Consider the following 57,360-nt stretch of genomic DNA (forward strand, 5'->3'; position numbering starts at 1 on the left):
GTGGGGGGGCCCGGGGGGGGGGGGGGGGGTTTGGCCGCCCCCCCCCGCCGCGCGGGGGGGGGCGGGGGAACCGGCCCGACCAGCCACGATGCACCCGCAGCGGCCCCACAACCCCAGGCACCCCCACCCAAATCCACAGCCCCGTATCAAATGTGCCACCCATGCAACAAACCCCCGCACCACCCCACCGCCCCACAACCTCTCCCACCCCCGCCCGCTCTAACCCCCCGAACCCACCAGCGCACCGCGAGGAGCCAGGCATGACCCAGCCGTCCCCTGAACTCGCCGACGCCATGCACCTGTTGGCCGAGGAAGCCGAGCGCACGCGGTCCGGCGGCGGCCGGCTCGTGCTGCTCCGGGGCGCCACCGGAACCGGCCGCACCACCGTCCTGGAGGCCGCCGCCGAGCAGGCGGCCGCCCTCGGTCTGAAGGTTCTCCGTGCTCGCTGCTCGCCCGGCGACACCGCCATCTCCTTCGCCACCGTCCTGCAACTCCTCGGCCCGGTCCCGGAGTTCGCCGACCTCGCGGTGGACGGGGACGAGCGGGCCACCGCCGCCGGGCTCTGGCGGGTGCTGCGCGCCTACGCCGAGGACTCGCCCCTCCTCGTCGCCGTGGACGACGTCCACCTCGCCGACGCCCCCTCCCGCCGCTGGCTCGTGGAGTCCGCCCGGCACATAGACCGCTTACCGATCCTCCTCGTCGTCAGCGAACGCAGCCAGTACGACCTCGATCCGCCCGCCCCCGGCTTCACGCACACCCTCCCGCCGGCGCTGGTCCGCACCCACACCCTCGCTCCCCTCGCCCCGGCGGCCGCCACCGCCCGGGTGCGGGCCAAGTTCCCCGCGGCCTCCCGGTTCTGGATCGACGCCTGTGTGCACGCGGCGGCCGGCAGCCCCCTGCTGCTGGGCGCCCTCCTGGACGACCTCGACGAGAGCCGGCACCCGGACGTCCCCGAGACGACGGCCGCCCTCTACCCGGGCGCCTACCCGGCCGCCGTGCAGTGGTGGCTGGACAGTGCGGGACCGGCCACCACCGAGGTCGCCCGCGCCCTCGCCGTCCTGGAGGAGGACCCCGGCACCTGCCTGCCGGAGAACGAGATCACCCCGCTCCTCGCCGAACTCGCCGACGCCGACCCCACCCGGGTGGCCGGCTGGCTCACCGCCATGACCAACCTCGGCCTGCTCACCCTGGGCGCCGACGGCCGCCCCCACTTCCCGCACCCCCTGCTGCGCGACGCGATCCTCACCGGCGTCCCGGCCGCCCGCCGCCGCACCGCCCACCGGGCGATCGCCGAGGCGATGCTGCACCAGGACGCCCCCGCCGAGGCCGTGGCCCGCCAGCTGCTCGCGACCGGCCCGGTGGACGCCCCCTGGGCGCTGCCCCTGCTCCAGGACGCGGCCGCCGTCGCCCTCCACGAGGACCGCGCCGAGGACGCCGTCGGCTATCTGCGCCGCGCCCTGGAGGAGCCCCTCCCCGATGACCGCAGGCAGCGGCTGCTGACCGAGCTGGGCTCGCTGGAGTACGCGGCGCCCCGCTCCTCCGCCGCGATCCCCCGTCTCGCCGAGGCGGTCCGGCTGCCCGCCGCCCCGCAGGACCGGGTGCGCGCGGCCGTCGCCCTCGGCACCGCGCTGACCGGCCGGGGCCGCACCCGCAAGGCCGTCGAACTGCTCCACTCCGTGGACGTCGAGCTCGTCGGCCACCCCGACCTGGTCCGCACCCTGCACACCGCCTCCGTGCTCCTGTCCGACCAGGACCAGGAGGTACGCCAGGAGGTCTACCGGCGGCTGTCCGAGACCGCCGACCGCTCCCCCGAGCTGGTCGGCACGGCCGGCCAGGCCCTGCTCGTGCGGCACGCGGCCTCCGCCGGCCTCACATCGGCGCGGGACGCGATGCGGCAGCTGCGCTCCCTGCTCGCCGAGCCCGCCGACCCGCTCACCGAGCCGTTCCTCGTGGGTACGGCGGCCACGGTCGCCCAGTGGGCCGACGAACTCGACGAGGCAAGCCGGCTGGTGGACCGCGGCCTGGCCGGACAGCGCCCCGACCTGCTGCACCCCATGCACCAGGCGCTGCTCAACAGCCGTACGGACATCGCGGCGGCCCGCGCCGACTACGCCCGCCTGACCGCCGTCCCCGACACGGTCACCCCCGGCAACAGCCACGCGCACACGCTCATCGCCCTCGTGGAGACCGGCCGGACCGCACAGGCCGCGGGCCTCGTCGCCGGGATCGACCTGCGGGAGGCACCGGACTCCTGGGAGCTGAACCGGTTCCTGTACGCGCGGGGCGTGGTGCGGGCCGCCGCCGGAGACGCGGCCGCGGCGCTGCACGACTTCCTGGAGTGCGGCCGCCGCCAGACGGCCCGTGAGGTGATCAGCCCGGTGGTCACGCCGTGGCGTACGGCCGCCGCCGAGTGCCGGCTGGCCCTGGACCGCCCGCTGGAGGCCATCGCGCTGTCCGAGGAGGAGCTGCGGCTGGCCCGGGTCTGGGGCACCCCGCGCACGGTGGGCCGGGCGCTGCGCGTCCTCGGTACGGCGACCGGCGGCCGCCGCGGCCTGGAGCTCACCGAGGAGGCCGTACGGCTGCTGCGGGACGGCGGCCCGGCCGGTACCGAGCCGGCGCTCGCCCTGATCGCGCTGGGCCGCCAGCTGACCGCCGCCGGTGAGGCGGCCCGCGCCCGCGACTGCCTGCGGGAGGCCGAGGAGCATGCCGAACGGCTCGGCGCGGTAAGGCTGTTGGAGCTGACCGAGGGGATCCTGCGGAAAGGCGGCGCCCGCTCCCCCAGACGCCGTACGGGCGCCGCCTCCCTCACCGGCAGCGAGCGTCGGATCGCCGAACTCGCCGCCGAGGGCCGCACCAACGTGGAGATCGCGGCCCTGCTCCATCTGGCCCGCCGCACCGTGGAGACCCATCTCACGCACACCTACCGCAAGTTGGGCATCCGCCGCCGCACGGACCTGCGCCCGGCCCTGGACCAGACCGCCCCCCGCCCGTAACGGAGAAGACCGGCCGCTCCCAGCCGGCCCTCCCCGTCCCCCCTCTTGGTACCGCCGTACGGCCCGCCGCCCGGGGCGCGTTGCACACCCGGTGGGCGCGTGCAACGGCCCTGCCGCGCCCCCGGCGCCTCGGGTATGCGGCACGGAAAGGTTTGCCGCGCTTGCCACGATTTCGGACGGCTGCTGCCAAACTGTCCGTCATGAGCGCGCACTTGATCGCGGGCGGCGCTCCGGGCCGGCGGCCCCGGGTGGCCTGGCTGCTGCGCGTCAACCGCCTGCTCGGCACGGACCCCGCCTTCCGCTCCCTGCCGGCCTTCGCCGCGGCGTTCCACGGCGGCTGCCACGACCGTGACGTCAGCGTCTCCACCCTGTCCCGCTGGGAGACCGCCCGGACGGCGGCGCCCTGGGCGGCCGTCCGCCGCTACGAGGAGCTGCTCGGCCTGCCCCGCAACCTGCTCACCGCCACCGCCCGCACGGTCTGGCGCTACCTGGCCCCGGGCCCGGTCCTGGACACCGCCCCGGTCACCGCGGGCGAGGACGCACTGGAGGACCTGCTCGAACAGGCCCTGTCCGGCACGGTGACGACCGGCGAGGACTGGGACCGGCTCGCCGACGGGCTGTGCGGCGGCCGCGGGCTGGCTGGCGATTCCGGGACACCGGCGGGCTAGCGCGCTTCGGTGAGCCGGTGCGTGTCAGGGGGCGAGCCAGTGGCCCGCCGCCGCGAGCAGCGCCCGTACGCCCGTCTCGATCGTCGGGTCGGGGGCGGGGGCGAAGTGCGGGGAGTGGTTGGAGGGGATCTGCGGGGGGATGCCGTCGCGGACCAGGGCCTCCAGGTCGACGCCCTCGTAGAGCTTGTGGTCGGCGCCGCCGACGAACCAGTAGACCGAGGGCACCCCCAGGGCCGTACCGAAGGCCCCGAAGTCCTCGCTGTTGGGCACCGGTGAGGTCAACTCGAAGGTGAGGCCCGGGAATTCGGCGGCCAGCGCGGCCTGGACGGTCGCGGTCGCCGCGGGGTCGTTGTGGGTGACCGGGAAGGAGTCGATGGGCTCGAACTCCGGTTCCTTCGGCGCTCCGGAGGCGGCGGCCTCGGCCCGTACGATCCGCTCGACCGCCGCCAGCACCCGCTCCCGGACGGCCGCCGTCGTGGTCCGTATGTTGATCTTCAGCTCGACGGTGTCCGGGATGATGTTCTCCTTCGTCCCGCCGTGGATCGAACCGACCGTGACGACGGCCTGCTGGCCCGCGGCCACCTCCCGGGAGACGACCGTCTGAAGCCGCATCACCACGGCCGCGGCCAGCACCACCGGGTCGACGGTGGCCTCCGGCGTGGACCCGTGCCCGCCCCGCCCGAACAGCGTGACCCGCATGCTGTCCGCGCCCGCCATCAGCGCCCCCGCCCGGGTCCCGACCAGCCCGGCCGGCGCGGCCGCCACATGCTGGCCCAGGCACACGTCAGGCCGCGGGAACCGCTCGGCGAACCCGTCCGCGAGCATCTTCGGCGCCCCGCCCACCTCCTCGGCCGGCTGGAACACCGCGACCACCGTCCCCCGCCAGCCGTCCCGCACCGCGGCCAGCCGCCCGGTGGCCCCCAGCAGGCAGGCGACATGCATGTCGTGCCCGCACGCGTGCATCACCCCGTCGGTCTTCGAGGCGTACGGCAGCCCGGTCTCCTCACGGACCGGCAGCGCGTCCATGTCGGCCCGCAGCAGCACGACGGGCCCCTCCCCGTTGGCCAGCACCCCGACCACCCCGGTGCCGCCGACCCCCTCGGTGACCTCCCAGCCGCCCTGCTCCCGCAGCCGCCCCGCGACGACGGCCGCGGTCCGCTTCTCCTGGAAGGACAGCTCCGGATGCGTGTGCAGATCCTCGTACAGCGCCCGCAGTTCGGGGAGCTCTTCGCTCAGGCCGGTCAGGAGGGGGCTGGTGCTCATGACGTCGTCTCCCGGGGTGTGCGTTGCGTGGCTGCCGAGTCAAGGATCAGGATCGACCTCGGGACCGGACTTCGCACGTGAACGCCGGAAAACGACGAACGGCCGCCGTTCATCCGCGCCACCGTCGTGGCTGGTCGCGCCCACGCGGCGGTAGCCGCACAGGCAGTACAGCCCCGCGCCCCTTTGGGGCGCTCCAGCTGACGCTCCTTTCACGCCCCGCCGAACGCCCTGGGCGCCGTCTTGCCGCCGCCGGCTCCCGCCGGGGACGATTCCGGCATGTTCGATGGAATCAGCGGAATCGACGGACTCAAGAACCTGGCGGACAAGGCGAAGGACATCGCCGAGGACCACGGTGACGCGATCGGGACCGGTCTGGAGAAGGCGGGCGACCTGGTCGACGAACGGACCGACGGCAAGTACACCGAGCAGGTCGACACCGGAGTCTCCAAGGCGCAGCAGCTGGTGCAACGCCTGGGGGAGCAGGGCACCGAGAAGCCGTGACGGCCGCTACGACTGCGGTTCGTCCGTGGTCGGGCGGGTCCGGCCCGGCTCCGGCAACTCGCCCAGCTTGAGCCGGGCGTGCAGGACGTCGCCGATGAACAGGTCGTAGATCAGCACCCCGATCACGCCGCCGATCAGCGGACCGACGATCGGGATCCAGAAGTAGTTGCTGAACCACTCCCCGTTCCCCGGGAACGCGTAGCTCTGCCACCCGGTGAACCAGGTGAGCAGCCGCGGTCCGAAGTCGCGGGCGGGGTTGATGGCGTACCCGGCGTTCGCGCCGTAGGACATGCCGATCGCGGCGACGGCGAGGCCGATGACGAACGGCCCCAGGTTGGACCCCACGGCCGTGTTGCGCAGGTCGACGACCGCGACGACGAACATGACGAGGAAGGCCGTACCGACGATCTGGTCGATCAGCGGCCCCCAGTTCCCGCCGTGGTAGTACGGCGCCGGGAAGGTGGCGAAGATCGAGAAGGTCGCCTCGGTGTGCCCGCCCACCTTCGGCGGTTTCGACGCGGCGTCGAACGCGTTGATCGCGTCGTGGTAGACGAGATAGACCAGCGCCGCCCCGGCGAGGGCGCCGAGCACCTGCGACATCCAGAAGGGCAGCACCTTCACCCACGGGAACTTGCGGCGCACGGCGAACGCCAGTGTCACCGCCGGGTTCAGATGGGCGCCGCTGACACCGCCGGCCACGTAGATGCCGAAGGTCACGGCCAGGGCCCAGCCCCAGGTGATCAGGAGCCAGTCACCGGCGGCGAGGAAGATGGTCGTCGGCGTCGCCGCGCGCCCGGACCCGGGCAGCGCCGCGACGGCCATCGCCACGACACCGCAGCCGAACGAGATGAGAACGAAGGTCCCGAGAAACTCTGCCAGGCACTCACCGAGCAGGCCTCCACGGCTTCTGAGCCGGGAGGGCTTGAGGAGAGGAGGTATTTCCACGGCCATCGCTGGCCCCCTTCAGCCATCGCTGGCTCCCTGCGGGGAGCAATCAGGCGAACACCATTTTGTCCCACAAATGATGTTCGCGCAGATCGACCCTTTTATGCAGACGGGCCGGGGCGGGGCCCGGCGACGACCGGTCAGCTCTCCAGGTCGTCGGCGTAGTGCCGGAACCCGTGCCGGTCGCGGTGCATCCCCCACAGCGTGTCGGCGAGCACGGCGGGGTCCTTGCGGGCGTGTCCGGCGACGATGGCGCCCGGGATGACCAGCTGCGCCACGTGGATCCCCTCCTCCGCGAGCCGGTCGTGCAGCAGATGCCCGTACGCGCTCTCGGCGGCGAAGGCGATGGAGGTCCCGGCCCGGTCGGGGTGCGGGATGACGGCCGTACCGCCGTTGACGAAGAGGATCGTCCCCCGCCCCAGCTCCCGCATCCCCGGCAGCACCTGCTGCACGGCGGCGACGGGCCCGTACACCGAGAACTCGACCGGCCCGAACAGGTCCGCGTGGGTGGTCTCGAGGACGGGCAGCATGAAGTCCCGCTGCGGTACCGGGCTGTACTGCAGGATCTCGACGGTCCCGAGCTCCTCGGCGGCCCGCGCCAGCGCCCCCGCGAGGGCGAGCGGATCCCTGACGTCGGCGGCGAACCCACGGGCCCGGACGCCCTCTGCGGCAAGCGTCCCGGCCAGCACCCCGAGCCGCTCCCCGTCCCGCGCCAGCAGCGCCACCCCGTACCCCTCCCGCCCGAACCGCCGGGCGACAGCGGCCCCGAGCCCCGGCCCGGCCCCCACGATGGCGATACTGCTCACGGCGTTCTCCCGAAGGCTGAGGTGGCGTTGCGACGTGCACCTAGGTCCGTACCGCGCCGCCCCCGACTTCACACGTACGCACCGGGTCCGAGCCGTCTGATCCCCGTCCTGGCAGGATGGCGGCATGGAACGTGTGCTTGGAATCGGCGGGTACTTCCTGCGCTCCGCCGACCCGGCGGCCCTGAGCGCCTGGTACCGCGACTGCCTGGGCCTGGACGCCGACGACAACGGCCTGTGGCAGCCGGCGGCCGGGCCGACGGTGTTCGCGGCCTTCGAGTCCGGGACCGACTACTTCGGCTCCCCCACCCAGCAGACCATGCTCAACTTCCGGGTCCGCGACCTGGACGCGATGCTCGCGCAACTGCGCGCCAAGGGCGCGGACGTCGCGGCCGAGACACAGGACATGGACGGCATCGGCCGCTTCGGCTGGGTCACCGACCCCGAGGGCAACCGCATCGAGCTGTGGCAGCCGGCCTGACAGCGGGGCGCCGGCAGGCCCTCAGCTCACGGCGTACGCGTTGTACACCGTGGTCGTCGAGGTGTCGCCGTGGGTGTCGGTGACCGTGGAGCGCAGACCGACCCGGCCGCCGGAGCCGGGGTTGTGGACGGCGACGGTCCACTTGCCTCCGGACAGCTTCGCGGTGGTCGCGTTCCAGTGGGCGCCGTTGTCGGTGGTGTACCAGGCCCGGACGGACTTCACCCCGTCCGACAGCTGACGGATCGTGCCGTCGTCCGTGCCGAGGCGCTGCATGCCCAGGTCGACGGTGGTGGTCGATCCGGCGGCCGCCTGGTTCCTGCTGTTCAGGGCCTCCGGCCAGAACCGGGTGAGGTAGTTCCGGATCTGCTGGTTCTTGCCCGCGTCCGCGTAGAAGTGCAGGGAGAGACTGGCGGAGGTCGACAGCGAGCCGGACGGCAGGCCGCCGCGGTGGCCGGTCTCCGTCAGCGTGTACCAGCCCGACCCGGGGATCCGCGGATGCGCGTCGATCTCCTTCGAGGGGCTGAACGTGTGCGAGTAGAGCGTCTTGCCCGCGTGGGTCAGCTTCACGCTGCCGGAGGCCAGCACCCCGCCCGCCGTGAACTTGGGGTCGGCGAACAGGTTGTCGTCGCCGAAGTACAGCTGGTGGTACCAGGTGTACGGCAGCCGCCCGCCGGGGCCCCAGACCGCGTGGCCGAGGGACAGCGAGGCCGTCTTGCCGGCCGCGTACTTGTGGAACCCGCTGTAGACGAAGTCGTGGCCCTGCTGGCCCACGTCCCACCGGCCGGCCGGGACGTGGACGCTGAAGGAGTCGGGCAGGTCCCGCTGGAAGTCGAGGATGTCCATGGCCGACGAGCAGTCGTAGCCGCTCGCCGGCTCGCCGTTGAACGAGAACCACGCCTGACCGCTGTCGGGGCCGGAACGGGCGGACACCTTGAGGGTGGTCAGCCCGGACCTCGTGAGCTTCGCGGACACCCCGGACGGCACGCCGCGGCTGTGCGTGGCGGACGCCAGCCAGAAGTCGCCGCCGCTCGTCGACCGCGGCTGGTACGTGGTGCCGTAGGACAGCTCGTACGCCGTACTGGTGTTCGGGATGGCGTACAGGTCGCCCGCCGATGCCGAGATGCTCATCGTGGCCGGGCTGTTGTCGGTGGTGCAGACGGCCGCGCTGACCGTGTGGTCGTATCCGCTGCCCGGGTCGGGACTGAGCGAGACCTTGACCGCACGCCCCTTCCGGCCGTCGAACGTGGTCGTCGTGGCCCCGGAGACCCGCACGCTGTGGCCGCCGACGACGGCGTCCTCGCCGTTGCCGCCGACGAAGGACGTGGCGAGCTCGTAACCGCCGTTGGGCAGCGAGGTCTTCTTGTTTCCTTCGATGTAACGGAAGTCGTTCGTCTTCGTGTTGTACACCGCCACCTGTGCGTAGACCGGCTTGCCGCTCCGGTCCAGCGTCTTGACGGTGAGCGACCCCTTGGCCGCGGCCGACGCGGTCGAAGCGCCCGCCAGAAGAAGCGGCACGAGTACGGTGACGACACTCGCAGCCGCTGTGATTCGCCGCATCAGACCCCCCATAGGTACGCGACAAAAGCGAGTCACCATAGCCCACCGGGAACACCCTCCCCCTCACCGCCCCCACCGGCGAAGGACTCCCACCGCAGCCCAGGTGGCAGGGGCACACTGCGGGCATGCAGATCGCGATGGCGCTGATGGCGCTGATGCTCGTCCTCGGGTCGGTCTCCGCCGTCCGGCATGCCCGGAAGGGCCGGTGGGGGAAGGCCGTCGAGGTCCTTCTCCCCGTTCTCGGCGCGAACTTGATGCTGCTCGGTGGCGTCGAGCGGCACATCACGGTGCTCTTCTGGCTGGGCATCCTGTTGGTCGTGACCGGCCTCGGCGTGGAGGCCCTGTCCTTCTGGCGGGCCCGGGGCGCGGAGAGCGAGCCGTCCGGCCGGTGACCCGGCCGGGCGTCAGTCCTCCGGCGGCTGGGCCTCGATCAGGCGTTCCGCGATGTCGTCCGCCCAGGTCTGGGCCCAGTGACGGAGGGCGGTGACCGCGGCATCGTCGAGGCCGAGTGCCGAGAACTCCCGGTCGTCGATCCAGTCCGTGCCGGTCAGACGGGACTGGAGGTCGGCGAGGTCGAAGGTGTCGCGGGCGTGACGGCGGCCGAGGTCTTCGAGGTCGGGGAGGGTCCAGCGGTCCGCGGCGGCATGGACGATCAGGAGGTCGCGGGGCAGGCCACGGTCGGTCAGGGCCCAGACCCGCATGCCGACCACGTCTTCGAGGGCGAGGGCCGGGCCGAGTTCCGTCTGAACCGGCGGGTGCCAGAAGGCCTCTTTGACGAGGGTGACCTCGCTGTCCTCCGCCGACACCGCGTCCGTGACGATGAGCTGGGCGGAGAGGGGGTCCGTCTCGCGGGCGACGACACGCCAGCCGCGTTCCCGGAGTCCGGCCGCGACCGTCTCGGCGATCGTCCGCATGGGCTGCGGGTTCTGCGTGGCCGCGTCCACACTCCGGCCGGCGCGGTCGAACAGGCCGTGGGCCTGGGCCGCGTAGTCGCCGGTCAGCGCGAGTGGGTACGCGGCGCCGACCGACAGCAGGTCGGGCAGCAGGCGGCGGTGCAGGTGGGTGACGTTCACGCGGCGGCGGCCGAGGGGGGTGCCATGGGGCGATTATTGCAATTCGGTCGACGCGGTCGAGGCATCCCGGGTCGTCTCCGCCGCGCCGATGTACACCAGCGACTTCAAACTCCTCGGCCGGCCCTCGCCGAACGGCCCCCGCAGCCGGTGTCACAGGCACCTGCGGCACACTCCGGGCATGGAGCCCAACCAGCCGCCGTCCGCCTGCTGCGCGCCCTCCGCCCCCGCGCGCCTGTCGGTACCGCGGCCTCTTCCCGCCCCCGAGGGCAGCGCTCCCGAGCGCACCAGCATGGTCGCGCTGCCCGGCGGTGAGTTCCTGATGGGCGCCGAGGACGCCGACGGCTTCCCGGCGGACGGGGAGGGGCCGGTGCGGACGGTGCGCGTGTCGCCGTTCCGGATCGACGCCTGCGCCGTGCGCAACGACGAGTACGCCGCCTTCGTCGCCGACACCGGCTACGTCACCGACGCCGAACGGCTGGGCTGGTCCTACGTCTTCGCCGGGTTCCTGCCCGCCGCGCTGCGCCGGGGTGCGCCCCGGCCGCCGGAGACGCCCTGGTGGTGTGCGGTCGCGGGGGCCGCCTGGAACGAGCCGGCCGGACCGGGCAGCGGGCTCGACGGGCTCGGCCGCCATCCCGTCGTCCACGTCTCCTGGTACGACGCCGCCGCCTACGCCTCCTGGGCCGGCAAGCGGCTGCCCACCGAGGCGGAGTGGGAGTACGCGGCCCGCGGCGGCCTGGAGCAGGCCCGTTATCCGTGGGGGGACGAGCTGGACCCGGACGGGGAGTACCGGTGCAACATCTGGCGCGGGACCTTTCCGACCCGGAACACCGCCGCCGACGGGTACCGGGGCACCGCGCCTGTCGACGCCTTCGCGCCGAACGGGTACGGCCTCTACAACACCTCCGGCAACGTGTGGGAGTGGTGCGCCGACCGGTGGAGCACCGACCACGGCCGCAGCGCGGAACCCGGCCCCGCGCGCGTCATCCGCGGCGGCTCCCACCTCTGCCACGCCTCCTACTGCAACCGCTACCGGGTCGCCGCCCGCACCGCCAACACCCCCGACAGCTCCACCGGCCACACCGGCTTCCGCTGCGCCCGCGACGCGGGGTGAACAGGAGACCTACGGGTGCTCCGGCCAGTACGACACCAGCGCCCAGATCGCGAAGAAGTCGATGCCGATCATGACCAGCGACCAGAGCGGGGCGTACCACAGGAACAGGAACTGGACGATCACGCTCAGCGACGCCAGGAGGATGCCGAGCATGCGGGCCCAGTCGGGGGCGCTCTTGAGGACGGCGGCGCCCGCGATCGCGGCGAGGGCGCCCAGGACGACCAGGATCCAGCCCCAGCCGGTGAGGCTGATCTTGTAGACGTAGTCGTGGACGCGTGCGTACACGTCGTCGGCGGCGAGCGCGGAGATGCCCTCCAGGATGGCGAGGATGCCGTTCATCAGCAGGAGGACGCCGGCGAAGACAAGTCCGCCTGCGGCCCGACCGCTGCTCGGGGTCGGTGCCGGATGTGTCTGCTGGCTCATGCGTACGACGATCCGGCCGGACCCGCTCCTACACCACGGGGATTACTCCGAACAGGTGAGCACCGGCCCCTCGCCGGTCAGCTGCCGACGGGACCGATGAACGACCCCGGGTGCGTCGCGCCGTCCTGGAGCACCACGGCACCGCCGTGCCAGGGCAGGTCGAACGACGTGCGCTGGTTCGGCGCGGTGACGACGACCGTGGTCGGTGTGAAATCGGTGGAGTCGCCCTGCGCCGGCACCAGGAAGGTGATCGCGAAGTTGGTGGAGGCGCCGTTCGCCAGGGTGACCCGCTTCGGGGTGGCGTTCGTACGCGGAAGCGACCACTTCTGACCGCTGTTCACCAGGTCGACACCCGGGAAGCCGTACATCGTGCAGGAGTGGCCGCTCTTGTTGGTGAACGCCACGACCGCGTGCTTCTGCTGGCCGGTGCCGCTGCCGGAGTCGGCCCAGGAGTAACCGAGCTGGGAGGCCTGGCAGACGGGCACCGAGCCGGAGGCGGAGGAACCGCCGGACGCGGAACCCCCGGAGGAGCTGCCGCCGGAGGTGGACGAACCGCCGGACGTCGACGAGCCCGAGGTGCTCCCGCTGCTACCGGTGCTGGAACCGCTGCCGGAGCCACCGGTCGAGCCGTTCGCCGTCGTGGAGTCGCCGGCGGCCGGGGCCGCCGTACCGCCGGCGGCGCTGACGGAGCCGCTCGCGGTGCCGTTGCACGCGGTCAGCAGGGCCAGCAGCGCGGCGGCGCCGGTCACGGCGACAGCGGTCTTGCGGATGTTCGTGCGACGGTTGCGAAGCTTCGACATGGGGTCCCCCAGGGGCGGTGTCCTTCCCGGCTCTCTGCCGGACACCCCTTTCGATGCGGGCCCGGGGAGAGAAGTTCGGAGATCGCCGTCACGGGCCCGTCGTGGTCGTGTCACGCCCGCTGTTACAAACGCGCCCGCTCACGCCATCCAGAAGAACACCGCCGTCATCCGCTTCTCCTCCAGCGTCTTCCCGGTGTAACCGGTCGCGCTGTGCACGAGGTTGGCGCTGTAGAGGAGCAGCCGGTTGTACTTGTGCGGGACGCGGACGTCCTCCTCGAAGTGGTCGCCCGGGACGAACCGGGTCCCGAGCGCCTCGACGAGGTTGTTGTGCGGGGCCTGCACGATGTTGCCGCCGAGCCGGCCGCCGGGCAGCGACTGGCGGTAGAACGCGGTGCCGCAGTCCTTGGCCACCCCGGGGTTGAGGTACAGCACCGCCGCGTACCGGCACAGCGACCGCGAGTCGGTGTGCGGGCGCGGTTCGCTCTCGCCCTCGCCGACCACCTGGACACAGTTGTGGTTGAGGGTGCCGCCGCCGGGCGCCTGCTGCACCCACAGCTTCCCGGCCCCGGTCGCCTTCTTCACCAGCTCTTCCACGACGGCGAGTTCGGCGGGCTCCAGGCCGGGCATGGTGCGCAGTCCGGGCCAGGTCTCCGAGGTGTACGGGTATCCCTGGACCCAGTCGTCCTTGGCCAGGCACCGCTCCCGTACGGCGTCCACGTCCGGGAGGACGTCGTCGAACACCCAGTAGTCGCGGCCCTTGGTGGGCTTGCGGTAGGGCAGTACGGGCAGGGCGGGGCGCGCGGCGGGACCCCGCGGGGCCGCTCCGTTGGGCAGCCTGGGGACTCGGGGCGATGAGTGTGGGGGCATGCGGCGAAGCCTGCCCCCGACTTTGTCATGACCACTCTCACCAGAGGAAACCATCACCTTCTCCTGGCCAAGACATGGGAAGTCGGCGCCCCGGGCAGGGCCAGGCCTCACAAGTTCTTTACCAAATCAAAAGGTTCTTGGCGCTTTCCCGTCCGTACTTCTCTGCGAACCGACCCCGCCCCTCGCGGGACCCCCGACCAAACAGGAGACACCGGTGCGCTTTTCGCGGAACGCGACGGGAACGCTGTTTGTTGGCGGAGCCCTGAGCTTCACCCTCGCGGCACTCGCCTACCCGAGCATGCTGGGGCTGAACACCGTGTCCAGCGATCCCACCCGCGTGATCGCCAACACCCAGTGGGGGCCCCTCACCGAGGCCGACCGGGACTTCGTGGTGAAGGTGCGGGCCGCCGGCCTCTGGGAGTACCCGGTGGGTCAACTCGGCGAGAAGAAGGGCCAGTCCCAGGCCGTGATCACGGCCAGCCAGCACCTGGTCGACGGGCACTCGGCGCTGGACACCACCGACCGCAAGGTCGCCCAGATGCTCAACATCACCATCCCGAACCTGCCGAGCCCGCAGCAGCAGGGGTTCGTCAACACGCTGACCGCGGACACGGGCAAGCAGTTCGACACCGACTTCGCCAACATCCTGCGCATCACGCACGGCTCGATCTTCAACACGGTGGCGAAGATCCGGTCCACCACCGAGAACACGCTGGTGCGGGCCCTCGCCGACCAGGCCAACGACACGGTCCTCGACCACATCACGGTGATGGAGAAGACCGGCCTGGTCGACTTCGGCACCGTGCTCTTCCAGGAGACGACCCCGCCGAAGCTGCCCGCCTCGGACCTGACCCCGCCGCCTCCCGCGGCCGGTCAGCCCCAGGTGGTGCTCACCCCGCCGCCGAACGCCACCTCGACCCCGGTGAACATCGACGGCCTCACCGGGGCGAGCAGCGGGACGGGTACCGGCACGGGAACCGGCACCGGAACGAACACCGGCACGGGCACCCAGACCACCGCGGTGAACGTGACCCCGGGTGCCACCCCCACCGCCGGCTGAGTCACGTCAGGCGCCCAGCCACACCGTGGTGTCGGGCGGCAGCGTGCCGTCATGCGGCAACGGCACGCTCGCCAGCAGCACTTCGCCCGGCGGCAGCGGCACCGGCGCGTCCGACACGTTCGTGACGCACCGCCAGCCCTCCGTCCGGGCGAAGTGCAGCACGCCCGCGGGCGCCTCGGCCCAGGTCAGCGCCTCGCCGTCCAGCAGCTTGCGGCGCAGCCGCAGGGCGGTGCGGTAGAGCTCCAGGGTGGAGCCCGCGGCACCGGCCTGTGCCTCGACGGCGTACGACGCGAACCACTCCGGCTGCGGCAGCCAGGCACCGCCGGACCCGAAGCCGTACGACGGACCGTCCGCCGTCCAGGGCAGCGGCACCCGGCAGCCGTCGCGGCCCTTGCGGGCATGGCCCGTCTGTTCCCAGATCGGGTCCTGGAGGACGGAGACGGGCAGGTCGGCGGCCTCGGGCAGGCCGAGTTCCTCGCCCTGGTAGACGTACGACGACCCGGGCAGCGCGAGCATGAGGAGGGTGGCGGCGCGGGCGCGCCTCAGGCCATGGGAGACATCGACGCGCGGCGTGCGGCCGCCGGACAGCAGCCAGGCGTTCTCGTCCGTGCCCGGCGGGAGCATCAGCCGGGAGGCGTGCCGTACGACGTCGTGGTTGGAGAGCACCCAGGTGGCGGAGGCACCGGCCGCGCGGGCGGCGGCGAGCGAGCCGGTGATGACCTCGCGGAGCGCCCCGGCGTCCCAGGGGGTCTGGAGGTACTCGAAGTTGAAGGCCTGGCCGAGTTCGTCCGGGCGGGCGTACAGCGCCCGTCGCGCATCCGGTACCCAGGCCTCGGCGACGGCCGTGCGGGGCGGGCTGTAACCGTCGAAGATCTTGCGCCAGTCGCGGTAGATCTCGTGCACCTCGTCGCGGTCCCAGTAGGGGTGGGTGCCGGGCGCGACGCGCTCCAGCGCCTCCTCGCCGGTCGGGCCGAACTCCGCGACGTCCCGCAGCGGTTCGGCGAGGTCCTTCACCAGGGCATGGGCCACGTCGACGCGGAAGCCGTCCACGCCCCGGTCGGACCAGAAGCGCAGGGTGGTGCGGAAGTCGGCGCGGACCTCCTCGTGCGCCCAGTTCAGGTCGGGCTGCTCGGGGGCGAAGAGGTGCAGGTACCACTCGCCGTCCGGGACCCGGCGCCAGGCGCTGCCGCCGAACACCGACTGCCAGTCGGAGGGCGGGAGTTCGCCGTGCGCACCGCGGCCGGGCCGGAAGACGTAGCGGTCCCGGGCCGCGGAGCCGGGGCCGGACAGCAGGGCCTCCCGGAACCAGGGGTGCAGGTGCGAGGTGTGGTTAGGGACGATGTCGACGATCACCTTCAGGCCCAGCCGGTGCGCCTCGGCGGTCATCGCGTCGAAGTCGTCCAGGGTGCCCAGGCGCGGGTCGACGTCGCGGTAGTCGGCGACGTCGTAGCCGCCGTCGGCGAGCTCGGACGGGTAGAACGGGCTGAGCCACAGGGCGTCCACACCGAGCGCGCCCAGGTGGGACAGCCGCCCGGTGATGCCTTTGAGGTCACCGAGCCCGTCGCCGTCCGCGTCGGCGAAGCTGCGCGGATACACCTGGTAGATCACGGCCTGACGCCACCAGTCGGGATTCCTGGAGGAGAGGTCGACCACGCGCGTTCCTTTCGGGCGGAGAGACACCGATCGGGCGGAGAGACACCGAGAAGAAGTCTGTCCCTATTGCCGAGAAAGCGAAACTTCACACCGGCCGGAGCGGATCGTTCCCCGTGTGAGGGAGTTGTGATGGTGCCCGAACCGCCCTTGATTCAAGGCAGGTTGACAGGGTTCGGCAGGGCCAACCACCATGGGCCGCACACTGTGGCGCATGTGACCAATGGGCGCAGTGTCTCTTCGCTTTCCGCTGCCCTTCCGCCGCCCGCCATCTGCCCGTCCGCTCCTCGCGACGAGCAGCGACGGGCCGGCGAGAGATGAGCACCCCACGGATGGGATCTCCATGTCCATAGCCAGACATGTCACCGCGCGTCGCCTGCTGGGGACGGGCGTCGCGTCGTTCGCCCTGTGTGCCGCCTCCGTCGCCGGCGCGTCCGGCGCCTGGGCGCACGGCACCCCCGGCGGTGACGGCTGGAAGTCCGGCGGCCACTACAGCCCCGGCACCGGGGCCGGCACGGAGACCGGCACCGACAAGTGCCAGTTCTCGATCGACGGCTCGAACTTCTTCGACTCGGTCAAGGTCGACGACCAGAACCTGAAGGTCACCGACGACGGCAAGGTCCACCTCAAGGTCCGCGCCGCCGCCGACGCCGCTTCCTGCACCGCCTCGCTCGCCTCCTACATCGCCCACGGCTCCTCCTTCGCCACCTCGGGCCAGCAGATCTTCGTCGACTTCGACACGGTGACGGTCAAGCAGGGCCAGACCGACTCCCTCGACATCGCGGTCCCGGACGCCGGCTGCTTCGCGCAGATCGACCTCTACCGGGGCGCGACGAAGTTCGACGGGAACACGGACGTCAACGACGGCTTCGAGCACGGCGACCTGCCGGCCGGCCCGGACCACACGGTCATCAAGGACAAGCTGATCGCGTCCTGGAACGGCGGTACGAAGGACTGCTCGACCACCGAGTCGTCCTCGCCGTCCCCGTCGCCCTCCGCCTCCGAGTCGGAGTCCACCCCGGCCACCCCGCCGCCCGCCGAGACCACCACCCCGGCGCCCTCGGAGAGCTCGGCGACCGGCACGTCCTCCGCGTCCCCCGCCCCGTCCGAGTCGACGACCTCCCCGGCGTCGGCCCCGAGCACCAACTCCGGCGGTGGCGGCGACCTGGCCCACACCGGCGCCAGCTCCAGCACCGGTTACATCGCCGGCGGCGCGGCCCTGCTGCTGGCCGGCGGCGGCGCGATCGTCGTCGCGAGCCGGCGCCGCAAGGCGACCCGCGCCTGATCCCTCCGGGTACCCATGCGTACGCCCCGGCCGTCGGTGACGGCCGGGGCGTAGGTGTGCAGCGCCCTGAAGGGGCGCGGGGCTGTATCCATGTGCGGCTCCGCCGCGATGGGGGTCCCCCCGGGTTCGAGCGAAGCCGAGAACTTGGGGGAGCGACCGGCCACGACGGCGCCGCAGTCGGCAGACGGCCTGTCCCGGCACTTCCAGCGGAGCGCTCAGCCGCCGACGGTCCCCAGGTACAGGCTGACGTACCGCTCCACGTCCACGTCCAACGCCACGTCCACCAGGGCCTGTTCGCGGGCACCGCCGTGGATCTCGGCCTCGCCGGGGCGGGGGCGGCGGTCGACGATGGTCTGGCCCCGGGTGGGCCCCGGGGCGAGGGAGACCTCGACCGGTAGGAGCCGGGTGGTCAGACCGGCCGGATCGGCCACGGCACAGACCGCGCCCGCGTCGCCGAGGCCGCCGTCCGGGTCGTCGCCGTCCTGCCCGTCGGCGTCCGGATCCGGGGCGGCGGGCCGGTGCGCGAGCAGCTCTCCGGCGAGCCGGGCCCCCGGTTCCGCGCTCGCGCGCAGCCGTCGTACCTCTGCGCCCGGCACCACCACCCGCTGGAAGACGTCCAGCCCGTACATCGTGATCGGCACTCCGGCGGTGAGCAGGACGGCGGCGGCCTCGGGGTCGTGCCAGACGTTGAACTCGGCGACCGGGGTGGCGTTCCCGGTGGCGACCGCGCCGCCCATGAACACGATCCGCTCGATGTTCCGGGTCACCTCCGGGTGGGTGCGCAGCAGCAGGGCGATGTTGGTGAGCGGCGCGGTGGGGATGAGGGTGACCGGGCGGGGCGAGCCGAGGATCTCGCGGCGCAGCAGGGTGACGGCGTCGACGTCGGCGGGGCGCCGGCTCGGTGCGGGCAGCCCGAGATCCCCCATCCCGTCCGCCCCGTGCACATGCCGTGCCGACCGCGCCGCCTCGATCAACGGCCGCTCGGCGCCCCGGGCGACGGGTACGTCGCCGGCCCCGGCCTGCTCCAGCACGGTCAGGGTGTTGCGGACCACCCCGTCCACGTCCGTGTTCCCGGCGACACAGGTCACCGCCCGCAACTCAAGCCCCGGGTGCCGAACGGCGAACAGCAGGGCGAGGGCGTCGTCGACACCGGTGTCACAGTCGATGATCACGGGGATGCGCTGACCGGCCACGGGGGGCTCCTTCCGTCAGCCTCGACTCTAAGCGCCGAAACCTTCCAGCAGAGGCCACAGCAGCCACCGGAGGAACGCGAGCAAGCACACCGACGGCACCACAGCCCGCCTGAGCCCGCCTGAGGGGCCCTCTTCACTCCCCCTCGAAGTAATGCCCCTTCTCAAGGTCGGCCACCAGCCCCGCCTCCACCGGCCGCCACCCCAGCAGCTCCCGGGTCCGTTCACTCCTCACGGGCACGTCCAGCGATATCAGCGCGCCGAAGAACCCGAAGTGCTCGGCGCGCCGGTCCTCCGGAACGCTCTCCGCCGGCACCCCCAGCCGCCGCCCGATCGCCTCGGCGATCTCCCGCACCGCGACCCCTTCCTCAGCCGCCGCATGCAGCTCCGCGCCCGCCGGCGCCTTCTCCAACGCCAGCCGGTACAACCGCCCGAGGTCCAGCGTGTGCACGGCGGACCACTGGTTCGACCCGTCCCCGGCATAGCCGGAGACCCCCGTGGCCCGCGCGATCCGGATCAGGATGGGCAGGAACCCGCTCCGGTCCCGCGTACTGTGCACGACCGGCGGAATCCCCACCAGCACGGCACGCACCCCCTGCTCGGCGAACTCTCCGAACAGACGCCCCGTGGCGATCCGGGGATTGGCGCCGTACGCCTCGGCGAGATGCCCGTTGCCGTCGCCGCGCCCCATGCCGACCCCCAGGAGGGCCTTGCCGGTCCCGGCGAGCGCCTCGCCGAACGCCCGCACCACGGTCAGGTCGGTCGCCGCCGCCCCGGCCATGTCGCCGGCGGCCATCGCCGCGTGGTCGAAGGCGAGATGGACGACGGCGTCGGCATCGACCGCGGCCGCCCGCAGGCCGTCCAGATCCGCCAGGTCACCGCGGCGCACCTCGGCGCCCAGGGCCTTCACGGCCGCCGCGGAGTTCTCGGACCGGGCGAGGCCGACGACCTCGTGCCCGGCGTTCAGCAGTTCGGGAATGACGGCGGAGGCGATATGACCACCGGCGCCGGTGACGAAGACACGCATGACAGCACTCTCCCCAGGACGGAAGAAAAGGTGATGTGACTCGGTACCGTCACCATACCCCTGTGACGGTACCGAGTCACATCACTTAGGCTGTCCCCATGGCTCGATGGGAACCGAACGCGCGACTGCGCCTCGTGCAAGCCGCGATCGACCTGTTCGGCGAGCAGGGGTACGACAGCACCACCGTCGCCCAGATCGCCGAGCGGGCCGGGCTGACCAAGACGACGTTCTTCCGGCACTTCCCGGACAAGCGCGAGGTGCTGTTCGCGGGCCAGGAGGAGCACGGCCGCCTGCTGGCCGAGGGAGCCGCGGCCGCACCCGGCACCGCGACCCCGCTGGAGACGGTGGCCGCCGCCCTGGACGCCCTGGCCGCCTCCTTCACCCCGGAGCAGCGCGCGTTCGGCCCTCGGCTGATGCAGGTCATCGGCAGCCACAGCGAGCTGCGGGAACGCGCCGCGTTCAAGAGCCTCAACCTCGCCACGACGCTGGCCACGGCCCTGCACGACCGCGGCGTACCCGACCCCACCGCGTCCCTCGCCGCCCATCTGGGCGCCCAGGCCTTCTCGGCCGCCTTCGCCCGCTGGATCGCCCCGGCGAACGACCGCACCCTCCCCGACCTGACCCACCAGTCCCTGAACGAACTACGCGAGGCGACCGCCGCCCTCACGTAGGCACCCCTCCGAAGGGGCCCGCTCACTCCCAGAGGCCGGCCCCCCGCCCCACCACCCGCTCCCCGATCCGCCGCACCAGCTCCGCCACCGGCAGCGCCCCCACGCGCCGCCCGTCCCGCAGCCGCAGCGCCGCGAGCCCCGCCTCGGCCTCCCGCCCACCGATCACCGCCTGGTACGGCACCAGCCGGGCGGCCCGCACCCGCGCCCCCAGGCTGCCCCGCTCCGGCCCGGTGACCTCGGCGCGCAGCCCGGCCCCGACCGCCGCCGCGACCAGCGCCGCCGCCTGCGCCACCTGCTCCTCACCGACCGGCAGCACCACCAGCTGCAGCGGCGCCAGCCAGGCCGGAAAGGCCCCGCCGTGCACCTCGACGAGATGCGCGACGGCCCGCTCGACGCTCCCGATCACGCTCCGGTGCACCATCACCGGCCGATGCCGGCCGCCGTCCGCCCCGACGTACCGCAGATCGAACCGCTCCGGCTGGTGGAAGTCGATCTGCACGGTGGACAGGGTGGACTCCCGCCCGGCAGCGTCCGCGATCTGCACGTCGATCTTCGGACCGTAGAACGCGGCCTCCCCCTCGGCCTCCTCGTACGCCACCCCGGCCCCGTCCAGCACCTCCCGCAGCAGCACGGTGGCCCGCCGCCACAGCTCCGGGTCGGCCACGTACTTCCCGCCCTCACCGGGCAGCGACAGCCGGTGCCGTACGGCGCGGATGCCGAGGTCGGCATAGGCGCGGGCGATCAGCGCCAGGGCCGCACGGGCCTCCCCGACGGCCTGGTCCAGGGTGCAGAAGATGTGCGCGTCGTTGAGCTGGATGGCCCGTACCCGGGTGAGCCCGCCCAGCACCCCGGACAGCTCGGCGCGGTACATGGCCCCCACCTCTGCGATCCGCAACGGCAGTTCGCGATAACTGCGCGCCCGCGACCGGTAGATCAGCGCATGATGCGGACAGAGACTGGGCCGCAGCACGACCTCCTCCGCCCCCACCCGCATGACCGGATACATGTCCTCGCGGTAGTGCGCCCAGTGCCCGGAGATCTCGTACAGCTCGCGCTTGCCGAGGACGGGTGAGTACACGTGCCGGTACCCGGCCCGGCGTTCCGCGTCGCGGACGTACTCCTCCAGGGTGTGCCGTACGACCGCCCCGTCGGGCAGCCAGTACGGCAGCCCGGCGCCCATCAGCGGATCGGTGTCGAACAGGCCGAGTTCACGGCCGAGCCTGCGATGGTCGTGCATGGCGGATCTCCTCCCTCGAGGAGGCGAACGACCCGCGACACGAAGAAGCCCCGGGGCGTTCACCCCGGGGCTCAGGACTGGTCAGCTGTCAGCGCGCCGGGACGGTCTCCGACGTCGTCGTACGCAACGGACACGACTGGGCACGCTTCATGCCCCCGACCGTAGCAACGGCCGGGACAGCGCACGACAGGTTTTCAAGGCCCTACCCTCAGGCCGTGCCGACGTCAGGGCTCCGGCGCCGTCGCCGCGGCTCAAGGAGGTCAGCCGAGATGGGGCCGGTCGCGGTGTTCCAGGAAGTGGCGGAGGCGGAGTCGCTGTGTGTGGTGCATCGGCAGTTGATCGATCTCCTCCGGCTGGACGAATCGCAGTTCCGTGGACTCGTCCGAGATCGTGAGTCGGCCGCCGACCGTGCGGGCGGTGAAGCAGATGTTGAACTGTCTGCGCACCTCACCGTCCGAGTAGGCGATGACGTGGCGTGGGTCGGTGTACGTGCCCACGAGTCCGGTGATCTCCACGTCCAGACCCGTTTCCTCCTTCACCTCGCGGACGGCCGTTCCCGGGAGGGAGTCGGTCATCTCCATGCCGCCACCGGGTAGCGCCCAGAGACCGTTGTCCCGGCGGCGCTGAAGGAGCACACGCCCTTCGTCGTCGGTGACCACGGCGGACGCGGCGACCACCAAGCTGTTCGGCTCCGGTGCCGCCGGGTCGTCGTAGTACTCGGTCCGTGCCATGGTCACCCTTCTGTCGCCGGGCCGGCATCGCGGTCATCCGCACCCCGGAAGGCCGGCAACGGGACGCGATCCCGTTGCCGACACTCGCTGCCACGGCGGGCTTCGCCGCCGGTGGTGGGCTAGGGCCTGTCGTTTGGATCAGGCCGGCTATGAGGTGCGGCACCTTTCGACCGACCCGAGCGGGGCCTGGTGCGTGCAGCTGCAAGGCGGAGGAGGCGTAGACGATCAGCCGCTGCCGCGGCGGGCGACGCGGTGGGGGCACCTCCCGGCCGAAGGCTGGGGGACGTCGGCGAGTGACGACAACGCCGCTGGGGGTACCCCCTCTGGGGGAGTGCGTGCCAGACCCCGCGACGCCGGGATGATCCAAACGACAGGGCCTAGGCGCGGGGACTCGGCGGCAGGTCCGCGATGAACTCGTCGAGGAGGGCGGTGAGTTCGGCCGGGGTCTCCTCCTGGGGGGCGTGTCCGGCGTCGGGGATGATCTGGACGGCGGCGCGCCACAGGGTGGGGGCGTGCAGCTTGTTGAGGTAGGCCAGGTTGACGAACTGTTCGCCCGCGCCGTGCAGGACGGCCAGTGGCTTGTCGAGGGTCGCGACGATCTCGACCTCGTCGGCGGTCGCCCCGGCGAGGCTGGCGCCCAGGTCGCCGCGGGCGGCGCCGTCCGTGGCCAGGATGCCGGCGACCAGGTCCGCGGTCGAGAGGGGTGAACCGGGGGCGTAGAAGGACTCGGCGTAGGTGCGGGCGGTGTCCTCGTCCACGTCCGCCGTGAAGCCGATCTGCGTCGCCGGGTTCGGGAGGAACGCCTCGGCCAGGTCGCCGGGTCCGCCGATGGGCGGGGTGCCGAACACGGCGTAGCCGGCCGCGTCCGGGAGCAGGGCGGACGCCTCCAGGGCGATGTGACCCCCGAGGCTCCATCCGACGATCACGGCGTCCCGTGCGTCGAGCGCGTCCACGAACCCGGAGAGCACGGCGGCGTAGCCGGGCACCGAGTACACGCCCGACCCGGGCTCCGCCGCCGGGGACTCCCCGTGTCCGGGCAGGTCGAGGGCCAGGCAGCGATGGCGCCGGCCGAACTCACCGTCGAGGAGATGACGCCAGGTCCTGGACGACGAGGAGTTGCCGTGCACCAGCACGACCGGGCGCCCCTGCCCGGGACTGCGGCGGTAGGCGATCTCCCGCCCCGATACACGCACGAATTCGTGAGCCATCATCTCTCCTGCACACTCTGGGCTGCGGATGGGTGGAGGCGGTCGCCGGCGGGCAGTCGTGATCGTCGCGGCGCGGCGGATGCCGGCCGGGGGCTGGACGGACGTGGGCGCGCGGGGTGAACCTCTCCGGCGGCCGGTCCGCGCGGGCGGACCACCATCGGAAACCGGGCCGCCCCTGCCGAACCGGGCCGTCCGATCGTAGGCGACCAGGCCCGGGAGCAGGTAGGCATCGCGTGAGGTTCCCGCGGGGCAGGACGACGTTGACCAGCGGCACCACCAGGAAGCCGAGTCCGATGCCGGCGACGACGAGTCCGGGTACCAGCGGCCAGGCTCCGGCCATGAGCAGGGCGCCGAGGACGAGGACGGTGCGGCCGAACCCGGCGATCATGCCCGTCCGCATGACAATCGCGGTCGCCCACCGCTTAGCGTAGGGCGCGGCGCTGCCGACGTCGTCTGTCGAGCCACCATCACCACGCAGAGAGGTATCTCGAATGTCAAGCGAAAGGGAATCCGGTCCGTCCGGCCCGGACCTGGGCAGAGTCGTCCAGAGCTACCAGGCGGCCGTCGACGACTTCGACCGCGAGCTCGCCCGGCTGCTGGGCGTCAACGAGACCGATCTGCGCTGCCTGGAGATCCTGCTGGACGTCGAGGAGACGAACCCCCGCACGCTGAGCGCCAAGCTGGGTCTGAGCACCGGCAGCGTCACCGCCATGCTCGACCGCCTGGAGAAGCTCGGCTACCTCACCCGCAGCCCGCACCCCACCGACCGCCGAAAGACCGTCGTCCGCGCCACCCCGGACGTCACCGAACGTGCCTACGGCCTGATGGGCCCGTTCCTCGCCGATACCGCCGAGCGCCTCCTGCCCCGCTACACACCCGAGCAACTCGCCCTCGTCGCCGACTACCTGACCCAGAGCCGCGACATCCAGCAGGAGCACACCGAACGCCTGCGGCAACTCCCCGCCACCCACGCCCCCCGCTCGGGCGGCCGCCAGTCCCCCGGCCCCCGCAACCGCGCCAGCCCACAGTGACCCGGGCGACCCGCCGGGCACACCTCACCCGGACGGACCGGAGCGGTGGTGGACGGGCCCGAGCGGTGATGCCGTGAGAGCACGCGTTCCGCTGCTCCTGGTTCCCGGGGAGGCCCCGTCATGAGAGTCACCGCGTCCGGCCTGGTCGTGGCCGGCCTCCTCGCCGCCGTCACCGCCTGTACGGCCGCCGGGCCGCCGAAGGCCGACGCTCCCGCCGCCGCCCCGACCGCCGCCGAACGGCCCGCCCCGGCCAGCCCCGCCGCCTCACCCGGCACCGACACCAGCACCGGCACCCCGGCGCTCACCCCCGGGCAGGCGCAGGCCGCGCTGATCGGCGAAAGCGACCTGGGCGTGCCGTGGACGGCGGCGGAAGGGACGGCCACCTGGCACGACGGGCTGCTCAAGGCGGCCACCGGCCAACCCGGCTGCCAGCGCCTCCTCGAAGCCCTCTACACCGACGAACTGCTCGGCGCTCCGGCCGGTCCGCAGGCCGTCACCGCCCTGGACGACGGCGACGACGCGGCCCAGCTCCGCTACCAGGTCGACGCGAGCCGCTCCGCCGACGTCGACCGGACGCTGGCCTGGCTGCGGACCCTGCCCAGCACCTGCGGGCAGTTCACCGCGCAGACGACCGCGGCCGGGACCGAGGCCGTCCAGGTCGCCGACACCGGGCTACGGGACTTCGGCGACGCGCGGCAGGGGCTGCGGATCACCCTCACCGCGCAGCCCTCCGCCACCGGCGACCCCACCACCCTCACCCTCGACGTCGCCGTCGTCCGCATCGGCGACGACGCGATCGTGCTCACCGCCGGCGCCCTCGGCACCCTCCCCGACGACACCACCGAGCAGGCCCTCGACATCGGCGTCCAACGGCTGGCCCAGGTACGGGAGCAGGGACGAGTGCAGGCCTAGGGCGTCTCGTACGGGTCCGACGGCTGCTTCACCGTCTTCGCCGACCCCGCGTCCAGCACCGGCGGCCACGCCGCGTCCGAGCCCAGCTTGCCCTTGGGGTGCCAGGTGCCGGTGACGGTGACCCAGGTGTCGGTGGGCGGCGCGTCCTCGCCCCGGATCTCGACCTTGCTGGTGGTCGCGTCGGCGGCGCAGCACGTGACCATGAGCCGGGTCAGGTACCAGGTGCCGTCGGAGCCGTGCGTCGCGAAGCCCGTCATCCGGACCGTACGGCCCGTCAGCGAGCGTCCGCTGTCGTAGATCGCCCGCGAGCTGAACTCGGCGAGCGTCAGCTCCACCGGGTTCCCGGCCGGCAGCGCCGGAAAGGCCCCGACCCCCTGCGCCGCCCGCTGCGCCGCCTCGCGCCCCGCGCTGTACGAACCGAGGGCCGGGGGAGGGAAGAGCAGCAGGGCAAGGGCCGGAAGGGTGAGCAGCCAGGCGATCCGGGGACCGGCGGCACCGTGATGGCCGTGGCCGTCACCATCGCCGTGCCGGTCGTCCTGGTGGTTCTCGTGGTCGTCCGCCGTGCGGCTTCTCAGTGCCGCCGTCGTCACGCCCAGCAGGATCAGGGCGATCCCGGAGACGATCAGGTACGGGCGCAACGCGTGCTGCACGTACCGCAGGTACAGGTCGCTGAAGAGCGTGATCCGCAGGGCCGCCGCGCCGACCAGGCAGAGCAGCACCGGTCCGCCGTACCGCCTCACAGCAGCCACCACCCCACCAGGACGCTGGACGACAACGCCACCAGCCAGGTCGCCGAGGAGAAGCGGAGCGCGAAGCGCCTGCCGAAGGTGCCCGCCTGGAGGGCGATCAGCTTCAGGTCGACCATCGGGCCCACCACCATGAACGCCAGCCGGGCCGTGGCCGGGAAGGCGCTGAGCGAGGCGGCCACGAAGGCGTCGGCCTCGCTGCACACGCACAGCACGACGGCGAGCACCGCGAGGAGGGGGACGGCAGTCCACGCGGAGCCGGTGAAGACGTCGAGGACCGATCTGGGCACGGCGATGTTGAAGGTCGCCGCGGCCGCGGCGCCCAGCACCAGGAAACCGCCGGCGTGCAGGAAGTCGTGCTGGAGGCCGGTGACGAAGGCGCGGGGGCCGGTGGCGTGGGAGTCCCGGGCGGTGCGGGGCGGGCGCAGCCAGTCGTCGCGGCCGAACCGGGCCCACAGCCAGCCCATCACCACCGCCGTGCCGAGGGAGGCGAGCAGGCGGGCCAGCACCATCCTGGGCTGACCGGGGAACGCGATCGAGGTCGCCACCAGCACGACCGGGTTGATCGCCGGTGCGGAGAGGAGGAAGGCGAGGGCCGCGGCCGGGGCGACCCCGCGCCGCATCAGGCTGCCGGCCACGGGGACGGACGCGCACTCGCAGCCGGGCAGTACGACGCCGGCGGCCCCTGCCACGGGAACGGAGAGGGCCTGGTTGCGGGGGAGGAGGCGGGTGAACACCCGCTCCGGGACGAAGGCGCCGATCGCCGCGGAGACGACGGTGCCGAGGAGGAGGAAGGGGACGCCCTGGACGGCGACCGCCGTGAACACGGTCCACCAGGCGGCCACCGGTGGGGTGTAGAGGTCGAGGGCGAGGGTCGGGCCCAGGACCGAGGCGACGGTCGCGATGGCGAGGAGGGCGGTGCCGCCGAGGACCACGTGGACGACGGCCCGTGTCAGGAGACGCAGGCCGTCGGCGACTGTCCGTTGGTCTTGCACGTGGGGGACGCTAGTGAATGGGGCTGTTGCTCGGCACAGAGATTGCTGTGTGTCGGGTGCGGGCCGGTGGGGGTTGATCGCGCCCACGCGGCGGAGCCGCATATCGATACAGCCCCGCGCCCCTTACGGGGCGCTGCCGTTCACGGGGTCGCCAAGGCACCGCCGACGAACGTGTGCGTCGGCTTCAGGTCCCGCAGCGCATCGCCAACCGCGTTCGCCGGGTCGCCGTCCCACACCGTGAAGTCCGCCCAGCGGCCCGGGGTCAGGGTGCCGCGTACCCGGTCCTCGCCCGTCAGACGGGCCGCCTGGGTGGTTTGCAGGGTCACCGCCTCCTCGTACGAGATCGCGTGCTCGGGGCCCTTGACGCCGATGACCGTCTGCCGCGTCGTCATGCCCCACACCGAGCGCATCGCGCCGAACTGGCCGACCGGGAAGTCGGAGCCCGCGCTGACCTGGGCGCCCAGGTCGATCCAGCCGCGGGCCGGGAAGAGGCGGGCGACCCGTTCCGGGCCCCAGAAGACCTCCTCGACCTCGGCGGTGTCGTGCAGCAGCGGCTGCTGGATGGTGACGGGGATGCCGAGGGCGACGGCGCGGGCGCGCTGCTCGGGGCCGGCGAGGCCGCCGTGCTCCATGACCAGCGAACCGGCGGGCAGGCCGGGGTTGCGCTCCAGGACGCGCTCGTAGACGTCGAGGAGGGTGCGGACGGCGCGGTCGCCGTAGGCGTGGGTGCCGACCCGCCAGCCGCGCCGGACCACCGCCTCGACCGCCTCGACGAGCGCGTCCGGCTCCCAGATCAGCATCCCGGAGTAGGCGTGGTCACAGGCGTACGGCTCCTCGGTGGCGCCGGCCTCCAGGCCGCCGTCGAGGCCGAACTTCACGCCCCACACCGACAGCCACGGGTCGGAGGTGTCGCGCCAGTCCTCCATGACGTCGAGCAGGTCCTCCACCTGGGCCGCGCTGGTCATGCCGAGCGCCGAGACCAGCGCACGCACCCTGGTGTGCAGCGCGCCCGCCGCACGGGCGGCACGGAGCACCCGGTAGTCCTCGGGGGCGACCGCGCAGTCGCGCACGGTGCCGATGCCGGTGGCGGCGTAGTCGCGGGAGGCGATCCGGAGTGCCTCGATGCGCTGGGCCCGGTCCGGGGCCGGGACCAGGCGCTCGACCAGGTGCAGGGCGTTGTCGACCAGCCGGCCGTCCAGCCTGCCGTCGGCGCCGCGGCCGATGGCGCCGCCGGGCGGTACGGGGGTGTCCTCGGTGATGCCCGCGAGGCGCAGCGCGTAGCTGTTGACGACGTCGTTGTGGCCGCCGCGCTTGACCAGGACCGGGTGCCGGTCGGTGGCCGTGTCGAGTTCGGCCGCGGTGGGCATGCGGCGCTCGGCCAGGTTCAGTTCCTGCCAGTTGGTGGTGGTGCGGATCCACTCGCCCTCGGGGGTGACCGCGGCCCGCTGCCGGATCAGGTCCAGGAACTCCGGGATGGTGCGGGCCTGGTGGACGGGGACGTCCTGGGCGCCGAGCGCGGCGAAGATCATGTGGGTGTGGGTGTCGTCGAAGGCGGGCAGCACGGTGGCGCCGGGCAGGTCGTGGACCTCGGTCCGCTCGGTCACCAGGTGGTCGAGGCCGTGCGGGTCCGCGGACACGGCCGCGATCCGGTCGCCGCGCACGGCCAGGGCCCGCTGCGGGGCCTGGCCGGGCACCAGGGTGTGCACCGCGCCGGCGCGGATCAGCAGGTCGGCTCCGTGGTCGGTCATCGTCTTCTCCCTCAGCTCGTGGCGTCGCGAAGGTTTCGCTGACGAGACCGTTGTAGAAGCCGATCGGTGGTTCACCGCCATATCGAGGGTGTGAGTGCAAGAAACACGCCATTCCTGCCGCCTCTTGCGCGGATCATGCGACAGACGGCGGAACGGAGAGGCGGCCCTACAGCGGCGGCTGGGCCGGTGCCGGTCCCAGGGTCGTCGTGCCCGGGGCCGTACGGTGGCCGAGTCCGGTGCGGTAGGCGTCCAGTGCCGCCTCCACCCGGCCGGTGCGGCGCAGCAGGTCGCCCAGGAGGCGGCACAGGTCCGCGAGGTCGCCCGCCGCGCCCGCCCGCTCCAGCAGGCTCAGCGCCCGTACGTAGTGCTCCTCCGCCGCCTCCGTGTCCCTGGCGTCCTCGGCGATGATGCCGAGCAGCCGGTGCGCGGCGGCCGAGTGGACCGCGCCACGCTCGGAGGAGAAGTCGCCGAGCACGTCGTGCAGCAGCTCGGCGGCCTCGTCGGACTTGCCCCGGCGGTGCAGGACGTCGGCGAGCTCGACGGCCGCCTGGCTGCGGTACAGGGCGGCGCGGGTCTCCGACAGCATCGCGAGGGCCTCCCGCAACTCCTTTTCCGCACGCTCCAGTTCGCCGTTCTGGGCGTAGACGTAGCCGCGCATCCAGTGACAGTTGGCGAGTTCGGTACGGAGCTGGAGCTGGCGGTACAGCTCGGCGGCCTTGGCCAGGGAGGCGTCGGCGTCGGCGACCCGGCCCTCGGCGAGCAGGGTGCGGGCGACGGAGCGGTGCATCCGGGCGATCAGCGCGGGGTCGCCGGACTGCGGGGCGAGGGCGAGGGCGAGTTCGGCGGCCTGGGCGGCGCGGGCATGGGCGCCCATGTCCATGTACGGGCCGATGGCGGAGGCGTAGAGGAGCAGGAGGGCGTCGGGGTCGTGCAGGCCGCTGCGGTTCAGTTCGTCGAGGGTGGTCTCAAGGAGGTAGACGGCGTACCGGAGTTCACCCGCGAGGTAGTGGCTGACCGCCCGGCCGCGGATCGCCGGGACGCGCACCGGCAGCGGTTCGTCGGCCGTCCACAGCTCGGCCCGCTCGAAGAACTCCCTGGCCTGCCCCAGCTCACCGGTGTCCAGGGCGCATTCGCCCATCCCGAGCAGCGCGGTGGCCTGCTCGACGGCGAGCCCGTGCGCCTCCGCCTCCTCGAAGAGGGCGGCGTACTGGGCCGCGGCCGTCTCGGCCTCGCCGGTGGCCAGGGTGCGCTGTGCCTCGGTGAGCCGTAGCCTCAGGTCGGTGGCGAGGTGCGCGGGGCGCCCGCTGGCCAGCTCCTCGAAGCCGACGCCGAGCCGGCCCGCGATGTGCCGCAACGCCTCGTCGGAGGCCCGCACCCGCCCGGCCTCCAGCGTGGAGATGTAGGCGGGCGTGTAGGCCGGTTCGGCCAACTGCCGCTGGGTCAGCCCCCGCTCGGTGCGCAGTTGCTGCACCCGCCGCCCGATGGTCTCCGGATCGTCCCGTTCCTGCATCTTGCCATTACCCCCAACTCCCCCTGGACCCCTTGCCGTTGCGCTCTGCCAACCCCTAGGTTAAACCGCGAATTAAACGTGCTTAACCCGCCCCTGTTGTTGCGAGGTCGCCGTGCTCGGACGCACATCCGCACGCCCCACCGCAAGCCCCACTGCACGTTACGCCCGCGGCATAGCGGCAGCCGTGATTGCCGTGGCCGCGCTCATCACCGCCGCCAACGCCGGCCCGGCCAGAGCGACGGACAGCTCCCCCGGCTCCCCGGCCGCGGCGACCGCCCGGCACACCGCCGGCCACTAGAAGCCTGCCCGCGCCACCACCCCACCACCCCCACACCCCACGATCGCCCCCGGCGGGACCCTCCCCCTGTCCCGCCGGGGGCTTTCCGCTGTGCACGCACGTTGATCAGTTCCGCGAATTGCCGCCCCCTGTTTGACAGAAAGCCCTTCCATTGAACTCTCAACTTGCCAGTCTTGGTCCCCACCCGGATGTCATGTCCGGGACGAAAAGGACCGTACCAACGGACCGCGTCAACGCACACACGCACCCCGGACCGTCGACTGGAGCCCCCCGATGTCCCGAACCAGGACCCGCCGCCTCGGCCGAGCCGCCGCCGTCGCGGGCAGCGCCGCCGCGCTCACCCTCGCCCTCCCCTTCAGCGCCTCCGCCGGCGTGCTCCAGAACCTCCCGGAGAACGCGACCACGTTCCAGAAGTTCTTCGAGCCGCTGTACGACTACGACACGGACAGCTGCTACCCCGCCGCCGCCATCGACCCCGACGGCAACCTCAACGGCGGCCTGAAGCCGACCGGTTCCGTCACCGGCAGCTGCCGCACCGGCCATCTCGACCACGCCAACACCTACTCGCGGGCCAAGTGCAACAACGGCTGGTGCGGGATCATCTACGCCAGCTACTTCGAGAAGGACGAGGCCTCCCCGGGCATCGGGCACCGCCACGACTGGGAGTGCATCGTCGTCTGGGTCAAGCAGGGCGCCGACTACCCGTCGTACCTGTCCGCCTCCCAGCACGGCGACTTCGAGACCGAGGCGGTCGCCGACGTCCCGATGAGCAGCCAGCGCGTCCAGGTCGTCTACCACAAGGACGGCCTGAGCACCCACGACTTCCGGTTCGCCAAGTGGGGCGAGACTCCGGAGAACGACGACGCCGCCTGGCACCAGGAGAACCTGCTCACCTGGGACAACATGGCGTCCAACCTGCGCGACATCCTGAACGCCTCCGACTGGGGCGACGCGAACTTCCCGCTCCAGGACGCCAAGTTCGACGACCACCTCAACAAGGCCAAGCCGAGCGCGATCACGTTCGACGCGTACGCCTGACCCGGCCGACGGTCCGACGGCGAGGCGTTCTCGCGGATGCCTCGCCATGCCGGAAAGCGGCCGTCCGCGACACCAGGGGCGCGCCGTTCGTCATGAGTGTCCAAGCGGGTCCGGCGAAGCGCCCCCGAAGGGGCGCTGGGGGTACCCCCGGCCGAAGGCTGGGGGAGGAACTGCGCGACCGGCCACGACGGCGCCGCAGACGGCAGACGGCAGACGGCACATCGCGGCACTTCCAGCGGAGCGCTCAGTTGGTCTGGAGCTGCCGCAGGTGCTGCTGGACATGGTCCAGGGCGCCTTCCCGGCGGCCCGGCACCCTGAGTCTCAACTCCGCGAGCACAGGGCCGAGTTCACGGGCCCGGGCCGCGTCCTTGATGGCGCCCCACTGGTGGTGGGCCCGGTCCACGGCCGCCTCCACGGCCGGTGCGTCGGCCGGCTGCCCGGCGCCCAGCCGTGCGCCGGCGACGGTCAGCCAGGTACGGCAGCTCCGCGCCGCGTCCCCGGCGAACATCGCGAGATCGGCCCGCACCTCCGACCAGTGCAGGGCGTCCTCGGAAGCCGGCCCGTGCACCCGCGCCGCCGCCTGCTCCCACCGCACGGCCAGCTCGTCGGCCTCGGCGTACCGCCCCGCCCGGACGGCGGCGCTGATGGCGTCATGCGGATCGGTGCTGTCGCGCCGGGTCCGCGAGCTGAGCAGGATGTTCGTGGCCACCTCGGCACCCAGCCGCGCCAGCACCTGCTGATGCAGCTCCTCCATGGCCGGCCGGTGCCCGCTGCGCAACACGGTCGCCACGGCCTTCATGTACGACGGTCCGGCGACCTCCCGGCGGGCGGGCGGGGGCGCGACACGGCCGTGCACGGCGTTGTTGCGCCCGGAGTCGAGGGGCGTGGTGAGCAGGTACCGCCAGGTCTCGGGGTCCGCGTGCAGATCGACGACCAGGGTGGTGGCACCGGGCGGGCGCAGCCGCAGCTCCTCGCGGATCCAGTGCCAGGGCAGGCCGGTGTAGCGGACGGTGGCCGCAGTGGTGCGGGCAAGCGCCAGGTGCGGCAGATGCTGCTTGCGGTCCAGATGCAGCTGGCCGGTGACGAAGACGGTGAGCGGGCCGGGGGCCGCCGCGGCGGCCCGCAGCCGGGTGAGGACGGCCTGCGGCTCCAGGGGGTCGGCGAGTTCGACGACGTTGGCCGTGTCGGTGCCGGAGAGTATGGCCGGGGCGACAGCGGCCAGTACGGGGAGCACGGAGGCGGCGTCCACGAGACGCCCCTTGCCGATCGGCGAGGCCGCGAGCAGCAGCACGGTTCCGGGCATCGGCCCCTCCCTTTTGTTCCCCAGGATCACTCAGGTCAGACCAGCACGTTATCCGGTGCGCTTGCAAAGCGGGCGGCATGGGCAGTTCGTCACCCCGGGTGCACCGGGTCCGAGGACGTTCGGCGTACCGCGAAGACCGTGGTGTCGTCGGCCAGGCGGCCGCGGCTGTGGCGCATGACGCTGTCACGGACCCGGGCGACCAGACGGGCGGGGTCGGCCGTGTCCGGGTCGGCGCTCACCGCGCGGGTCAGCTGGTCCGTGAGGTCGTAGAACCTCCCGTGCCCGTCCCGGGCTTCGGTGACGCCGTCCGTGGTGATGAGGAGGGTCTCGTCCGGGGCCAGGGTGACGGTCAGGGTCGGCGGAGGTCCCGTGCCGGGGGCCAACTCGGCCATTCCCAACGGGAGTCCGTCACCCGGCGGCAGAGAGCGTACGCCCTCCGGTCCCACCGCCAGCGGCGGCTCGTGGCCGAAGTTGACCACCTCCACGGTGTCCGGAACCCCCGGCGGGAACCCCAGCAGCACCGCAGTCGCGAAGCGGTCGCCGTCGTCGCGGCCCAGCGCCACCGTGTGGCGCCGGTGCCGGACCATCCGGGTCTCCAGCCGGTCGGCCACCGTCGCCAGGTCCCGTTCGTGGTATCCGGCCTCACGGAACGTCCCCAGCAGCGCCGCCGCCGTCTCCACCGCCCCCAGCCCCTTGCCCTGGACGTCCCCGACCAGCACCCGCGTGCCGTACAGCCCCGGCTGGATGTCGTAGAAGTCGCCGCCCACCCGGGCCTCGGTGTCGGCGGCGAGATACACCGCCGCGTGGTCGAGGCCGGCCCACCCCGGCGGCAGCGGCCGCAGCACGGTACGCCGGGTCGTCTCGGCGATGTCCCGCATGTGCAGCATCCGCCGTTCGCCGTTCCTGCGGACCGCGCAGGCGAGAATGGCCAGCAGCCCCGCGAAGGCGACCAGGATGAAGTCGGGCAGCCCGGCCTGGTACCGGTGCGGCCAGGCTCTGTCCACGACGATGTAGTCGAGGACCGACAGCACCGCGAAGACCGCGGTCGTGAAGACCCCGCAGATCGCCGCCGCGATACCGGGGACCAGGACGATCCAGGAGACGATCCGGAACCGCTCCGTGGTGTTGAGGTCGACCGCCGTGATCCCGGCGAGCAGCAGCAGCGGCGCCACCCACGCGATGCTCTGGCCCCTGGCCCGCAGCAGCTCCTGCCACCGCCGCAGGGCCTGGTGGTCGGTCACGAGAGTCAGGGAAACACGGGCGGGGACGCACCGCACGTCGTACGCGACGCCGTCAGGGATCTCGTGCGGAATTCCGTACCGACCGACTTGCCAGTGGGTACCCGCAGGTGTGCTCTGGAAGGTGGGGGCGAGGAGAGAGGAGCCCGCTATGGCTCAAGCGGCACCCACGTCCGGCGGTATGCCCCGGGGCGGCCGTACGCCCGACGTGTTCAGCGCACAGACGCACGCCAGGGCCCGGGTGGCCGTACCCGTGGTGACCGGGCTGATCTACGGCGACTGGGCGGCGGCGAACCGGCGCAGCGGCGGACCCATCACCGGCGGGAACCTGCTGTTCGGCTTCCTGACCGCTCTGGTCTTCGCGGTGGTGCTGTTCGCCCTGCTGACCTATGCCCCACGGCTGCGGCGGGAGCTGCACGCCCTGGTGTGGACGGCGTTCACGGGCATCGCCTTCGGCTTCCTCTACAGCCAGACCGGGGAGTCGGTCCTCAGGTCCGTCGGCATGTCGCTGGCGGTCGCGGCGGTGATGTTCATCCTGATGTTCTACCGGTTCTACACGCACGAGGACGCGGCCGGACACCGAATCCGGTAGCGCCGCGGCCCGGTGAACGCGGCGTACGCGTGGGTCCCGGCCCCCACGGCCGGGGCCCACGCGTTCCCCTTTTTCCCCTCACCTGTCGCCGGGGCCGCTGCGGGCGCCCGGCGACGTTCCTGCCCAACCGCTCCGGTCTTGCCGCTCCCAGACCAGGAAACACCCGTTCGGGTCAGCCCTCCACCGGAGCCCGGCGCCCCAGGGGTTTCCGGGCAGGCCGGGGCCGTCGTAGCGCCCGTTCGGCTTGACCTGCGCCCCGCGATACCCCCGAATGCAGTCACACCGCTCGCCTGACCGGCCCTCAGGGGCTTGCCTGGAAGCGTGCCCCCCGTGCCTCCCCGGCCCGCGCCGCCCTCACGCCTTCGGGGCGCCCTGTCGGCCCTGCTGATCGTGCTGGCCTGCCTGCTGCTGCCGTTCGGCGCGCTCGCGGCCTGGGCGGCGTACGGGCTGGCGGACACCGGACAGTACGTCAGCACGATGGCGCCGCTGGCCGACGACCCGGATGTCCGGGACGCCGTGGCGGACACCGTCGGCGACGGCATCATGCGCGAGGTGGACGTCGGCCTGCCGATGCGGGGCACGGTGGCGCCGTTCGTGCGCGAGGCGGTCCGCTCCTTCACCCAGACCCGGGCGTTCCGGCTGGCCTGGGACGCCGGCAACCGGGCCACCCACGACGCCGTGCTGCGCGCCCTCCAGGGCGAGCGCGAGGAGCCCGTGACCGTCGACCTCGCCCCGGTCACCGCTCAGGTCAAGGACCAGCTCACCCAGGACCATGTGCCGCTCGCGGCCCGTATCCCGGTCCAGCACACGGCGGTCGCCGTACTCCCGGCCGCCGAACTGGACCAGCTCCGGAAGGGGTTCCACGTGCTCGAAGTCGCCGGCTTCTGGCTTCCCGTCGCGGCCGTCGTCTTCGCGGTCGGCGGCATCGCCCTCGCCGTCCGCCGCCGCCGGGCCGTCACGGCGACCGCGCTGGGCACGGCCCTGGGCGGCGGCCTGCTCGGCCTCGCCCTCTCGGTCGGCCGCCGCCTCACCCTGGCCGACCTGCCGCCGGACGTCTCGCACCCGGCCGCGGCCGCCGTCTACGACGCCCTGACGTCCACCCTCCGCACGGTCTCCTGGCTGCTCCTGGCCCTCGGCCTGACGGTCGCCGCGGTGGCCTGGACCAGCGGACGCCTGCGCCGGTCCAGGCGGGAGGAGACGCAGCGACAGGCCGCCGGCACAGCCGATTCCGCGTCCCTCAGGGCCGATTCACAGACTCCTGACCAGAACATGACAGTCATGTAACCGGCTGCTTCTCCTAGGGTCACCCGGCGGGCGCCCCGGCCGACCAGCGTGGCGGAACGACGGCCACCGGTACGGAACGCCGGCGGCCGACGTGAGCTGAGGAGCCACCAACCGATGAACCGTCCCACCGCGCGCCGAGCCGCCGTCGTCCTCACAGCCGGCCTCGCCCTGTCGTTCGCCGCCGCCCTGCCCGCGCAGGCCGCCGACTCGACCGTCACCGAGGCCCAGTGGCTGTCCGACGTCGCCGCCGTCACCGGCCCCGCGCAGACCTACATCGACGGCCGTGTCGCCGCCAACGGCTCCGGCGCCAAGCAGGCGATCGTCCTCGACATCGACAACACCTCGCTGGAGACCTACTTCGAGGGCGGCATCACCATCCCCGCCACCCCGCCGGTGCTCGCCCTCGCCCAGGACGCGCACGCCAAGGGCGTCACCGTGTTCTTCGTCAGCGCCCGCAGCGACCTGTACAACGTGGTGACCAAGGCCAACCTGAAGTCGGTCGGTTACACCGTCGACGGCCTCTATGCGCGGACGGTCGCCCAGCTGCTGACCGAGTCCGTCGCGGACTTCAAGACCTCGCAGCGCAAGGCGATCGAGGCGAACGGCTACGACATCATCGCCAACATCGGCAACAACACGACGGACCTGTCCGGCGGTTACGCCGACACCACCTACAAGCTGCCGGACTACGACGGCCTGCTGGACTGACCCAGGGGCCGCCTCAGGGGCCGCCTCAAGGGCGGTCTCAGGGGCGCTGCGCCGCGAGTCCCGCCAGCGTCCGCAGCGCCCCCACCAGCTCCGGCTCCGCCGCCGACGCGAGCCCGAGCCGTACCGCGTCCGGCGTCCGCTTCGGGTCGACGCGGAAGGCGGTACCGGGCGTGACCGCGATCCCGCGGGCGGCCGCGGCCGCCGTGAAGGCGTCCGCCCGCCACGGCTCGGGCAGCTCCCACCAGGCGAAGTACCCCGACGGATCGCCCCGTACGGCGAACCCGTCGAGCACCTCGCGCACGAGCCCCTGCCGCCGTACGGCCTGCTCCCGCTTGGCCGCCACCAGCCGCGCCACCGTCCCGTCCCCGATCCACCGCACGGCCGCCTCCAGCGCGAACGCCCCCGCACTCCACCCCCCGGACCGCACGGCGGCCGCCACCGCCGCCACCCGGTCCTCCGGTACGACGGCGAACCCGGCGGTGAGACCGGGCGCGACCCGCTTGGAGAGCCCGTCCACGAGATGCACGAGCCGGGGCGCGAGGGCGGCGAGCGGCGGCTCGGGGCCGCGGTGCAGAAACGACCAGATCCGGTCCTCCACAACGGGCAGCCCCATGTCGCTCACCGCGCGCGCCAGTTGGAGCCGGCGCTCGGCCGGGACGGTCACCGACGTCGGGTTGTGCAGGGTCGGCTGGAGATAGAGCGCGGAGAGCGGCGCGGACCGGTGCGCGGCGAGGACGGACTCGACGACAGGCCCCTCCTCGTCCGCCCGCACCGGGACGAGCGTGCCGCCGAGCCGCCCGGCGACCTCCTTGACCAGCGGATACGTCAACGGTTCGACCCCGATCCGGCCGCCCGGCCGCACCAGGGACCCCAGGGTGGCGGCGATGGCCTGCCGGGCGTTGCCGGTGAAGAGGATGCGGCCGGGGTCGGGCCGCCAGTCGCCGATGGCGAGCAGCTCGGCGGCGGCCTCCCTGGCGTGCGGGGTGCCGTCGGCGGCGGCCGGCCGCAGGGCGTCGGTGAGCGCGTCGGGCCGCAGCAGGGGAGCGAGGGCCGGGGCCAGCAGCTCCGCCTGCCCCGGCACGGACGGGTAGTTGAGCTCCAGGTTGACGGGGGCGGCGCCGTCCTCGACCAGCGCCCGCCCCTCCGGCGCCGCCTGCGCGGCCCGCACGAAGGTGCCCCGCCCGACCTCGCCCACCACCAGCCCGCGCCGCACGAGTTCGGCGTACACCCGCCCGGCGGTCGAGGCGGCGATCCCGTGCCGCCGCGCGAACGCCCGCTGCGGCGGCAGCCGTTGCCCGGCCCGCAGCCGCCCCCGCGCGATGTCCAACGCGATCCGGTCGGCGATCCCCCGGAAGTCGTCCATGGCCCCCCTCACCCTCATTGCACCGAGGGCAAAGATTCTATTGCACCGAGGAGTCGAAGATCCCTAGGGTCGACCACATGCCCCCCTTCCTCTCATACGACGACTACGACGACTACGACGACAATCACCCGCATACCAAGCGAACCCCCCTCCTCCTCATCCACGGCCACCCCTTCGACCGCACGATGTGGCACCCCCAGCGAACGGCCTTCGCCCCCACCCGCCGGGTCGTCGCCCCCGACCTGCGCGGCTACGGCGCCTCCCCGGTAACCCCAGGCATCACCCCCCTCTCCCGCTTCGCGGCCGACCTGGAAGAACTCCTCGACGCGCTGGGCGTGACGACCTGCGTCCTCGTCGGCCTCTCCATGGGCGGCCAGATCGCGATGGAGTGCTACGACCGCCTCGGCCCCGAGCGCGTCCGGGGCCTGGTCCTGGCGGACACCTTCCCCGACCCGGAGACCCCGGAGGGCAAACAAACCCGGAACGCCATGGCCGACCGGCTGCTCCGCGAGGGCATGGGCGGCTACGCCGACGAGGTCCTGGAGAAGATGGTCGCCCCGCACACCCACCCCGACGTGAAAGCCCACGTCCACCGCATGATGACGGCCACGAACCCCGAAGGCGCGGCAGCAGCCCTGCGCGGCCGCGCCGAACGCCCCGACTACCGCCCGCTGCTGACGAAGGTCACGGTCCCGGCCCTGGTCGTGGTGGGCGCGGACGACGAATACACCCCGATCGCCGACGCCGAGGCCATGCACGCCCTCCTCCCCGACGCCACCCTCCGCATCATCGACCGGGCATCCCACATGCCGAACCTGGAACGCCCCGAGGAGTTCAACCGGGCGCTGGAGGAGTTCCTGACACAAGTGAACGAAGCCTCGTAATCCCGAACAAGTGACACACCACCCCACCCAACCCCCAACCCCGAAAGCCGCCCCACACCCCCTCCAGGCCATCCGGCGCGTATGGACGAAAGCCAACCAACACCCCCTCCAACCCCTCCGCCGCTTGAGGACGAAAGCCGGTCCACACCCCCTCCAACCCCTCCGGCGCTTGAGGACGAATGCCGGTCCACACCCCCTCCAACCCGTCCGGCGTGTGTGGATGAAAGCCGGTCCACACCCCCTCCAGGCCCTCCGCCGCTTGAGGACGAAAGCGGGTCCACACCCCCTCCAACCCCTCCGCCACTTGAGGACAAAAGCCGGTCCGCACCCCTTTCAGCCCCTCCGCCACTTGAGGACAAAAGCCGGTCCGCACCCCCTCCAACCCCTCCGCCACTTGAGGACAAAAGCCGGTCCGCACCCCCTCCAACCCCTCCGCCACTTGAGGACAAAAGCCGGTCCGCACCCCTTTCAGCCCCTCCGCCACTTGAGGACAAAAGCCGGTCCGCACCCCTTTCAGCCCGTCCGGCGTTTGAGGACGAGGCCGTTCAGGCCGAAGCGGGGGTCCGGGGGCGGCAGCCCCCGATGCGGTGCGCCCAGCAGCCGTGGGCGTCGGTTCGGGGGCCGGACGGCAGGGCTGCTTCTCCTCGGCGTCACCGGCGTAGCCGCCTGCCGCGCACAGCCCCTGATAATGGGCGCATGTCCCGCGAGTTCCCCATCGGCCTCACACCTCCCGACTGGCTGGTAAGGAACCTCCGGCCGCAGCAGGCAGCCCCCCTCAACTGGGCCGCCCTCGCCCGCGCCGCCCTCGGCATGGCCCTCCCGCTCGCCGTCGGGCTCGCGGTGGGACAGCCCGCCTACGGGGCGCTCGCCTCGATGGGCGCCCTGTCCGGGGTCATCGGCGACACCGCCGACGCCTACCGGATGCGGATCCTCAACATCGCGGTCCCGCAGCTCTTCGGCGCCGTCGGCGTCACCGTCGGCTCCCTGGTCTACGGCCAGGGCTGGCTCACGGTCGCCGTCATCACCGGCATCGCCCTGCTCTCCGGAATGATCTCGACGATCGGCGCGGTGTCCTCCGTCTCGGGCCTGCTCCTCCTGCTCAACTCCGTGATCGGCGCCGGCCTCCCGCTGCCCGGCGCCTGGTGGCTCACCCCCGTGCTGATGACCGGCGGCGGCCTGCTGGTCCTCCTCCTCGCCCTGCTGGCCTGGCCGCTGCGCTCGGGCGTACCGGAACGCTCGGCGGTCGCCGCCGCCTACCGCACGGTCGCCGACCTGCTGTCCGTCAGCGACTCCGACGACGGCGAGGCTTACGACCGCGCCCGGCACACCGTCACCCAGTCGCTGAACCAGTCGTACGACCTGATCCTGGCCCGGCGCGCCCGGTACCGCGGCCGCAGCAGCGAACTCACCCGCATGCTGGCCCAGCTGAACGCGATCACCCCGGTGGTGGAGGCCGCCCCCGCCGTCCGGCTCGCGCGGCTCGCCGGAAAGCCGCTGCCGCCCGAGGTCCCGGCGGCGGTCCTGCACATCGCCGACGCCATCGAGACCGGCTACACCGGCCCGATAGGGCTGGACCTGCCCCAGCCGGTCAACGAGACCGGCCGCGCCGTCGACCACGCCCTGCGGCACGTCGCCGAGGTCGCCACCACCCCCGACGTCGACCCGCGCGGCATCGACGACCGCCTGGGCCGCCCCGCCGCCCTCGGCATCCGCACCGCCCGAGCCGCCCGCAACGTGGTCCTCTCCGCCAACTCCTGGCGCTACGGCATCCGCCTCGCCCTGTGCATCGGCATCGCGCAGGCCCTGGTCTCCCTCGTCCCGGTCCCGCGCTCCTACTGGGTCGCCCTCACCATCACCTTCGTCCTCAAGCCCGACTTCGGCTCGGTGTTCTCCCGGGCGCTGCTGCGCGCGGTCGGCACGGTGGCGGGCCTGGTGGTGGCGGCGACGGTCCTCACCGTGGTGCCGCGCGGCTGGTGGGACGTACCGGCGATGATGATCCTGGCCCCGTTGGTCCCGGCCCTGACCCCCCGCGGCTACGGCTTCCAGACGGCCGCCGTCACCCCGGTGATCCTGCTCCTCTCCGACGTACTGAACCACCAGGGCACGGCCCTGCTCCTGCCCCGCCTCCTCGACTCCCTGATGGGCTGCGCGATCGCGCTGATCGCCGGCTACCTGCTCTGGCCGGAGAGCTGGCGCACCCGGGTCGGCGACCGCCTGGCCGACGCGGTGGCGGACACGGCGGCCTATGTCGAGCTGGCCTTCAACGCGGGCGCGAACCCCGCCGCCCGCGCCCGGATGCGCCGCCGCCTCTACCGCGACCTGTCCGTCATCCGCACCGAGTTCCAGCGCGCCCTGACCGAGCCGCCGCCCACCGGCCGCCGGGCGGCCGCCTGGTGGCCCCTGGTCGTAGCCGTGGAACGCATCGTCGACGCGACGACGGCGGCCCGGGTCCGGGTACGGCACGGAGCACCGCCCCCGGCCCAGGCCGAGGTGGGCCAGGTGACCCTGCAACTGCGCGAGCTGGCGGAGGGCGTCCGCCGCTCGGAGACCCTCGTCGCGGTCCGCACGGACCTCACGGGCCCCCCGGACAGCGTCCTGGAACCACTGCGCCAGGAGGTCGCGGCGGCGAGGGCGATCGCCTCCCCGCACTGACTCCTTGGCGGCCACGCCGAACAGACCGCCGTGCGGATCGAAGGCGACGGTGTCCGGACGTTGCGCACTTTACTCCCATCTTGCGAATTATTGGCGCGAGCGTGACGGTATGGGCGCGGTTGTGCACACGAACGGCCGCCGGATGAACGAGGGGCGAACTGAACGCAGCCGAGGGGGACTTGAGGACGGGCTGGGACTCGACCGCCGTACGCCCGACAGGAGTCATCGACCCTCCCCAAGATCGCAACCTGGGGCCGCTAACCTTACGTGTCCGTCCTGGCCAGCGATTGACGGGTATCAACTCACGCGAAGGGTTGCGCACATGGGCATTCTCACTCTCCTGCGGAACGCATTCGGCAGGTCGCGAAAGCCGCGCCCTGCCGAGGCAGAGGGTGCAGACCAGCTCCCTTCGCAGTCGACGCCACCCCCGGCGGCTCCGCAGAAGACCCCGGAACCGGAAACCCCGGCCGCGGTCCCGGAGCCCCGCCCGGCAACGACCGACGAACACGATCTGGTCTCAGCGGCTTTCGACAACGTAACGGTCCCGAAGCAGGCGACCCGCCTGATCGAGCCAGAGGTGGAGGTCGGCACGACGGAGGCTGCGCCTGATGCGGAGCCGACGGCGGAGGCCGACGTGGTGGCCGAGGCCGAGCCGACGGCCGAGGCTGAGGTGACTCCCGAGGCTGAGCCGGACGCCGAAGCCGAGCCGGAGCCGGTCGCCGAGGTGGCGCCCGAGGCCGAGGCCGAGCCGACGGTTGAGCCGGTGGCCGACGTCGAGGCCGAGGTGACGGCCGAGCCGGTGGCGGAAGCCGAGCCGGAGCCGGTCGCCGAGGTCACCGAGGAGGCGGCCCCGGAGCCGGAGGCCGAGGTCGAGCCGGTGGCTGAAGTGACCGCGGAGCCGGCGGCCGAGCCGGTCGCCGAGGGCGCGGCTGCGCCCACGGCGGCGGCCGGAGCCGGGACGGGAGCAGAACCGGGGCCGGGAGCCGAGGTGACCGAGGGGGGGGCCCCGGGGGCGAAGGCCGAGGTCGAACCGGTCGCCGAGGTTGCGGCTGAGCCGACGCCGGAACCGGTGGCTGAGCCGGTGGCTGAGCCCGGGTCCGAGCCGGTCGCCGGGGTGGCACCCGAGGCCGAGACCGAGCCGACGGTGGAGCCAGCAGCCGACGTCGAGGCCGAGGTGACCGAGGAGGCGGCCCCGGAGCCGGAGGCCGAAGTGGCCGAACCGGTCGCAGCCGTCGCAGCGGCCGAGCCCCAGTCCGACCCCGAGCCGGTAGCCGAAACCGTCGCGGAACCCACCCCCGACGCCATCCCCGACGCCACCCCGGAACCCGCCCCGGAGCCCGCTCCCGAACCGGTCGCGGCGGCAGTCGAGACCGCCGCCCCGGAACCCGCCGCGGCCGCCGACGGCGAATCCGCCCCGCAGGGGCCACCCGCACCCGACAACGAAACCGTCACGGGTGGTGCGGGCGGGAACACCCCGGCCGAAGGCGAAGCCGAGGCCGCGCTCGCCAAGGCCGGCCTCACCGGCACCCACGCCGCCACCTACCTCGTCCTCGACCGCTCCGCGAGCATGCGCCCGTACTACAAGGACGGCTCCGCCGCGGCCCTCGCCGACCAGACCCTCGCCCTCGCCACCCGCCTCACCCCGGACGGCGACACCCCCTCCGTCCACGTCGTCTTCTTCTCCACCGAGGTCGACGGCACCACCGACCTCACCCCGGCCTCCCCCGAGAACGCGATCGACGAGGCGCACGCCGGCCTCGGCCGCATGGGCCGTACCAGCTACCACGCCGCCGTCGAGGCCGTACTCGCGCACTACGACAAGCACCACGACAAGGACGCCACCCCGGCCGCCCCCGCCCTCGTCGTCTTCCAGACCGACGGCGCCCCGGACGCGAAGACCCCCGCCACCCAGTCCCTCACGGACGCGGCGAAGTCCCACCCCTCCGTCTTCTTCTCCTTCGTCGCCTTCGGCGAGCACGAGAACAAGGCCTTCGACTACCTCCGCAAGCTGAAGACCGACAACGCGGCCTTCTTCCACGCGGGCCCGACCCCCCTGGAGCTCACGGACGCGGAGCTCTACGACGGCCTCCTGATCGACTGGCGCCCGTAGCACTCCTCCTTGTGCCGCCCGCTTCTCAGCCCGTAAAACGGGAAGCGGGCGGCATACACATGTCGGCTACGATTTCAAGGTTCACACCTGTAGAAACCACCTGCAGCAACCGCGACCTGGGAGCAGCCCCCGATGGCTCGACACCTCATCACCAGCGCCCTTCCGTACATCAACGGGATCAAGCACCTGGGCAACATGGTGGGGTCCATGCTCCCGGCGGACGTGTACTCCCGGTACCTCCGCCAGCGCGGCCACGACGTCCTCTACATCTGCGCGACGGACGAGCACGGCACCCCCGCCGAACTCGCGGCGAAGGAGCAGGGCCTCCCGGTCGACGTGTTCTGCGCCCAGGCGCACGACGCCCAGAAGGCGGTCTACGACGGCTTCGCACTCGCGTTCGACTACTTCGGCCGCAGCTCCAGCACCGAGAACCGCGAGATCACCCAGCACTTCGCCCGTCGGCTGAACGAGAACGGCTTCATCGAGGAGCGGTCGATCCGCCAGGTGTACTCCCCGGTCGACGGCCGTTTCCTCCCCGACCGCTACGTCGAGGGCACCTGCCCGCACTGCGGCTACGACAAGGCCCGCGGCGACCAGTGCGAGAACTGCACCCGCGTCCTGGACCCGACCGACCTGATCAACCCGCGCTCGGCGATCTCCGGCTCCACGGAGCTGGAGATCCGCGAGACCAAGCACCTCTTCCTCCTCCAGTCCAAGCTCCAGCACGAGGTCGAGGAGTGGGTCTCCCGCCACGAGGACGACTGGCCGCAGCTGGCCTCCTCCATCGCCCGCAAGTGGCTGACCGAGGGCCTGCACGACCGTGCGATCACCCGTGACCTGGACTGGGGCGTGCCCGTCCCGGACGACACCTGGCCGGAGCTGGCGGCCGAGGGCAAGGTCTTCTACGTCTGGTTCGACGCCCCGATCGAGTACATCGGCGCCACAAAGGAATGGGCGGACCAGGACCCGGACAACCGTGACTGGAAGTCCTGGTGGTACGACGTGGACGACACCGTCCGCTACACGGAGTTCATGGCGAAGGACAACGTCCCCTTCCACACGGTGATGTTCCCGGCCACCGAACTCGGCGTCCGCGAACCGTGGAAGAAGGTCGACTTCGTCAAGGCCTTCAACTGGCTGACGTACTACGGAGGCAAGTTCTCCACCTCGCAGAAGCGCGGCGTCTTCACCGACCAGGCCCTCGACATCCTCCCCGCCGACTACTGGCGCTACTTCCTCATCGCCAACGCCCCCGAGTCGGACGACTCGTCCTTCACCTGGGAGCACTTCACGGCGACGGTGAACAAGGACCTGGCCGACACCCTCGGCAACTTCGTCAACCGCGTCCTGTCCTTCTCGAAGAAGCGCTTCGGCGAGGAGGTCCCGGCCGGCGGCGAGACCGGCGAGGCGGAGGCGAGGCTCGGCGAGGAGATCGCCGCGCTCCTCGCCGAGTACGAGTCCCACATGGAGTCCCTCCAGTTCCGCAAGGCCGCCGCGGCCCTGCGCGCCCTGTGGTCGGCCGGCAACTCCTACCTGGAGGAGAAGGCCCCCTGGCTGGAGATCAAGACGGACAAGGACGGCGCGGCTCTCACCCTGCGCACGGCGATGAACCTGATCCACCTCTACGCGGTGGTCTCTGAGCCCTTCATCCCGGCGACGGCGAAGACGATGCGCGAGGCGTTCGCCCTCACCGGCGACACCGCGGCCTGGGTCGCCGCCGACGAGGCGAGGTCACTGGCCGCCGTCTCGGCCGGCACCCCGTTCACGGTGCCCCCGGTCCTGTTCGCCAAGCTGACGGACGAGGACCTGGAGACGTACAAGGAGCGCTTCGGCGGCACGGACGCCTGACGCCCGTACACACACCGCGCACACCGCACACACCGTCGAAGGCCCGGTGGGAGACCCTCTCCCGCCGGGCCTTCGACGTGGGGTAAGTCTCAGGCAAGAGACCGATCAGTCTCTTACTCCTCCTTCACCTCACGTTTACCTGCGGGTTAGTCTGCCGTCCGTGAAACGAATCCTGATCCGCTCCGGGAAGAGCCCGTTCCGTGTCGCCACTCCGGCGGAGTTCATCCACCAGGACCTGATCGGGACCAACACCGGGAACCTTCTCTTCAGCGACTCGGCGCACAAGATGCTGACCACCCCGGACACCGAGGTGACGTCCAACGGCATCCGCACCGACCCCTCGGCCCGCCGAGCCGCGGAGATCAACGAGCAGTACGACGTGTTCGTCGTCCCGCTCGCCAACGCCTTCCGCCCCGCCTTCCAGGCCTCCCTGGACCGGCTGACGACGCTCATCGAGCAGCTCACCATCCCGGTCGTGGTGTTCGGCGTCGGCGCCCAGGCCCCCGCGGACTACGACACCACGTGGCTGAACCCGATGGCGGACTCGGTCCGCCGCTTCGCCCGAGCGGTCCTGGACCGCTCCGCCTCCATCGGCGTACGCGGCGAGCTGACCTCGGACTATCTCAAGGGTCTCGGCTTCCACGACGTCGACATCATCGGCTGCCCGTCGATGTTCCTGTACGGCGACACCTTCCCGGAGATCCGGGCCTCGGAGCTGAGCGCCGCCTCACGCATCGCCCTCAACCTCTCGCCGGACGCGATACCCGTCGGCGACATATCGGGCATCGCCCGGCGCGCGTGGGAGCGCTACCCCGACCTCGTCTACTACGCGCAGAACACCGTCGACGCGGAACTGCTGATGTGGGGCGACACCTCGCCGGAGTCCGGGCACACGGACCCGTTCCCGCTGCAGCTCAGCCACGCCCTGCTCCAGGAGAACAAGGTCCGCATGCCGCTGGACCCGGCCACCTGGATCGACGAACTGCGCGGCTTCGACTTCGCGTACGGCACCCGTATCCACGGCAATGTCGCCGCCCTGCTGGCCGGCACCCCGAGCGTCGTCCTCACCCACGACTCGCGCACCCTCGAACTCTGCCGCTACTTCGACATCCCGCACCGCTCGCTCACCGAGCTCGACGCCGGCACCGACCCGCGTGACCTGTACGAGGGCGCCGACTTCTCCGCCATGGTCAAGGGACACGGTGAGCGCTTCGAGCGCATGATCGCCTTCCTCGACCGCAACGACCTGCGGAACACCTACACCCACGGCGACGGCGGGGCCGCCTTCGACGCCCGGCTGGCCGCCCTCGACCTGCCCGCGTCGATGCCGGTCTGGGACGGCGGCGACGACGGCCAGATGCGGTACCGGATCAGCCGGCTCCGCGAGCGGATCACCGCGGCCGACGCCAAGGCGGACCGGCACGCCAAGGAGAACAGGGAGCTGCGCACCCGGCTGACCACCGCCGAGAAGCGCGCGACCGAGACGGCCCGCGAGCTCGCCGCCCTCCGCAAGGAACTGACCGCCGCCACCAAGCGGCTGTCGGCGGTGGAACGCCAGGTCACCGGCATCGACAAGCGCCTCATGGTCCGCCTGGGCCCGGCCCTGCGCCGCCGCGTCCACCGCGCGAAGCCCAAGTCCCCCCAGAACTGAGCTCCCCCGGTCGTCAGCCCACGAGGCCCAGCACCAGCGCTCCGGCCACCGGCGCGGCGTAGACGAGCGGGAACGGAATGTGCGAGTACCACTTCGCCCGGGCCACGGTGATCGCGGCCCCGGTGAAGTAGAGCAGCAGGCCCACCGCTGCCAGCACCCCGACCACCGGCACGAACAGCCCGGCGACCAGGCCGACCGCACCGGCGGCCTTGGCCAGCCCGAGCGGGGTCCACCACGCCGGCGGCACCCGGTAGTCGGTCAGCGCCTTGACGATCCAGTCGGCCCGCATCAGCAGCACGGTTCCGGAGAACCCGGCCAGCAGGGCCGCGAGAGCGGTGACGACATCGTGGGCGATACGCATGAGAGGCTCCGATCAGGGCCGTTCGAGTCTCGGACACCTCTCTGACGCATGCGCCCCCGACTGTGTGACAGCCGACGCGGAGAATTTCTCAGCTCGCGGTCAGCACACCAGCCCCCGCCGTCTTCGCCAGCTCCGCAGGCAGGTTCTTGGCGCTGCTCTCCAGGCCCGCCGTCAGGGTCGGCGTCCAGTTGACCGTCGTCTTGATCTTCTTGGAGTTCGCGGCGTTGTAGGCGGCGACGAGGTCGGTCGTCGTGCCGTTGACGAGGTTGCCGCTGCCCGCGATCGAGCCGGTGCCGTCGCCGCTCAGCAGCTTGGAGACCTTGAGAGAGCTGGGCACGGTCCAGTAGTTGTTCTGGGCCACGACCTGGGCCTTGGCGCGGGAGTTGATGCTGTACTGCAGCGCGTAGCCGTTCAGAGTGGTCACGTCGTAGACGTTGTTGTAGAGGTGCACCTGGCCGACGCGGGTGAGCGGGGCGCGCTGGACGATGCCCTTCCAGATGTTGTGGTGCAGGGTGACGCGCAGCTTGCCGCTCGGCTCGCTGTCGCTGCTGCCGATCAGCATCGTCTTGTCGTGGCTGGTGAACTGGTTGTGCTCGACGGTCACCAGGTCCGAGCTCTTGGTGATGTCGAGTTCGCCGTCGTGGACCTGGTACTCACGGCCGTAGTACTTCGGGTTGAGGCTGTCGAAGTGCCCGGCGTCGGTGAACGTGTTGTGGTCGGCCCAGACGTGCGTGGCCCCGCGCAGCGTCGCCGCGTCGTACTCGGAGTTCCAGTTGCCGTCGTCGCCGTCGGTCGGGTCCCACTGCGGGAAGCAGTCCTCGGTGTCGGAGAACGTCAGGTTGCGGACGATGACGTTGTCGACCTTCTGGATCTGGAGCATGCCGCCGGTGATGCCGGCCTTGGTGCCGGGGACGCCGACGATCGTGGTGTTGGCCGGCACCTTGAAGACGATGCTCGCGGCCTGCTTCTTCTGCGCGGCGGCCCGCGCCGTCTCCTGGGTGCCGGAGGGCAGCTTGGAGCGGCCGTACGTCGACGGGTCGAACGCCTTCAGGTAGGCGCTCAGCGAATATCCCGTGCCGGCCGCGTAGTCCGCGCAGGTCAGCTTCTTGCCGCTGCCGTCGGTGTTGGCGTCGATGGTGCCCTTGACCTTGATGATGCGCGGGGTGGTGTCGCTCGCCGAACCCAGTGCCTTCACCAGCTGGTCGCGGGTGGCGACGGTGAAGGTGTGCGCGGCGTCGGCCTTCGCACCACCGGTCGTACCGGAACCGGACGACGCCCAGCCGTCCTTGGCGGCGAGCGTCTGGTGGTAGAGGTCGACGGCCGACGTGGCGTTCGCGCTCAGCACGAGCGCACCGGCACCGACACCGGCGGCCACGACAGCGGCGGAGACGACGAGGGCACGGCGCTTACGGAGGGACCGACGGTGAGAGACAGAGGCCACGGGGGAGTCCTTACATACTTCCGAAGTACGGGAAACGGGCCCGCTGGGGCGGGCTTCACCCCTCTGTGGTTGTGGAGATCGAAAAGGTTGCCGTGAATTTTTCCGCGGGGTGGTGCCCATCCCAGGGGCGGACGGCGAAAGTTGACCCAGGCAGCCGTTCCCCGGCCGGACAGCCCGGTGGGTGGCACCCGGCCGCCCCGACCTCCGCATGTCCACAACACATCCGTATGGTTTCGCCATGGCACCTGAGCTCATCCCGATCGCCTACGAGCCCCACGGCCGTACCGAGGCCATCGGTCACTACACCGGCGGACAGTTCCTCGCGTCGGTCACCTACGCGTTCCCCGAGGGGTTCCGGCTCGACGAGGGCTGGGAGGAGCAGAAGCGGCTCTACTCGGTGCTGCATCTCTTCGATGCCGAGGGTCACTACCGCGACTCGCAGATCTGGTGCGCGGGCAGCTGGGCGGAGCAGCAGCGGGATCCGGACGGCGCCGGTTCGGTGCTGGCGCAGGCCCGCGCGCACCTGGCGGGCATGCTGCGCAGCCTGCCGAGGCGGACGTACAAGGACATCGCGATACGCCCGTTCCAGCTCGTGGTGGACGGCGTGTTCTTCGGGCTGGTGGCGAAGGACGACGAGGACGGGGGGTGGGCCGAGCTCTACCCGGACCACCTGGGCTTCGGTGAGCCCTGGGACGGCCGGTACGACACCTGATCGGCATGGACACGCCCAAGTGCTGGTAAAGTCCGTCCACTTGTGCGAGGGCAGGGGGCCCTCGCGGGAGGGACTCTCACGTGGGCAGATACGCCCTGCCGCGCCGCCGGCTGGCGGTCGCGATCTCTTCGGTGGCGCTGGTTCTGACCGGCGGCGCCGTGCTTCCTACGACGGCCGTGGCGGCCCCGGTCGTGCCATGGACCTCGGCCACCGCCCTCACCGGCACCGACGTCTCCACCATGGCGAAGGACCTCGTGACCGCCCCGGACGGGTCCGCCGTCGCGATCTGGAACCAGTTCGCCGCCGCGGGGTCCGCCGAACGCAGGCTGTACGCCGCCGTCAGGCCGGCCGGCAGCGACACCTGGGGTGCCCCGGCGCTGCTCACCACCACCCCGGACGAGGCCGGCAACGTCAAGCTGCACGCCTCCGCCGACGGCACGGTCACCGCGCTGTGGATGGAGTACCCCGACGAGACCTCGCCCGGACGCGGGCCCTTCGACAGCCGGGTCGTCAGCTCCGTGCTCGCCGCCGACCACTCCGGCTGGTCCGCGCCGGTGGAGCTGGTCGGCACCGACGCCTCCTGGGGCGACGGCGGTATCGACCTCGCCGAGGCCCCCGACGGCACGCTCACCGCCGTCTGGGGCGCCAGGTCGCCGGACTCCGGCGCACCGGCGGAGGTGTACGGCGCCACCCGCGGCGCCGACGGCACCTGGTCGGCGCCCGCACAGCTCAGCGACACGGTCGCGGACGGCGCCGACGGGGCCCACTCGCCGAGTGTCGCCGTCACCTCCGACGGCACCACCGTGGTCGTCTACAAGCAGACCGACGGCCCGTCCGCCTCGGTGCGGACCGTCTCCCGCGCGGCCGGCGCCGCCGGCTGGACCGCTCCGGCTGCCGCGAGCCCCGCCTACCAGTCCGTCAGCGACCCCGAGGTCACCGCCGCCGGCGACGGCACCGCGACCGTCGCCTTCGAGGCCACCGACGAGTCCGAGGACGAGGCCGTCCTCACCGCCACCCGCTCGGCCGCCGACGGTACCTGGGCCGCGCCCGAGACGGTGACCCCCACCGACGACCTCGCCGGGACCCCGGAGCCGCTGATCGCCCCCGACGGTGACGTCACCCTGGTCTGGGTCGACTACACGACGACGTTCAGCACCCGCACCGCCACCCGGGACGCCGCCACCGGCACCTGGTCGGCGGTGCGCACGCTGTCCACGTCGTACGTCCCCGAGGCCTGGGACGCCGTCATCGCCGACGACGGCACCGTGCACGCCCTGTGGCCGCAGACGGTGAGCGGCAAGCGGGGCCTCGCGGAGTCCGTGCGCGGCGTCGACGGCGCGTGGAGCGCCCCCACGCTGCTGCCGGGCTCGTCGGCCGCCTACGTCCTCGGCCAGGTCAGCGTCGGCGAGGACGGAGCCGCCACCGCGGTCTGGTCCGGTGCCACGAGTTCGGCCGCCAACTGGCAGCTGTTCGGCAGCCGTACCGCCTGGCCGGCGCTCGCCGTCGGCGGCTCCAGCGTGCCGGCGACCGCCGCGCTGAAGGGCACCACCACCGCGAGCAGCGCCTGGGCGCCCACCTGGACGCTCAGCCGGCCCACCTCGTCCTGGACGGTGACGCTCACCGACGCGGCCGGGAAGACCGTCCGTACGCTCACCGGCTCGACCGACGGCCTGACCGTCGCGGCGAGCTGGAACGGCCGTACGACGTCCGGGGCTTACGCCCCGAACGGCCCCCTGAGCTGGACACTGAGCGCCACCCAGCAGGGCGCCGCCGCGCCCGTGACGCTGGCCTCGGGCAAGGTCACCGTGACCGGCGGCGCGGCCGTCGCCCGGGACTTCGGCGGCGCCTCGGGCACCCCGGACGGGGCCGGCGACCTGCTCACCCTCAACTCCTCGGGCGGGCTGACGTACCAGCTGGGCACCCGCACGGGGACGTTCTCCGGCAAGGTCACCGGCAGCGGCTGGGCCGCGTCGACCCGGTTCGTGCCCTACGGCGACGTCAGCGGCGACCGCTGCGACGACGTGCTGGTGCGGACGGGCGGCGGGGCCCTCAGGCTGTACAAGCCGGCCTGCGGCAAGGCGCTCACGCCGTCGACGTCGTACACGACCCTCGGCAGCAGCGGCTGGAACCAGTACGACGTGCTGACCTCGCCCGGCGACGTCAGCGGTGACGGCCGGCCCGACCTGATCGCCCGCAACTCCGCCACCGGCGCGGTCTACCTCTACAAGGGCACCAGCACCGGCAGGCTCTCCGCGCGGGTGAAGCTGTACGACAACTGGAAGACGTACAAGAAAGTCGTCGGCGTCGGTGATCTCGACGGGGACGGCGTCGGCGATCTGCTCGCCCAGGACAAGTCGAACAACCTCTACCGCTACAGCGGCACGGGCAAGGGCGCCTTCAAGGCGCGGGTGAAGCTGTTCGGCGCGTGGGGCGGCTCGTACAACGCCGTGGTCGGCGTGGGTGACATCACCGGCGACGGCAGGGCCGACCTGGTCTCCCGCGACACCTCCGGCAACGTCTACCGCAACAGCGGGGACGGCAAGGGGTCGTTCGCGGCGCGGGTGAAGATCGCCGGCGGCTGGGGCGGGTACAAGTCCCTCTCCTGACCGGCCGGTTCGCGTGCACGGTGGCGCCCGGGTCCTTCGTGGTCCCGGGCGCCTTCGGGTGTCTACGGGTGTCTACGGGTGCGTACGCGGCAGGATCACGACGCCGAGGCCGACGGTGACGCCGAGGTGGAGGGGGCCGGGCCGCCGCCGCCCTCGCCGTCGTTGGTGGCGTCGGTGTCCACGGTCATGGTGATCGAGCCGAGGACGCCCTTGGCGATGTCGTTCTCGTGGTAGCGGAGCTTCAGCAGACCGCCCTTGGTGCCGGACTGGTCGTAGATGGTGTCCTCGGTGAGGGTGGTGCGGGTCTTGGTGTTGGTGACGTAGGGGTCGACGGTCATGGTCGCGATGACGGCCTCCTCCTCGAAGAAGAACTGGCCGGTGTGGCAGGTGTGCCCGCCCTCGTAGCCGGCGTCCGTCCACTCGCCGTCCACGTGCACCTTGACGTGGATGTGGACGCAGCGGCCCTGGTACCAGCCCGGGAAGATGGTCTTGAAGGTGACATGGCCGTGCCGGTCGGTGTGCCAGGTGCCGCGCAGGTAGCGGGTGTCGTCGGTGGGGTCCTGGTGGCCGCCGCCTCCACCGCCGGGCGGGGGCCCGCTGGGGGTGCCGGTCGGCGTGCCGGTGGGCGAACCGGTCGGCGCCGGGCCGCCGCCCCCGCCGCCGCTGCCCTGTGACTCGTAGCCGGAGTAGACGCCGACCGCGTCGCAGTGCCAGATGTCGACCGCCGCGTTGCGCACCGGCTTGCAGGTCTCGGTGTCGATCACGCGAAGGCTCAGGGTGAGCGGGATGCCCGGCTTGTCCTCGGTGACGTTCCGGCGGAGCTTGTCCGCGTCGATGTAGTAGGGGCCCTCGACGGCCTCCGAGGTGAGCTGGTAGCAGTCCTCCGGCGGAGCCGGCTTCGGCTCCCCGCGCCCCGGCGTCTTTCTCTCCCCGGCGACGGCGTTCGCGGCGAACGCCCCGCCCAGCCCCACGGCCGCGACGGCACCGGCGCCCACGGTGACGACCTTGCGGCGAGTCGGGTCGTCCAGACGTTGCTGGTCGAGCTTTTCGTTGTCTGTCATGCGGCTGGAAGGTAGGTAAGAAAGCTGGGAGCGAGCTGAGAAAAGGGCGCCCTGTCCGTGGCGTACAGAATTACGGCCGGAAAGCGGCGCCGGAAATGCCGGAGGCGCGTCGGATACGCCCGACGCGCCGGAAAGCAGTGCCTTCGACGACCACCGGGGCCGCAGCTCGCACGGGGTGTCTGCAGCGGACTGCCACACACGACAAGGGCCGGAAATCTACGGTGATTTCCGGCCCTCGTGAAATTCCAGCGCGGCAAGGCTTCCCTTATTTCGCCCCTTGCTGCGGCGCTTTTCGCTTACTTCGGCTGCGGCTTCCGGATGGAGATGTTCAGCTCGCGCAGGCGGGTCTCCTCCAGCTCGGTCGGCGCGCCCATCATCAGGTCCTGGGCGTTGCCGTTGAGCGGGAAGGCGATGGTCTCGCGGATGTTCGGCTCGTCGGCGAGGAGCATCACGATGCGGTCCACGCCCGGGGCGATACCGCCGTGCGGCGGGGCGCCGAAGCGGAATGCGCGCAGCATGCCGGCGAACTCGCGCTCGACGGTCTCCTCGTCGTAGCCCGCGATGCCGAACGCCTTGAGCATGATGTCGGGCTCGTGGTTCCGGATGGCACCGGAGGACAGCTCGACGCCGTTGCAGACGATGTCGTACTGCCAGGCGAGGATGTCCAGCGGGTCCTGGGTCTCCAGGGCCTCCATGCCGCCCTGGGGCATGGAGAACGGGTTGTGCGAGAAGTCGATCTTCCCGGTGTCCTCGTCCTTCTCGAACATCGGGAAGTCGACGATCCAGCAGAACCGGAAGACGTTCTCCTCGAAGTGCCCGGCGCGCTTGGCGGCCTCGACCCGCACCGCGCCCATGATCTTGGAGACCTCGTCGAACTCGCCCGCGCCGAAGAACACGGCGTGCCCGGCGGCCAGCTGGAGCCGCTTGGTGAGCTCGGCGACGTTCTCCTCGGTGAGGAACTTGGCGATCGGGCCGGAGAGCGAGCCGTCCTCGGCGACGCGGACCCAGGCCAGACCCTTGGCACCCTGCGAGACCGCGTAGTCGCCGAGCTGGTCGAAGAACTTGCGGGGCTGGTCCTGGACCGCCGGGACCGGCAGCGCGCGCACGTGCTTGCCGGCGAAGGCCTTGAACTCCGAGCCCTCGAAGATGTCCGTGATGTCGACGAGCTCCAGCTGGGCGCGGAGGTCCGGCTTGTCGGAGCCGTACTTCAGCATCGCCTCGCGGAACGGGATCCGCGGGAAGGGGGAGGTGACGTGCCGGCCGTTGCCGAACTCCTCGAAGAGCTCGGTCATCAGCTGCTCGATGGGGCGGAAGACGTCCTCCTGCTCGACGAAGCTCATCTCGACGTCGAGCTGGTAGAACTCGCCGGGCGAGCGGTCGGCGCGGGCGTCCTCGTCGCGGAAGCAGGGCGCGATCTGGAAGTAGCGGTCGAAGCCGGAGATCATCAGCAGCTGCTTGAACTGCTGCGGGGCCTGCGGCAGGGCGTAGAACTTGCCCGGGTTCAGGCGGGAGGGGACGACGAAGTCACGCGCGCCCTCGGGGGAGGTGGCGGTGAGGATCGGCGTCGCCATCTCGTTGAAGCCGAGGGCGACCATCTTGTGGCGGATGGCCGAGATGACCGCCGTACGCAGCATGATGTTGCGGTGCATGCGCTCGCGGCGCAGGTCCAGGAAGCGGTACTCCAGGCGCCGCTCCTCGTTGACCCCGTCCTCGGTGTTGATCGTGAACGGCAGCGGAGCGGCCGCGCCGAGCAGCTCGACCTCGCCGACCTCGACCTCGACCTCGCCGGTGGGCAGGTCGGAGTTGATGTTCTCGGTTCCACGTGAAACAACGCGGCCGTCGATGCGGACCGTGGACTCCTTGGAGAGCTTGTCCAGGGCCTCGTACGCCGGGGTGCCGGGGCGGGCGACGAGCTGCGTGATGCCGTAGTGGTCGCGCAGATCGATGAAGAGGATGCCGCCCAGGTCGCGCCGATTGTGCAGCCAGCCGCTCAGCCGGACGTCGGTGCCGACGTCAGAGGCGCGGAGCTGGCCGCAGGTGTGGGACCTGTACCGATGCATCGTCGGGTGTTCCTCTTCTTCGGGTTCTGCCGAGGTGCTCTCCTCGACCGGGACGGGCCACGGGGCCCGGACCCATCAAGGGTACCGGGCACCCAAAGATCGGCTCTCCACCATTAATGCGGCCCTGAAACAGTGGCACTCTCCGATCTCATCTTCTTAAAGTGGGGCAATGCGAACTGGCGAGCCCCTGCCCGCCGTGGAGGACGTCCTCACCGCCCTCGCGACCGGGCTGTGGCACTGGGACACCGCCACCGGGCTGGTCACCGCGGACGCGGAGGCGGCCCGGCTGATCGGGCTGCCGGCCGAGGCGTCCGTTCTGTCGGAGGCCCTGGTCCGGTCCCGTTTCCATCCCGTGGACTGGAACGAGAACACCAGCATCACCCGGCTGGCCGCGGTCGAGGGCACCCTTGCAGAGGTACGGCTGCGGGTCATGGACGAGCGGGGCCGGCTGATCCGTACCGTGCGCAGCCGTTTTCGGCCGGTGTACGACTCCGAGGAGCGCGTGTACCGGGTGACCGGCACCCTCCAGGAGGTCACCGAGCCGACCCCCGGCGCCGCCGTCCAGCATCCGGTCACCGGCGACTGGCGGCGCTCCCGGGAGGCGTTCCTGCTGGACGCGGGCCGGGCGCTGGCCGAGGCGCGGTCCACGGAGGAGGTGCTGCGGGTCGCCGCGGGCCTGTCGATGCCGGGGTTCTCCCCGGACGGGCTGGTCGTCTTCGGGATCAAGGGCGACCGGCTGATGATGATCGGCCACCACGGCCAGCAGATCGACGAGGACAGCCCCTTCAGCAGCATGCCGCTGGAGACCGACTACCCGGCGGCCGAGGTGGCACGGACCGGCCGGGCCGTCTACCTCTCCTCCGCCGAGCAGTACAAGTCCCGCTACCCGGTGACCTGGCCACTGGCCGAGCGCTTCGGCCGGCAGTCCTGGGCCTTCCTGCCGCTGACGGTGGCCGGACGGACCATGGGCGCCTGGATGGCGGGCTTCACCTACCCGGTGTCGTTCACCCCGGACGAGCGGTCCGTGCTCACCACGGTGGCCAGGATGCTGGCGCAGGCCCTGTCCCGGGCCGGGATCGCCGACTCGGAGCGGGAGCTGACGGACGGCCTCCAGCGCTCCATGCTGCCGACGCTGGGCCCCGAGATACCCGGTATGGCCACGGCCGCCCGCTACATCCCGACCGGCGGCGGGCTCCAGGTGGGCGGCGACTGGTACGACATGATCCCGCTGCCGTCCGGCCGGCATGCCCTGGTCATCGGCGACGTCCAGGGGCATGACGTACGGGCCGCGGGTCTGATGGGCCAGCTGCGGATCGCGCTGCGCGCCTACGCCTCCGAGGGCCACCGCCCGGACGCGGTGCTCTCCCGGGCCTCCCGTTTCCTGCACGGGATCACCTACGACGAGGACGATGCCGACCTGCGCTTCGCGACCTGCCTGTACGTCGAGGCGGATCCGGCGACCGGGGTGCTGGAGATCGCGCGGGCGGGACATCTCGACCCGACGATCCGCATGGCCGACGGCACGGTGCTGCGGCGGCCGACGGCGGGCGGGCTGCCGCTCGGCATCGACCCGGACGCCGACTATCCGACGACGCGGTTCGCCCTCGAACCCGGCGAGACCATGATGATCTGCACCGACGGTCTGATCGAGACCGGCGGCCACG

Annotated in this window: 49 protein-coding genes (1 of these 49 running past the window's edge); 24 read left to right on the forward strand and 25 right to left on the reverse strand. The window is 72.2% G+C overall.

Features of this window, described 5'->3' with window-relative positions; all coding sequences use genetic code 11:
- Positions 1–260: 260 nt before the first annotated feature.
- A complete protein-coding gene (locus KVT45_RS08025) occupies positions 261–2,993 on the forward strand; it encodes a LuxR C-terminal-related transcriptional regulator (protein ID WP_217545819.1) in 2,733 nt (910 codons plus the stop codon).
- A gap of 200 nt (positions 2,994–3,193) precedes the next feature.
- Positions 3,194–3,661, forward strand: a complete 468-nt coding sequence (locus tag KVT45_RS08030; RefSeq protein WP_254646477.1) for a hypothetical protein — start codon at positions 3,194–3,196, stop codon at positions 3,659–3,661.
- Between the two features lie 24 nt (positions 3,662–3,685).
- On the opposite strand, the gene KVT45_RS08035 is transcribed toward KVT45_RS08030, so the two are convergent.
- Complete coding sequence (locus tag KVT45_RS08035; RefSeq protein WP_217545820.1) at positions 3,686–4,924, reverse strand: amidohydrolase; 1,239 nt, start codon at positions 4,922–4,924, stop codon at positions 3,686–3,688.
- A gap of 276 nt (positions 4,925–5,200) precedes the next feature.
- Here KVT45_RS08035 and KVT45_RS08040 point away from each other — a divergent pair, with 276 nt between their 5' ends.
- Positions 5,201–5,425, forward strand: a complete 225-nt coding sequence (locus KVT45_RS08040) for an antitoxin (RefSeq protein ID WP_217545821.1) — start codon at positions 5,201–5,203, stop codon at positions 5,423–5,425.
- A 6-nt stretch (positions 5,426–5,431) separates the two neighbouring features.
- On the opposite strand, the gene KVT45_RS08045 is transcribed toward KVT45_RS08040, so the two are convergent.
- Positions 5,432–6,376 (reverse strand): MIP/aquaporin family protein, encoded by a 945-nt coding sequence (locus tag KVT45_RS08045; protein WP_217545822.1) that lies wholly within the window; start codon positions 6,374–6,376, stop codon positions 5,432–5,434.
- A gap of 134 nt (positions 6,377–6,510) precedes the next feature.
- A complete protein-coding gene (locus KVT45_RS08050; protein ID WP_217545823.1) occupies positions 6,511–7,176 on the reverse strand; it encodes an SDR family NAD(P)-dependent oxidoreductase in 666 nt (221 codons plus the stop codon).
- A gap of 124 nt (positions 7,177–7,300) precedes the next feature.
- Here KVT45_RS08050 and KVT45_RS08055 point away from each other — a divergent pair, with 124 nt between their 5' ends.
- Positions 7,301–7,654 carry a VOC family protein gene (locus tag KVT45_RS08055; RefSeq protein WP_217545824.1) on the forward strand — a complete coding sequence of 118 codons (354 nt, stop codon included), beginning with the start codon at positions 7,301–7,303 and terminating at the stop codon, positions 7,652–7,654.
- Between the two features lie 21 nt (positions 7,655–7,675).
- Here KVT45_RS08055 and KVT45_RS08060 read toward each other — a convergent pair whose 3' ends face one another.
- Entirely contained in the window at positions 7,676–9,211 is a 1,536-nt protein-coding gene (locus KVT45_RS08060; RefSeq protein ID WP_217545825.1) for a hypothetical protein, read from the reverse strand.
- Between the two features lie 125 nt (positions 9,212–9,336).
- Between KVT45_RS08060 and KVT45_RS08065 the strand changes: the two genes are divergently transcribed.
- Positions 9,337–9,603, forward strand: a complete 267-nt coding sequence (locus KVT45_RS08065) for a hypothetical protein (protein WP_217545826.1) — start codon at positions 9,337–9,339, stop codon at positions 9,601–9,603.
- Between the two features lie 12 nt (positions 9,604–9,615).
- Here KVT45_RS08065 and KVT45_RS08070 read toward each other — a convergent pair whose 3' ends face one another.
- Positions 9,616–10,284 carry a hypothetical protein gene (locus tag KVT45_RS08070; protein WP_217545827.1) on the reverse strand — a complete coding sequence of 223 codons (669 nt, stop codon included), beginning with the start codon at positions 10,282–10,284 and terminating at the stop codon, positions 9,616–9,618.
- A 289-nt stretch (positions 10,285–10,573) separates the two neighbouring features.
- Here KVT45_RS08070 and KVT45_RS08075 point away from each other — a divergent pair, with 289 nt between their 5' ends.
- On the forward strand, positions 10,574–11,395 hold the full coding sequence (locus KVT45_RS08075; protein ID WP_254646510.1) for a formylglycine-generating enzyme family protein: 822 nt from the start codon (positions 10,574–10,576) through the stop codon (positions 11,393–11,395).
- A gap of 9 nt (positions 11,396–11,404) precedes the next feature.
- Here KVT45_RS08075 and KVT45_RS08080 read toward each other — a convergent pair whose 3' ends face one another.
- The 3 genes from KVT45_RS08080 to KVT45_RS08090 form a co-directional block, all read right to left on the reverse strand.
- The gene (locus tag KVT45_RS08080) at positions 11,405–11,818 is read right to left on the reverse strand and encodes a hypothetical protein (protein WP_217545829.1); all 414 of its coding nucleotides are present in this window, start codon (positions 11,816–11,818) and stop codon (positions 11,405–11,407) included.
- 77 nt (positions 11,819–11,895) lie between these two features.
- Positions 11,896–12,618 (reverse strand): DUF4232 domain-containing protein, encoded by a 723-nt coding sequence (locus KVT45_RS08085; protein ID WP_217545830.1) that lies wholly within the window; start codon positions 12,616–12,618, stop codon positions 11,896–11,898.
- A 138-nt stretch (positions 12,619–12,756) separates the two neighbouring features.
- A complete protein-coding gene (locus KVT45_RS08090) occupies positions 12,757–13,485 on the reverse strand; it encodes a DUF6445 family protein (RefSeq protein ID WP_254646478.1) in 729 nt (242 codons plus the stop codon).
- A 214-nt stretch (positions 13,486–13,699) separates the two neighbouring features.
- On the opposite strand from KVT45_RS08090, the gene KVT45_RS08095 reads away from it, so the two are divergent.
- Positions 13,700–14,545 carry a DUF4142 domain-containing protein gene (locus KVT45_RS08095; RefSeq protein ID WP_217545831.1) on the forward strand — a complete coding sequence of 282 codons (846 nt, stop codon included), beginning with the start codon at positions 13,700–13,702 and terminating at the stop codon, positions 14,543–14,545.
- Positions 14,546–14,551: 6 nt separating this feature from the next.
- Here KVT45_RS08095 and KVT45_RS08100 read toward each other — a convergent pair whose 3' ends face one another.
- A complete protein-coding gene (locus KVT45_RS08100; RefSeq protein ID WP_217545832.1) occupies positions 14,552–16,198 on the reverse strand; it encodes an alpha-amylase family glycosyl hydrolase in 1,647 nt (548 codons plus the stop codon).
- 340 nt (positions 16,199–16,538) lie between these two features.
- On the opposite strand from KVT45_RS08100, the gene KVT45_RS08105 reads away from it, so the two are divergent.
- Positions 16,539–17,480 (forward strand): LAETG motif-containing sortase-dependent surface protein, encoded by a 942-nt coding sequence (locus KVT45_RS08105; RefSeq protein WP_217545833.1) that lies wholly within the window; start codon positions 16,539–16,541, stop codon positions 17,478–17,480.
- A 215-nt stretch (positions 17,481–17,695) separates the two neighbouring features.
- Here KVT45_RS08105 and KVT45_RS08110 read toward each other — a convergent pair whose 3' ends face one another.
- Complete coding sequence (locus KVT45_RS08110) at positions 17,696–18,673, reverse strand: nucleoside hydrolase (protein WP_217545834.1); 978 nt, start codon at positions 18,671–18,673, stop codon at positions 17,696–17,698.
- 133 nt (positions 18,674–18,806) lie between these two features.
- Entirely contained in the window at positions 18,807–19,697 is an 891-nt protein-coding gene (locus KVT45_RS08115; protein ID WP_217545835.1) for an SDR family oxidoreductase, read from the reverse strand.
- A 98-nt stretch (positions 19,698–19,795) separates the two neighbouring features.
- On the opposite strand from KVT45_RS08115, the gene KVT45_RS08120 reads away from it, so the two are divergent.
- On the forward strand, positions 19,796–20,368 hold the full coding sequence (locus KVT45_RS08120; protein ID WP_217545836.1) for a TetR/AcrR family transcriptional regulator: 573 nt from the start codon (positions 19,796–19,798) through the stop codon (positions 20,366–20,368).
- A 22-nt stretch (positions 20,369–20,390) separates the two neighbouring features.
- On the opposite strand, the gene thrS is transcribed toward KVT45_RS08120, so the two are convergent.
- The 3 genes from thrS to KVT45_RS08135 form a co-directional block, all read right to left on the reverse strand.
- Positions 20,391–21,605 (reverse strand): threonine--tRNA ligase, encoded by a 1,215-nt coding sequence (gene thrS, locus KVT45_RS08125; RefSeq protein WP_217545837.1) that lies wholly within the window; start codon positions 21,603–21,605, stop codon positions 20,391–20,393.
- A 260-nt stretch (positions 21,606–21,865) separates the two neighbouring features.
- Entirely contained in the window at positions 21,866–22,336 is a 471-nt protein-coding gene (locus KVT45_RS08130; RefSeq protein WP_217545838.1) for an NUDIX domain-containing protein, read from the reverse strand.
- A 377-nt stretch (positions 22,337–22,713) separates the two neighbouring features.
- Positions 22,714–23,544: an alpha/beta fold hydrolase gene (locus KVT45_RS08135; protein WP_217545839.1), complete on the reverse strand. Its 831-nt coding sequence runs from the start codon at positions 23,542–23,544 to the stop codon at positions 22,714–22,716.
- A 491-nt stretch (positions 23,545–24,035) separates the two neighbouring features.
- Here KVT45_RS08135 and KVT45_RS08140 point away from each other — a divergent pair, with 491 nt between their 5' ends.
- Together KVT45_RS08140 and KVT45_RS08145 are read left to right on the forward strand one after the other, a co-directional pair.
- Entirely contained in the window at positions 24,036–24,575 is a 540-nt protein-coding gene (locus tag KVT45_RS08140) for a MarR family winged helix-turn-helix transcriptional regulator (RefSeq protein ID WP_217545840.1), read from the forward strand.
- Positions 24,576–24,695: 120 nt separating this feature from the next.
- Entirely contained in the window at positions 24,696–25,487 is a 792-nt protein-coding gene (locus KVT45_RS08145) for a hypothetical protein (protein ID WP_217545841.1), read from the forward strand.
- Here KVT45_RS08145 and KVT45_RS08150 read toward each other — a convergent pair.
- From KVT45_RS08150 to KVT45_RS08165, 4 genes are all read right to left on the reverse strand, one after another.
- Positions 25,484–26,227, reverse strand: a complete 744-nt coding sequence (locus KVT45_RS08150; protein ID WP_217546175.1) for a TIGR03943 family protein — start codon at positions 26,225–26,227, stop codon at positions 25,484–25,486. The genes KVT45_RS08145 and KVT45_RS08150 overlap by 4 nt on opposite strands.
- Positions 26,224–27,228, reverse strand: coding sequence for a permease (locus tag KVT45_RS08155; RefSeq protein ID WP_308310676.1), 1,005 nt, complete (start codon positions 27,226–27,228; stop codon positions 26,224–26,226). Before KVT45_RS08155 ends, KVT45_RS08150 begins: the two co-directional genes overlap by 4 nt.
- 140 nt (positions 27,229–27,368) lie before the next feature.
- Positions 27,369–28,976, reverse strand: coding sequence for an amidohydrolase (locus KVT45_RS08160; RefSeq protein ID WP_217545843.1), 1,608 nt, complete (start codon positions 28,974–28,976; stop codon positions 27,369–27,371).
- Between the two features lie 166 nt (positions 28,977–29,142).
- Positions 29,143–30,486: a helix-turn-helix transcriptional regulator gene (locus KVT45_RS08165; protein WP_217545844.1), complete on the reverse strand. Its 1,344-nt coding sequence runs from the start codon at positions 30,484–30,486 to the stop codon at positions 29,143–29,145.
- A 112-nt stretch (positions 30,487–30,598) separates the two neighbouring features.
- On the opposite strand from KVT45_RS08165, the gene KVT45_RS58045 reads away from it, so the two are divergent.
- Positions 30,599–30,784, forward strand: a complete 186-nt coding sequence (locus KVT45_RS58045) for a hypothetical protein (RefSeq protein WP_217545845.1) — start codon at positions 30,599–30,601, stop codon at positions 30,782–30,784.
- Between the two features lie 273 nt (positions 30,785–31,057).
- Positions 31,058–31,822, forward strand: a complete 765-nt coding sequence (locus KVT45_RS08175; RefSeq protein ID WP_217545846.1) for an NPP1 family protein — start codon at positions 31,058–31,060, stop codon at positions 31,820–31,822.
- Positions 31,823–32,066: 244 nt separating this feature from the next.
- On the opposite strand, the gene KVT45_RS08180 is transcribed toward KVT45_RS08175, so the two are convergent.
- Together KVT45_RS08180 and KVT45_RS08185 are read right to left on the reverse strand one after the other, a co-directional pair.
- Positions 32,067–33,125 carry a hypothetical protein gene (locus tag KVT45_RS08180; protein WP_217545847.1) on the reverse strand — a complete coding sequence of 353 codons (1,059 nt, stop codon included), beginning with the start codon at positions 33,123–33,125 and terminating at the stop codon, positions 32,067–32,069.
- Positions 33,126–33,214: 89 nt separating this feature from the next.
- Positions 33,215–34,366, reverse strand: coding sequence for a PP2C family protein-serine/threonine phosphatase (locus KVT45_RS08185; protein ID WP_217545848.1), 1,152 nt, complete (start codon positions 34,364–34,366; stop codon positions 33,215–33,217).
- Positions 34,367–34,514: 148 nt separating this feature from the next.
- Between KVT45_RS08185 and KVT45_RS08190 the strand changes: the two genes are divergently transcribed.
- The 3 genes from KVT45_RS08190 (at position 34,515) to KVT45_RS08200 (ending at position 36,947) form a co-directional block, all read left to right on the forward strand.
- A complete protein-coding gene (locus tag KVT45_RS08190) occupies positions 34,515–34,955 on the forward strand; it encodes a hypothetical protein (RefSeq protein ID WP_217545849.1) in 441 nt (146 codons plus the stop codon).
- A 330-nt stretch (positions 34,956–35,285) separates the two neighbouring features.
- On the forward strand, positions 35,286–36,239 hold the full coding sequence (locus tag KVT45_RS08195) for a hypothetical protein (protein WP_217545850.1): 954 nt from the start codon (positions 35,286–35,288) through the stop codon (positions 36,237–36,239).
- A 114-nt stretch (positions 36,240–36,353) separates the two neighbouring features.
- Complete coding sequence (locus KVT45_RS08200; RefSeq protein WP_217545851.1) at positions 36,354–36,947, forward strand: HAD family acid phosphatase; 594 nt, start codon at positions 36,354–36,356, stop codon at positions 36,945–36,947.
- Positions 36,948–36,984: 37 nt separating this feature from the next.
- Here KVT45_RS08200 and KVT45_RS08205 read toward each other — a convergent pair whose 3' ends face one another.
- Entirely contained in the window at positions 36,985–38,310 is a 1,326-nt protein-coding gene (locus tag KVT45_RS08205) for a PLP-dependent aminotransferase family protein (RefSeq protein ID WP_217545852.1), read from the reverse strand.
- Between the two features lie 77 nt (positions 38,311–38,387).
- Between KVT45_RS08205 and KVT45_RS08210 the strand changes: the two genes are divergently transcribed.
- The 5 genes from KVT45_RS08210 to KVT45_RS08230 all read left to right on the forward strand — a co-directional run bounded on the left by KVT45_RS08210 (position 38,388) and on the right by KVT45_RS08230 (position 47,455).
- Positions 38,388–39,194: an alpha/beta fold hydrolase gene (locus tag KVT45_RS08210; protein ID WP_217545853.1), complete on the forward strand. Its 807-nt coding sequence runs from the start codon at positions 38,388–38,390 to the stop codon at positions 39,192–39,194.
- Between the two features lie 696 nt (positions 39,195–39,890).
- On the forward strand, positions 39,891–41,846 hold the full coding sequence (locus tag KVT45_RS08215) for an FUSC family protein (RefSeq protein ID WP_217545854.1): 1,956 nt from the start codon (positions 39,891–39,893) through the stop codon (positions 41,844–41,846).
- A 322-nt stretch (positions 41,847–42,168) separates the two neighbouring features.
- Positions 42,169–43,956 (forward strand): VWA domain-containing protein, encoded by a 1,788-nt coding sequence (locus KVT45_RS08220; protein ID WP_217545855.1) that lies wholly within the window; start codon positions 42,169–42,171, stop codon positions 43,954–43,956.
- Positions 43,957–44,088: 132 nt separating this feature from the next.
- Positions 44,089–45,804, forward strand: a complete 1,716-nt coding sequence (metG, locus tag KVT45_RS08225) for a methionine--tRNA ligase (protein ID WP_217545856.1) — start codon at positions 44,089–44,091, stop codon at positions 45,802–45,804.
- Between the two features lie 160 nt (positions 45,805–45,964).
- Entirely contained in the window at positions 45,965–47,455 is a 1,491-nt protein-coding gene (locus tag KVT45_RS08230) for a polysaccharide pyruvyl transferase family protein (protein ID WP_217545857.1), read from the forward strand.
- A 13-nt stretch (positions 47,456–47,468) separates the two neighbouring features.
- On the opposite strand, the gene KVT45_RS08235 is transcribed toward KVT45_RS08230, so the two are convergent.
- A complete protein-coding gene (locus tag KVT45_RS08235; RefSeq protein WP_217545858.1) occupies positions 47,469–47,816 on the reverse strand; it encodes a DoxX family protein in 348 nt (115 codons plus the stop codon).
- Between the two features lie 88 nt (positions 47,817–47,904).
- Positions 47,905–49,257, reverse strand: a complete 1,353-nt coding sequence (locus KVT45_RS08240) for a polysaccharide lyase family 1 protein (protein ID WP_217545859.1) — start codon at positions 49,255–49,257, stop codon at positions 47,905–47,907.
- A gap of 238 nt (positions 49,258–49,495) precedes the next feature.
- Between KVT45_RS08240 and KVT45_RS08245 the strand changes: the two genes are divergently transcribed.
- A complete protein-coding gene (locus tag KVT45_RS08245; protein WP_217545860.1) occupies positions 49,496–49,969 on the forward strand; it encodes a hypothetical protein in 474 nt (157 codons plus the stop codon).
- Between the two features lie 80 nt (positions 49,970–50,049).
- Positions 50,050–52,575, forward strand: a complete 2,526-nt coding sequence (locus KVT45_RS08250) for an FG-GAP-like repeat-containing protein (protein WP_308310677.1) — start codon at positions 50,050–50,052, stop codon at positions 52,573–52,575.
- 95 nt (positions 52,576–52,670) lie between these two features.
- Here the strand turns inward: KVT45_RS08250 and KVT45_RS08255 are convergent, their stop codons facing one another.
- On the reverse strand, positions 52,671–53,636 hold the full coding sequence (locus KVT45_RS08255) for an intradiol ring-cleavage dioxygenase (RefSeq protein ID WP_217545861.1): 966 nt from the start codon (positions 53,634–53,636) through the stop codon (positions 52,671–52,673).
- A 296-nt stretch (positions 53,637–53,932) separates the two neighbouring features.
- The gene (gene aspS, locus KVT45_RS08260; RefSeq protein ID WP_217545862.1) at positions 53,933–55,696 is read right to left on the reverse strand and encodes an aspartate--tRNA ligase; all 1,764 of its coding nucleotides are present in this window, start codon (positions 55,694–55,696) and stop codon (positions 53,933–53,935) included.
- A gap of 169 nt (positions 55,697–55,865) precedes the next feature.
- Here aspS and KVT45_RS08265 point away from each other — a divergent pair, with 169 nt between their 5' ends.
- On the forward strand, positions 55,866–57,360 hold the 5' portion of the coding sequence (locus tag KVT45_RS08265; RefSeq protein ID WP_217545863.1) for a SpoIIE family protein phosphatase. The gene runs 617 nt beyond the window's last position; the window shows 1,495 of its 2,112 coding nt (coding positions 1–1,495); it begins with the start codon at positions 55,866–55,868; its stop codon lies beyond the right edge, outside the window.

It is taken from the genome of Streptomyces sp. GbtcB6 (assembly GCF_019091475.1).
GTDB lineage: Bacteria > Actinomycetota > Actinomycetes > Streptomycetales > Streptomycetaceae > Streptomyces > Streptomyces hyaluromycini.

Excerpts from the sequence above, each read along its gene's own strand:
- KVT45_RS08025 (WP_217545819.1), top strand. The coding sequence starts at position 261 with ATGACCCAGCCGTCCCCTGAACTCGCCGACGCCATGCACCTGTTGGCC.
- KVT45_RS08030 (WP_254646477.1), top strand. The coding sequence starts at position 3,194 with ATGAGCGCGCACTTGATCGCGGGCGGCGCTCCGGGCCGGCGGCCCCGG.
- KVT45_RS08035 (WP_217545820.1), bottom strand. The coding sequence starts at position 4,924 with ATGAGCACCAGCCCCCTCCTGACCGGCCTGAGCGAAGAGCTCCCCGAA.
- KVT45_RS08040 (WP_217545821.1), top strand. The coding sequence starts at position 5,201 with ATGTTCGATGGAATCAGCGGAATCGACGGACTCAAGAACCTGGCGGAC.
- KVT45_RS08045 (WP_217545822.1), bottom strand. The coding sequence starts at position 6,376 with ATGGCCGTGGAAATACCTCCTCTCCTCAAGCCCTCCCGGCTCAGAAGC.
- KVT45_RS08055 (WP_217545824.1), top strand. The coding sequence starts at position 7,301 with ATGGAACGTGTGCTTGGAATCGGCGGGTACTTCCTGCGCTCCGCCGAC.
- KVT45_RS08060 (WP_217545825.1), bottom strand. The coding sequence starts at position 9,211 with ATGCGGCGAATCACAGCGGCTGCGAGTGTCGTCACCGTACTCGTGCCG.
- KVT45_RS08065 (WP_217545826.1), top strand. The coding sequence starts at position 9,337 with ATGCAGATCGCGATGGCGCTGATGGCGCTGATGCTCGTCCTCGGGTCG.
- KVT45_RS08075 (WP_254646510.1), top strand. The coding sequence starts at position 10,574 with ATGGTCGCGCTGCCCGGCGGTGAGTTCCTGATGGGCGCCGAGGACGCC.
- KVT45_RS08080 (WP_217545829.1), bottom strand. The coding sequence starts at position 11,818 with ATGAGCCAGCAGACACATCCGGCACCGACCCCGAGCAGCGGTCGGGCC.
- KVT45_RS08085 (WP_217545830.1), bottom strand. The coding sequence starts at position 12,618 with ATGTCGAAGCTTCGCAACCGTCGCACGAACATCCGCAAGACCGCTGTC.
- KVT45_RS08090 (WP_254646478.1), bottom strand. The coding sequence starts at position 13,485 with ATGCCCCCACACTCATCGCCCCGAGTCCCCAGGCTGCCCAACGGAGCG.
- KVT45_RS08105 (WP_217545833.1), top strand. The coding sequence starts at position 16,539 with ATGTCCATAGCCAGACATGTCACCGCGCGTCGCCTGCTGGGGACGGGC.
- KVT45_RS08115 (WP_217545835.1), bottom strand. The coding sequence starts at position 19,697 with ATGCGTGTCTTCGTCACCGGCGCCGGTGGTCATATCGCCTCCGCCGTC.
- KVT45_RS08120 (WP_217545836.1), top strand. The coding sequence starts at position 19,796 with ATGGCTCGATGGGAACCGAACGCGCGACTGCGCCTCGTGCAAGCCGCG.
- thrS (WP_217545837.1), bottom strand. The coding sequence starts at position 21,605 with ATGCACGACCATCGCAGGCTCGGCCGTGAACTCGGCCTGTTCGACACC.
- KVT45_RS08130 (WP_217545838.1), bottom strand. The coding sequence starts at position 22,336 with ATGGCACGGACCGAGTACTACGACGACCCGGCGGCACCGGAGCCGAAC.
- KVT45_RS08135 (WP_217545839.1), bottom strand. The coding sequence starts at position 23,544 with ATGGCTCACGAATTCGTGCGTGTATCGGGGCGGGAGATCGCCTACCGC.
- KVT45_RS08140 (WP_217545840.1), top strand. The coding sequence starts at position 24,036 with ATGTCAAGCGAAAGGGAATCCGGTCCGTCCGGCCCGGACCTGGGCAGA.
- KVT45_RS08145 (WP_217545841.1), top strand. The coding sequence starts at position 24,696 with ATGAGAGTCACCGCGTCCGGCCTGGTCGTGGCCGGCCTCCTCGCCGCC.
- KVT45_RS08160 (WP_217545843.1), bottom strand. The coding sequence starts at position 28,976 with ATGACCGACCACGGAGCCGACCTGCTGATCCGCGCCGGCGCGGTGCAC.
- KVT45_RS08165 (WP_217545844.1), bottom strand. The coding sequence starts at position 30,486 with ATGCAGGAACGGGACGATCCGGAGACCATCGGGCGGCGGGTGCAGCAA.
- KVT45_RS08175 (WP_217545846.1), top strand. The coding sequence starts at position 31,058 with ATGTCCCGAACCAGGACCCGCCGCCTCGGCCGAGCCGCCGCCGTCGCG.
- KVT45_RS08180 (WP_217545847.1), bottom strand. The coding sequence starts at position 33,125 with ATGCCCGGAACCGTGCTGCTGCTCGCGGCCTCGCCGATCGGCAAGGGG.
- KVT45_RS08190 (WP_217545849.1), top strand. The coding sequence starts at position 34,515 with ATGGCTCAAGCGGCACCCACGTCCGGCGGTATGCCCCGGGGCGGCCGT.
- KVT45_RS08200 (WP_217545851.1), top strand. The coding sequence starts at position 36,354 with ATGAACCGTCCCACCGCGCGCCGAGCCGCCGTCGTCCTCACAGCCGGC.
- KVT45_RS08205 (WP_217545852.1), bottom strand. The coding sequence starts at position 38,310 with ATGGACGACTTCCGGGGGATCGCCGACCGGATCGCGTTGGACATCGCG.
- KVT45_RS08210 (WP_217545853.1), top strand. The coding sequence starts at position 38,388 with ATGCCCCCCTTCCTCTCATACGACGACTACGACGACTACGACGACAAT.
- KVT45_RS08215 (WP_217545854.1), top strand. The coding sequence starts at position 39,891 with ATGTCCCGCGAGTTCCCCATCGGCCTCACACCTCCCGACTGGCTGGTA.
- KVT45_RS08220 (WP_217545855.1), top strand. The coding sequence starts at position 42,169 with ATGGGCATTCTCACTCTCCTGCGGAACGCATTCGGCAGGTCGCGAAAG.
- metG (WP_217545856.1), top strand. The coding sequence starts at position 44,089 with ATGGCTCGACACCTCATCACCAGCGCCCTTCCGTACATCAACGGGATC.
- KVT45_RS08235 (WP_217545858.1), bottom strand. The coding sequence starts at position 47,816 with ATGCGTATCGCCCACGATGTCGTCACCGCTCTCGCGGCCCTGCTGGCC.
- KVT45_RS08245 (WP_217545860.1), top strand. The coding sequence starts at position 49,496 with ATGGCACCTGAGCTCATCCCGATCGCCTACGAGCCCCACGGCCGTACC.
- KVT45_RS08255 (WP_217545861.1), bottom strand. The coding sequence starts at position 53,636 with ATGACAGACAACGAAAAGCTCGACCAGCAACGTCTGGACGACCCGACT.
- aspS (WP_217545862.1), bottom strand. The coding sequence starts at position 55,696 with ATGCATCGGTACAGGTCCCACACCTGCGGCCAGCTCCGCGCCTCTGAC.